The sequence below is a fragment of the Alkalibacterium psychrotolerans genome (assembly GCF_054784355.1).
This window is the reverse complement of sequence record NZ_BAAGPH010000142.1, coordinates 1-57,671: the sequence shown is the minus strand read 5'-3', so window position 1 is coordinate 57,671 and position 57,671 is coordinate 1. Positions and strand designations below refer to the sequence as shown.

General features: G+C 40.3%; 43 protein-coding genes (1 of these 43 running past the window's edge). 33 read left to right on the top strand and 10 right to left on the bottom strand.

All coding sequences use genetic code 11. The annotated features are described in order from the left end of the window. From ACYVLS_RS12085 to ACYVLS_RS12075, 3 genes are all read left to right on the top strand, one after another. Window positions 1–856 carry the 3' portion of a lipopolysaccharide biosynthesis protein gene (locus ACYVLS_RS12085; protein ID WP_460324943.1) on the top strand. It extends 629 nt beyond the left edge of the window, so 856 of the gene's 1,485 nt are visible here — the last part of the coding sequence; the start codon falls outside the window, past its left edge; its stop codon occupies window positions 854–856. A gap of 311 nt (window positions 857–1,167) precedes the next feature. Then, window positions 1,168–2,022 (top strand): metallophosphoesterase, encoded by an 855-nt coding sequence (locus ACYVLS_RS12080; RefSeq protein ID WP_460324940.1) that lies wholly within the window; start codon window positions 1,168–1,170, stop codon window positions 2,020–2,022. A 139-nt stretch (window positions 2,023–2,161) separates the two neighbouring features. Beyond that, window positions 2,162–3,388, top strand: coding sequence for an MFS transporter (locus ACYVLS_RS12075; protein ID WP_460324937.1), 1,227 nt, complete (start codon window positions 2,162–2,164; stop codon window positions 3,386–3,388). 360 nt (window positions 3,389–3,748) lie between these two features. Here ACYVLS_RS12075 and ACYVLS_RS12070 read toward each other — a convergent pair whose 3' ends face one another. Beyond that, window positions 3,749–4,654, bottom strand: a complete 906-nt coding sequence (locus ACYVLS_RS12070; protein ID WP_460324934.1) for a nuclease-related domain-containing protein — start codon at window positions 4,652–4,654, stop codon at window positions 3,749–3,751. A 414-nt stretch (window positions 4,655–5,068) separates the two neighbouring features. Here ACYVLS_RS12070 and ACYVLS_RS12065 point away from each other — a divergent pair, with 414 nt between their 5' ends. Continuing rightward, window positions 5,069–6,796, top strand: a complete 1,728-nt coding sequence (locus ACYVLS_RS12065) for a bifunctional metallophosphatase/5'-nucleotidase (RefSeq protein ID WP_460324931.1) — start codon at window positions 5,069–5,071, stop codon at window positions 6,794–6,796. 400 nt (window positions 6,797–7,196) lie between these two features. On the opposite strand, the gene ACYVLS_RS12060 is transcribed toward ACYVLS_RS12065, so the two are convergent. Beyond that, window positions 7,197–7,952, bottom strand: coding sequence for a MurR/RpiR family transcriptional regulator (locus tag ACYVLS_RS12060; protein ID WP_460324928.1), 756 nt, complete (start codon window positions 7,950–7,952; stop codon window positions 7,197–7,199). 154 nt (window positions 7,953–8,106) lie between these two features. Between ACYVLS_RS12060 and ACYVLS_RS12055 the strand changes: the two genes are divergently transcribed. The 15 genes from ACYVLS_RS12055 to ACYVLS_RS11985 all read left to right on the top strand — a co-directional run bounded on the left by ACYVLS_RS12055 (window position 8,107) and on the right by ACYVLS_RS11985 (window position 33,995). Then, a complete protein-coding gene (locus ACYVLS_RS12055) occupies window positions 8,107–10,098 on the top strand; it encodes a fructose-specific PTS transporter subunit EIIC (protein WP_460324925.1) in 1,992 nt (663 codons plus the stop codon). A 68-nt stretch (window positions 10,099–10,166) separates the two neighbouring features. Beyond that, window positions 10,167–12,815, top strand: coding sequence for a glycoside hydrolase family 38 N-terminal domain-containing protein (locus ACYVLS_RS12050; RefSeq protein ID WP_460324922.1), 2,649 nt, complete (start codon window positions 10,167–10,169; stop codon window positions 12,813–12,815). Window positions 12,816–12,827: 12 nt separating this feature from the next. Continuing rightward, entirely contained in the window at window positions 12,828–14,510 is a 1,683-nt protein-coding gene (locus tag ACYVLS_RS12045; RefSeq protein WP_460324919.1) for an alpha-amylase family glycosyl hydrolase, read from the top strand. Between the two features lie 89 nt (window positions 14,511–14,599). Then, window positions 14,600–15,733 carry a glycerate kinase gene (locus ACYVLS_RS12040; RefSeq protein WP_460324916.1) on the top strand — a complete coding sequence of 378 codons (1,134 nt, stop codon included), beginning with the start codon at window positions 14,600–14,602 and terminating at the stop codon, window positions 15,731–15,733. 346 nt (window positions 15,734–16,079) lie between these two features. Further along, entirely contained in the window at window positions 16,080–17,825 is a 1,746-nt protein-coding gene (locus ACYVLS_RS12035) for a glycoside hydrolase family 35 protein (protein ID WP_460324913.1), read from the top strand. Between the two features lie 96 nt (window positions 17,826–17,921). Beyond that, window positions 17,922–20,150 (top strand): alpha-galactosidase, encoded by a 2,229-nt coding sequence (locus ACYVLS_RS12030; protein ID WP_460324910.1) that lies wholly within the window; start codon window positions 17,922–17,924, stop codon window positions 20,148–20,150. Window positions 20,151–20,379: 229 nt separating this feature from the next. Then, window positions 20,380–23,394: a glycoside hydrolase family 2 TIM barrel-domain containing protein gene (locus ACYVLS_RS12025; RefSeq protein ID WP_460324907.1), complete on the top strand. Its 3,015-nt coding sequence runs from the start codon at window positions 20,380–20,382 to the stop codon at window positions 23,392–23,394. A gap of 45 nt (window positions 23,395–23,439) precedes the next feature. Continuing rightward, window positions 23,440–24,771: an ABC transporter substrate-binding protein gene (locus ACYVLS_RS12020; RefSeq protein WP_460324904.1), complete on the top strand. Its 1,332-nt coding sequence runs from the start codon at window positions 23,440–23,442 to the stop codon at window positions 24,769–24,771. A gap of 146 nt (window positions 24,772–24,917) precedes the next feature. Beyond that, entirely contained in the window at window positions 24,918–25,763 is an 846-nt protein-coding gene (locus tag ACYVLS_RS12015) for a carbohydrate ABC transporter permease (RefSeq protein ID WP_460324949.1), read from the top strand. Then, window positions 25,760–26,593, top strand: coding sequence for a carbohydrate ABC transporter permease (locus ACYVLS_RS12010; RefSeq protein WP_460324901.1), 834 nt, complete (start codon window positions 25,760–25,762; stop codon window positions 26,591–26,593). The genes ACYVLS_RS12015 and ACYVLS_RS12010 overlap by 4 nt, the downstream gene beginning before the upstream one ends. Window positions 26,594–26,692: 99 nt before the next feature. Then, on the top strand, window positions 26,693–29,038 hold the full coding sequence (locus ACYVLS_RS12005; protein ID WP_460324898.1) for a glycoside hydrolase family 31 protein: 2,346 nt from the start codon (window positions 26,693–26,695) through the stop codon (window positions 29,036–29,038). A gap of 194 nt (window positions 29,039–29,232) precedes the next feature. After that, the gene (locus tag ACYVLS_RS12000) at window positions 29,233–30,297 is read left to right on the top strand and encodes a glycosyltransferase (RefSeq protein ID WP_460324895.1); all 1,065 of its coding nucleotides are present in this window, start codon (window positions 29,233–29,235) and stop codon (window positions 30,295–30,297) included. A gap of 138 nt (window positions 30,298–30,435) precedes the next feature. Further along, on the top strand, window positions 30,436–31,578 hold the full coding sequence (locus tag ACYVLS_RS11995; RefSeq protein WP_460324892.1) for a plasmid pRiA4b ORF-3 family protein: 1,143 nt from the start codon (window positions 30,436–30,438) through the stop codon (window positions 31,576–31,578). 863 nt (window positions 31,579–32,441) lie between these two features. Next, a complete protein-coding gene (locus ACYVLS_RS11990; protein ID WP_460324889.1) occupies window positions 32,442–33,119 on the top strand; it encodes an N-acetylmannosamine-6-phosphate 2-epimerase in 678 nt (225 codons plus the stop codon). Between the two features lie 123 nt (window positions 33,120–33,242). Next, window positions 33,243–33,995, top strand: coding sequence for a DeoR/GlpR family DNA-binding transcription regulator (locus tag ACYVLS_RS11985; RefSeq protein ID WP_460324886.1), 753 nt, complete (start codon window positions 33,243–33,245; stop codon window positions 33,993–33,995). 50 nt (window positions 33,996–34,045) lie between these two features. Here ACYVLS_RS11985 and ACYVLS_RS11980 read toward each other — a convergent pair whose 3' ends face one another. Then, window positions 34,046–35,230, bottom strand: coding sequence for an iron-containing alcohol dehydrogenase (locus ACYVLS_RS11980; protein WP_460324883.1), 1,185 nt, complete (start codon window positions 35,228–35,230; stop codon window positions 34,046–34,048). A 42-nt stretch (window positions 35,231–35,272) separates the two neighbouring features. Continuing rightward, complete coding sequence (locus tag ACYVLS_RS11975; protein WP_460324880.1) at window positions 35,273–36,733, bottom strand: CoA-acylating methylmalonate-semialdehyde dehydrogenase; 1,461 nt, start codon at window positions 36,731–36,733, stop codon at window positions 35,273–35,275. Between the two features lie 212 nt (window positions 36,734–36,945). Between ACYVLS_RS11975 and ACYVLS_RS11970 the strand changes: the two genes are divergently transcribed. Beyond that, window positions 36,946–38,232, top strand: a complete 1,287-nt coding sequence (locus ACYVLS_RS11970; RefSeq protein WP_460324877.1) for a GntP family permease — start codon at window positions 36,946–36,948, stop codon at window positions 38,230–38,232. Between the two features lie 179 nt (window positions 38,233–38,411). Here ACYVLS_RS11970 and ACYVLS_RS11965 read toward each other — a convergent pair whose 3' ends face one another. From ACYVLS_RS11965 to ACYVLS_RS11955, 3 genes are all read right to left on the bottom strand, one after another. After that, window positions 38,412–39,035: an FAD-dependent oxidoreductase gene (locus tag ACYVLS_RS11965; RefSeq protein WP_460324874.1), complete on the bottom strand. Its 624-nt coding sequence runs from the start codon at window positions 39,033–39,035 to the stop codon at window positions 38,412–38,414. 738 nt (window positions 39,036–39,773) lie between these two features. After that, the gene (locus ACYVLS_RS11960; RefSeq protein WP_460324871.1) at window positions 39,774–40,586 is read right to left on the bottom strand and encodes an aldo/keto reductase; all 813 of its coding nucleotides are present in this window, start codon (window positions 40,584–40,586) and stop codon (window positions 39,774–39,776) included. 81 nt (window positions 40,587–40,667) lie between these two features. Further along, on the bottom strand, window positions 40,668–42,422 hold the full coding sequence (locus ACYVLS_RS11955; RefSeq protein ID WP_460324868.1) for a DUF4153 domain-containing protein: 1,755 nt from the start codon (window positions 42,420–42,422) through the stop codon (window positions 40,668–40,670). A 212-nt stretch (window positions 42,423–42,634) separates the two neighbouring features. On the opposite strand from ACYVLS_RS11955, the gene ACYVLS_RS11950 reads away from it, so the two are divergent. From ACYVLS_RS11950 to ACYVLS_RS11915, 8 genes are all read left to right on the top strand, one after another. Then, window positions 42,635–43,300: a hypothetical protein gene (locus tag ACYVLS_RS11950; protein ID WP_460324865.1), complete on the top strand. Its 666-nt coding sequence runs from the start codon at window positions 42,635–42,637 to the stop codon at window positions 43,298–43,300. 39 nt (window positions 43,301–43,339) lie between these two features. Then, on the top strand, window positions 43,340–44,749 hold the full coding sequence (locus ACYVLS_RS11945) for an ISLre2 family transposase (RefSeq protein WP_460324862.1): 1,410 nt from the start codon (window positions 43,340–43,342) through the stop codon (window positions 44,747–44,749). Between the two features lie 198 nt (window positions 44,750–44,947). Next, window positions 44,948–46,228 carry a BglG family transcription antiterminator gene (locus ACYVLS_RS11940; RefSeq protein WP_460324859.1) on the top strand — a complete coding sequence of 427 codons (1,281 nt, stop codon included), beginning with the start codon at window positions 44,948–44,950 and terminating at the stop codon, window positions 46,226–46,228. Between the two features lie 20 nt (window positions 46,229–46,248). After that, entirely contained in the window at window positions 46,249–46,686 is a 438-nt protein-coding gene (locus tag ACYVLS_RS11935) for a PTS sugar transporter subunit IIA (RefSeq protein ID WP_460324856.1), read from the top strand. Between the two features lies 1 nt (window position 46,687). Next, window positions 46,688–46,969, top strand: coding sequence for a PTS sugar transporter subunit IIB (locus ACYVLS_RS11930; protein WP_460324853.1), 282 nt, complete (start codon window positions 46,688–46,690; stop codon window positions 46,967–46,969). Window positions 46,970–47,068: 99 nt separating this feature from the next. After that, window positions 47,069–48,343 carry a PTS ascorbate transporter subunit IIC gene (locus ACYVLS_RS11925; protein WP_460324850.1) on the top strand — a complete coding sequence of 425 codons (1,275 nt, stop codon included), beginning with the start codon at window positions 47,069–47,071 and terminating at the stop codon, window positions 48,341–48,343. Beyond that, window positions 48,343–49,080, top strand: a complete 738-nt coding sequence (locus ACYVLS_RS11920; protein ID WP_460324848.1) for a sugar isomerase domain-containing protein — start codon at window positions 48,343–48,345, stop codon at window positions 49,078–49,080. Before ACYVLS_RS11925 ends, ACYVLS_RS11920 begins: the two co-directional genes overlap by 1 nt. Before the next feature lie 207 nt (window positions 49,081–49,287). Next, window positions 49,288–50,382 carry a glycerol dehydrogenase gene (locus ACYVLS_RS11915; protein ID WP_460324846.1) on the top strand — a complete coding sequence of 365 codons (1,095 nt, stop codon included), beginning with the start codon at window positions 49,288–49,290 and terminating at the stop codon, window positions 50,380–50,382. Between the two features lie 94 nt (window positions 50,383–50,476). Here ACYVLS_RS11915 and ACYVLS_RS11910 read toward each other — a convergent pair whose 3' ends face one another. After that, the gene (locus ACYVLS_RS11910; protein WP_460324844.1) at window positions 50,477–51,406 is read right to left on the bottom strand and encodes an alpha/beta hydrolase; all 930 of its coding nucleotides are present in this window, start codon (window positions 51,404–51,406) and stop codon (window positions 50,477–50,479) included. A 266-nt stretch (window positions 51,407–51,672) separates the two neighbouring features. Here ACYVLS_RS11910 and ACYVLS_RS11905 point away from each other — a divergent pair, with 266 nt between their 5' ends. The 3 genes from ACYVLS_RS11905 to ACYVLS_RS11895 all read left to right on the top strand — a co-directional run bounded on the left by ACYVLS_RS11905 (window position 51,673) and on the right by ACYVLS_RS11895 (window position 53,968). Then, on the top strand, window positions 51,673–52,152 hold the full coding sequence (locus ACYVLS_RS11905) for a hypothetical protein (protein ID WP_460324841.1): 480 nt from the start codon (window positions 51,673–51,675) through the stop codon (window positions 52,150–52,152). A 121-nt stretch (window positions 52,153–52,273) separates the two neighbouring features. Beyond that, the gene (locus tag ACYVLS_RS11900) at window positions 52,274–53,383 is read left to right on the top strand and encodes an NADH-dependent flavin oxidoreductase (RefSeq protein ID WP_460324838.1); all 1,110 of its coding nucleotides are present in this window, start codon (window positions 52,274–52,276) and stop codon (window positions 53,381–53,383) included. 36 nt (window positions 53,384–53,419) lie between these two features. After that, window positions 53,420–53,968: a cysteine hydrolase family protein gene (locus ACYVLS_RS11895; protein WP_460324836.1), complete on the top strand. Its 549-nt coding sequence runs from the start codon at window positions 53,420–53,422 to the stop codon at window positions 53,966–53,968. Window positions 53,969–54,096: 128 nt separating this feature from the next. Here the strand turns inward: ACYVLS_RS11895 and ACYVLS_RS11890 are convergent, their stop codons facing one another. Both ACYVLS_RS11890 and ACYVLS_RS11885 read right to left on the bottom strand, forming a co-directional pair. Continuing rightward, entirely contained in the window at window positions 54,097–54,624 is a 528-nt protein-coding gene (locus tag ACYVLS_RS11890; protein WP_460324833.1) for a hypothetical protein, read from the bottom strand. Window positions 54,625–54,757: 133 nt separating this feature from the next. Continuing rightward, complete coding sequence (locus ACYVLS_RS11885; RefSeq protein WP_460324830.1) at window positions 54,758–55,630, bottom strand: competence protein ComK; 873 nt, start codon at window positions 55,628–55,630, stop codon at window positions 54,758–54,760. Between the two features lie 307 nt (window positions 55,631–55,937). On the opposite strand from ACYVLS_RS11885, the gene ACYVLS_RS11880 reads away from it, so the two are divergent. Next, entirely contained in the window at window positions 55,938–56,498 is a 561-nt protein-coding gene (locus ACYVLS_RS11880; protein WP_460324827.1) for a sigma-70 family RNA polymerase sigma factor, read from the top strand. Beyond that, window positions 56,492–57,379: an N-acetylmuramoyl-L-alanine amidase family protein gene (locus ACYVLS_RS11875; protein ID WP_460324824.1), complete on the top strand. Its 888-nt coding sequence runs from the start codon at window positions 56,492–56,494 to the stop codon at window positions 57,377–57,379. The genes ACYVLS_RS11880 and ACYVLS_RS11875 overlap by 7 nt, the downstream gene beginning before the upstream one ends. Window positions 57,380–57,671: the final 292 nt, after the last annotated feature.

Here is a 57,671-nt window from a genome sequence, read left to right as displayed (position 1 = left end):
GTTATTTAACTTCGGATGGAAAGTATTGATTTCAGAATTGCTGACATTAATGTATGAGAATCTGTATACAGTCATCATAGGAAGAGGATTCTCCTTAACTAGTTTAGGTTTTTATTCAAATGCTCAGAAGTTAAGTGTGAGCGCTTCTGATTCTATTGAAATATCTATAGAAAAAGTCAGCTACCCTTTATTCAGCAAGCTTAAAGATGAAGGGTCTAGGTTGAAATATGGTTTTCAAAAAGTATTTAAGAGTACAGTTTTTATAACATTTCCGGTTATGCTTATATTAGCTTCGCTTGCCCCCGCTTTATTCAGAATTGTATTAGGAAAAAACTGGATACCAGCTATTCCTTTTTTTCAAATCTTGTGCTTAGCGGGCATGTTTACACCCCTTCATAATCTTAATCTTAGTATTCTACAGGTTAAAGGGCGCTCTGACTTATATTTAAAAGTGAAATTTATTGAGAAATTAATCGGATTAGTTATTGTTACAATGGTATTATTATTGAGATTGAGCATTTTCGGGCTACTATGGGGACTAGTACTAAATTATTTTATTTCTTATTTCATTAATGCTTCTTACACGAAAAAAATGATTAACTACTCAATTATCGATCAACTAAAAGACATCAAAAAAATAACTATTATTTCTTTCCTAACTTCAACTGCTGTATTTATATTGAATTACATTACTAATTTAAATGATATTATATTGATTTCAGTACAAGGAATAACTGGTCTAATCATTTATATACTATTATCCTATTTATTTAAAGTGGAGGAACTAGACACGCTTTATCACTTTATAAAACCTATTCAAAAAAAGTTTTTATGGAAGAAAGCGTATAAAACATGATTAGGCTATTTTGAATAAATATTAGAATTTAGATGATTTAGTTATTTATATATCTAGTTGAAATGAGGAAAGGAAGTGTATTAAAGTCAGTTTCTATTTCTTCGTATAAAGCGAAAAATACAATATCATAACCCAAAGATTTGATGTGTAATTGTCTCGAAAAAGATTGTTACCGAAAGTTTATTGTTTCAGTATCATTCACTGTTATTTATTCTCAAAATAGCGTATAGTTTAAATGTTATTCAGTGTGTAGGTATTACTGAATAGTCACTTTTTATTTACTAAATATATTGTTTCGAGGAGATAACTCTGTGAAAAGATTTAAACTCGTTCGTTTGCTATTACTATTACTATTTACAATGTTAATTGCTGCTTATTTGGTTTGGCAGAACAACGCCATTCAAGTGACGCATTATGATTTTAATCATACTGATATACCCGAGGCTTTTGACGGCTATACAATCGTACAAGTTTCTGATCTCCATAATAAGGATTTTGGCAATCAGCTAACTGATAAGGTTAGAGAACAAAACCCAGACTTGATTGCAGTGACAGGGGACGTCATTGATAGCAACCGTACGGATATTCCTGTAGCTATAGAGGCCTTGACTGAATTGGTTGAGATGGCTCCGGTTTATTTTGTGTCCGGTAATCATGAAATAGCGTCAGAGCAGTATCCTGAACTGCAAGTAGAAATGGAAGCAATCGGAGTCATTAACTTAGATAATTCATCTTTATTGCTTGAACGAGAGGGTACTGAAATCGGCTTGATCGGCCTGGAGGATCCGTTATTGGTCACACGAGAAGAAATTGAAATGGCCGGATCTCAGGAACAGTTTCTGCAGGATAGTCTGGTTGGCTTAACTAATCAAGTTGGTACAGACTTTAACCTACTGCTATCCCATAGGGCCGAAGTGATGGAGTTGTATGCCCGAACAGACGTGGACTTGGCTCTGACAGGGCATGCCCATGGCGGACAGATTCGAGTACCAGGTGTGAATGGTTTATATGCACCTACTCAAGGTTTCTTTCCAGAATACACTAGCGGTTTGTATGAAGAGGGTGACACGCAGATGATAGTGAGCCGTGGACTAGGGAACAGTCTGTTTCCATTTCGTGTTAATAATCGTCCTGAGCTTATAGTGGTTACGCTTGAATCAGAGTAAATTTCAATTAAGTTATCTGCTGGCCCCTAACAGGTGTCAGCGTTTTTTTGGCTAAAGGTGGAAAACTTCTCTACACAAGTGCAATTCAAGAGCGTATACTGGATATAATGTAGAATTTTTATGAAGTGGAGACGTTTATATGAAAAATAAGAGTATGAAGCACTGGCTCGTGATGCTTAGCTTGTGTGGGGTGACCATCAGCGCGATTGGTTTACCGGTCATGACAAATGGTGTATTTATTACGCCCATTGCTGAAAGTTTAGGTGTTTACCGTGGGACAGTATCGATGCATAATACATTAACCTTGTTTGCCAAGGCCATTATGTCATTATATGCCGGGATGCTAGTGAAAAAGTTCCCGCTCAAGGGTCTTTTGCTGGTGGGTGTTCTTTTAGCAGGGGGGGCTAATGTCCTGTTGGGAATGACTCAATCGATCCTTGTCTTTAACATTTTGGGAACCGTTCGAGGAATCGGGAGTGGAATGCTGGCATGGGTTCCATTGACAATCGTTGTCAATGAATGGTTTGAAGAAAAGCACGGCTTAGTTATGAGCATTGTCCTAAGCTTCAGCAGTGTCGGTGGCGCGCTATTTTCACCTATATTCTCCAATTTAATTGAACTGTATGGTTGGGAAGTCAGCTACCAGTTGATGGGACTACTGATTGTTTTATTCACTTTGCCAGCTATACTTATTCCTTATACTTTAAACCCGAGAGATTCCGGGTATCTGCCGTATGGGAAGAAAGAAGAAACTGCTGAACAGACAGCTAAAAAAGAAGCCACAATCAAACGCGAGGCACAAGGAGGCGTTAGCGGACTTCTGTTTGGAATGATGTTTGCTTTCACACTGCTTCAGACAATGCTGATAGGTGTGCCCCAGCACTTTCCAGGCTTTGCTCAGACAGTAAACTTGACGAGTGCGGTAGGGGCGACCATGTTGTCCATTACAATGCTCAGCAGTATTGTGTTTAAACTGGGAATGGGCTACATCAGTGACCGAATCGGTCCGATAAAAAGTACGCTGGTGATGATCAGTCTCGTTGGTGTAGCTAGCGTCATGATGATTTTATTTTCCTCGGAAGGACTGCTTTATGCTGCGGCTTTACTATATGGAGGAATCTTCTCCATCCCGTCTGTTAGTGTGACATTGCTGACTAAAGAATTGTTCGGCCGCTATCACTTTGTGCGCCTGTACCCCATACTGGCTTTTGCCACGAGTCTGGGAGCTGCCTTTTCGATTTCACTGGTCGGCTATATCTTTGACTTTACTGGTTCATATATACCGGCATTCGTCTTTTCTTTAGGTGTAAATGTGATTAACTTTGTGATACTGGGATGGATGGTCCGGTTTAAGAATAATAACTAGATTAGGTGTTTAATTAGGTAGAAAGAGAGAGGTCTCTCTCTTTCCTAACGAAAAGTGAATAAAAGAAGAGAAACTCATGCCGATTAGCTGCTAATTGGCATGAGTTTTTCGACTTTCAGAGTAAACTTGTGTCGAATAGGCAATATCGGCATGAGTTTTTTCTTTTTGTGGTGAAACTTGTATCGATTTAACCTTTTTCGGCACAAGTTTGTCTTAAGCTAATCAGAACTTATTTCGATTAGCCGATTTCGTAATTGTCAGAGCTGCTAGATAAGCTTTCAGGATCTTCGTAATGGAATTTTTCGCTCGAGCGAAAAATATCTAACTTATTAGCATTTGTTTTTGGTGTGTTTTGAGAAATTAAGTGTAATAACTACTGCGTCCAGAATGGTGGAGCTCAAAATTCTTAACCAACGCAGATTTGATTCGATTAGACGGCAATTCTAGTCCGCACCATTCGTTGGCGATTTCTCTAGTCAGTTTTTCATTTGGAAACAGCCGTCTGAACTCTCTTAGTGTGCGTTTTATAGCTTCAGCATATTTCTCTTTATAATTACAATGCGGGCATATACGGAATTGTCGCGTTGTATGGCAGTCGTACTTTAAACAGTTTGGGCAATAAATTCCTTTTTTCAGCCGATAAAAAGTATAATCGGGTAGATTCGTTGGTCGATAGTCATGTACATGCATAGAAAGCAATCTATTCGAAAGAGTTTGTGTCTTTGAAGACACTTTTCTTGAATTTTTTGACAAATGTGAAAAGTGGTTTTGGAGTTGTCCTGAAAAAATAACTTGGGGTGTTTCGGGAAAGGAGTACAGGTAGAACTCGGCATTGATAAAGATGACATAACTCGATAGTTCAATTTGATGGCCCATATTTAAGAGTAGGTTATGCAAATATGACTGCTTGCGCTCGACCTGTGCAATAGGATTTTGGACTGCATAGCCGGATTCAGAGTAAATAAAGCCATCCTTGTAATTCTGAGAGCCAGAGTAATTTTTTATCTCATATAGATAAATGTGTCCATCAGTAATATAAAGAGCATCAATCTGAAAATGCGTGTCCTTTGTACTTAGAAGTAAATCACAAATAATTAGACCTGGTAAGTTGGCCTCTTGAATCAAATGGTCAAATTCGAGTTCGCCTTCTAAGCCTTTCTTTTGTGATTCGTATTTAATCCTGGCAGTGGATGAAAGATTATCTCGAACGTATAAGGATTCAAGAATGCAATGGCTCAATGATTTCGATCGGTCTTTTACTATCATGATTTATGGTCCTCCTAGGGTTGTCTTGATACTATAGATACTGTCTTTATTTTTATAAACTCATTAAATTATTTTGAACTATTTTAAAGTTGTCAATGAGGAATTGATCAGTGTGTCTGGTTACAAGTGATAATAAAGAATTTACTAGACTTCTTTAATCTATGGAAAGTTTATAAGTGAAATATTGCTTTATAGGTATCAAGTCTGAATCCAGTTAGAGAAAGACTACTTCAAATCGACCCAATGAATTCGTTACAAATCCAGATTATTTATGTATAGAATGTAACTATTAGAAAGCTCTTATCTTCCTTTTGTAGGTTGCTTTCAAAGGAATCCTGCTATAACATGGAAGCGTATACTACGCTGTTGTTATCTTATAGTGTATTATACAAAATATAAAAGAGGAGTGTTTCAATGGCTAACAAAGGAAGAAATTGGGTGTTGAGTTTATTCTCATCTACCTTATTATTAACTGCACCTATGATGGTGTCCGCTGAAGAAGAAATAGAGGAAGCAGACATCACAGACGAGGGTTCAGACAGCTATTCTTTATCACTTTTCCATACGAATGATATCCATGCCAGCATTGATAATTTTGGTAAAATGGCATATTTCTTGACGGAGCAGCGTGCTCAAGTTGAAAATTCACTGTATCTGGATGCAGGAGATATTTTCAGTGGAAATCCAGTAGTTGACCTTCAAGACGGAGAGCCGATTATCAATCTGTTGAACCACATGAATCTGGACTTGATGACAGTCGGGAACCATGAGTTTGACTATGGACAGGAAGTTTTCCAATACAGAAGAAATGAGTCGAACTTTAACTGGATATCAGCCAATACACGAGTAGTAGATAACTCTATTCCAATTGAAGATTTAGACCCGTTTGAAATTTTTGATTTCGGCGACTTTACAGTAGGCGTTCTGGGATTAACGCAAAACCCACCAGCGACGAATCCAGCAGGCATTGTCGGTTTGGAGTTTGACGACTATGTAGAAACAGCACGTGAATATGAATACTTAAGAGATGAAGTCGATGTGTTTATCGCCTTGAACCATATTGGTTATTCTGCTGATCAGCGTTTAGCTGAAGAAGTTGATTTCTTTGATTTAATTATCGGTGGACATTCACATACGGCGTTGTCAGAGCCGCGTGTAGTTAATGGAACACCTATTGCACACGCAGGAAGTAATGCGCGAAACATAGGAATGCTCGATGTTTCAATTGATGCGGAGACGAAAGACGTTTCCGTCAACGGTCAACTTCAGTCTGTTTCAGAACTGGACGATGCTTTAGTTGATGAAACAGTTCAATCCTTAGTCAATTCTTACAACGAAGCAACAGACGAACTCCTATCTCAAGTCATTGGTTATACTGAAACAGGTTTGAGTCGTGATGCACGCTGGGAAATGGACGTAGCACTCGGTAATATGATTACTGATTCACTTAGAACATTTGCCAATACTGACATTGCCATTACTAATAATGGTGGTATCCGTGCGAGTATCGCAGCTGGGGATATTACTGCAAGAGACATTTTCACCGTTGATCCGTTCGGAAACAATATTACTATTCTTGAAATGACTGGACATGACTTAAAAGACATCATTGCTTATTCGTTTGAGCGTTCTCTCGATAGTTTTGGTGCACAGATCGATCTGCAGACATCTGGATTAAATTACATTATCTATGTAGATGAAAATGGTCGTTATGCTGATTCTGATTTATTTATGTACGGTGAACCAATGGATTTGGATGAGTCTTTTACTATTGCGACAAATAACTTTATTGTTTCCGGTGGAGACGGATATGACTTCTCTCAAGCAACCATTATTCAGGAAGATGCCGGACAGGTAACAAATGCCTTGATTCAATTCGTTCAGGAAACAACTGAAGCTGAAGGAGCTGTGAACTATGCTCCAACAGAAGGCCGAATTCTGACGTTACCAATCGAGGAAAGAGCTGAGCCTGAAGAACCAGAAGCGCCTGGAAATAACCGTGACAATGAGAATCACAACAGAAAGAACCACCAGAACCGCGGAAACAAAGACAATGACAATCACAACCGTCAGAATCACGAAAACCGTGGAAACCAGAACAACAACCGTAAGGAAGTTGCTCCAGGAAAAGCAAACAGATAAATCCAAATGAGGAAGACAACTGCTGCGGCAGTTGTCTTTTTTTAAAGAAAAGAGACTCAATCTTGTGATTGCTAGTTAATCGACACAAGTTAGAGGAGTTTTCCCTCTAACTTGTACCGATTACGGTCTAATTGCTATGAGTTTCGTTACTTTCGAAAGAAACTTGTGTCGAATAAAGCTAATCGGTATGAGTTTTAGGTTAATACCAGTAAACTTGTATCGATTAATAGCTATTCGGCACAAGTTTGCTGTTTTTGAATAAAAACAGCACCCGATTAGTCTGTAACCCTCAACAAAAGAAGACACCACACTCAAAGTACGGGTGTCACTCCATATTATAAAATAATGAAGCCTCCCACTACTGTACAGTAATAGGAGGCTTTCTATCATGTGTTTTCTCTTACTCATCAAGCAGGTGATAGTAATCTATAATCAGGTCACTTAATACAACTAAGAAGGAGCGGGCAGAAATATCATAGCCGCCGTATAATTGATTCTGTACAGATAGACTGATGCCGATTTCAGTTGATTTCATCAGCGAGCTGTCCGGATTGTTTGTTAAAGCAATTGTGGGAATACCCAGATGGTCCATTTTTTCGACGGCTTTCAAGAGTGTTTCAGTATTACCGCTTGAGGAGATAAACACAATACAGTCTTCTTCACTTACCCAGTTAGTCAGCAAATCAATCATATGGGATTCATAAATGTAAGAAGAGGAACAGTTCAGCTGCATCAGACGTTTGCTCATATATTCGCCGACCATTTTAGTGAGACCGACGGATACAATAATTACTTTTTTGGAGTGCTTCATCAAATCGGCTGCTTCTTTGACCAGTTCTACATCCAGCTGGTTTAACCCAGTTGCGAGCTGTTCCATATATTGATGAACGGGATCCAGGTCATTTAAACTGTCCGAGGCATTGAACTCCGCGTATAGGCGTTTTAAATTAAATTTCAGTTCGGCAAAGCCGGAGTAACCGAGCTTATGACTCAACCGAACAATGGTGGTGGTGCTTACATTATTTTCTTCGGCTATAGCTGTCAAAGACATTGTTTGAGCGCGCTCCAAGTTATCTTCAATAAAATAGAGCACCTGTTTTTCTGTAAACGTTAAGTCTCTAATGTGACTAGAGAATAGACTAATTAATTTTCCCATAATAGCTCCTCTTAAAATTCATATGTAAGTCGTCATTAACAGTCTAATTTATATCTGTACAAATGTACAGGGGATGTACTACACGAATAGAATAATATGGAGTAAAGTGTACATAGAGATATGAAAGCGCATGTAAAAACAAGGAGGATAAAAAATGAATTTAGCACAACTGACCAATCAGAATCTGATTCGTTACGATATTCAATCAACAAATAAAGAAGATATTCTACGCGAGCTGGTTCAGTCGTTGAAAGCAGAGAATGTCATATCAGATGAACAGGTTTTTTTTGAAAGCGTTATGAAGAGAGAGGCAACGTCTGAAACCGGTATGGAGAACGGTCTGGCGATTCCTCATGGTAAATCGGATACCGTGAACGAAGCCGGTTTTGCCGTAGCGAGACTGGAAAAACCGGTCGAGGACTGGGAGAGTATCGACCCGAATAACCAGGTAGAACTTGTTTTCCTATTAGCTATCCCGACAAAAGAAGCCGGCTCAACTCATTTAAACGTACTGGCTGAATTAAGCACACGTTTGATGGACCAGGAGTATTTCAACGGACTGCTGAAAGCGTCTAATCCGGATGAATTTATGACGCGTCTGAATACTTATGAAAAAGAGCAGACTGAAGAGTCATCAGCTCACTCGAAACAGACTAAATCAGAGAAAACTATTTTAGGTATCACATCCTGCGCATCCGGCATTGCTCATACCTATATGTCGGCTGAAGCATTGGAAAAAGCGGGCAGAGAACTAGGTTATAAGGTTATCACTGAAAAGCAAGGTGCAACAGGGATTGAAGACCGCTTTACGTATGACCAGATAAGCAAAGCTGACGGTATTATCTTCGCGACAGACTTGCCGGTCAAGGAAAAAGACCGTTTTAAAGGGCTGCCATTTGTACAGACTCGTGTTGCAGCGCCTTTAAAAGACAGTGCGAAGTTAATCAATCAAGTTTTGAATAGCCCGGATGGCACAGTCAGAGCTGCGGAAGAGGGCAGTTCAGGACAGCCAGTACAAGATCATAACGGTAAGAAACAGACGGTGCTACAGGAAATGGTTCAGGCCATCATGACAGGTATCAGCTATATGATTCCGCTTCTTGTTGCCGGTGGTCTGATGATGGGTATTGCTAAACTAGGAGCTATGCCATTTGGACTAGTTAATGAAATTAATGATATCTCTTTTGCCACTCACAGTAATGAATTTTTTGTCATTTTACATCACTTGGATAAATTAGGCTTTATGTTGTTCCAATTCATTTATGCTATTTTTGCGGCCTATACAGCATACGCTATAGCAGACCGAGTCGGTATCGTAGCCGGTTTTGTCGGAGGACTGTTTGCAAACGGAGTTCATTTCCGTTTTTGGGGAATTGAGGGAGGAATTGCCTCTGGTTTCCTTGGTGCCTTAGTTTTAGGTCTCCTGGCCGGATATCTGTCACGCTTTCTAAACCAGAAAATTAAGCTGCACAAAAATCTTCAGGCCATGAAGCCAATGTTCCTGATTCCTGCTGTTTCTGTTCTGGCTATATTCCTGGCCAACTTCTACATTGTTGATCCAGTATTTGGAACCGTCAATCTTTGGATGGAGCGGGCCATCGTTGCTTCAGCCGAATCTGGCGAAGTGATTCTATCGTCAATTATCGCAGCAGCTACAGCATTTGATTTAGGTGGACCAGTCAACAAAGCAGCTGGAGCGATTAATATTGGTCTGGCAGCAGACGGGGTATTCCCGCTGACAGCACGAGTCTTGTCCATTGTCATTCCACCAATCGGTTTAGGTGTCGCAACAGTTATTGACAAATTTGTCGTGGGTCGCCGCGTGTTTAATGCAAACTTGCGTGTAACAGGGAACACGTCAATCTTGCTTGGATTCCTGGCTATCAGTGAAGGTGCAATTCCTTTCATGCTTCAGAATCCGCTGATTACCATTCCGACAAATATTATCGGAGCTATTTTAGGATCTGTAACAGCCGTACTCTTAGGTGCTGTTCAGTGGCTGCCGCTTCCCGCTGTATGGGGATGGCCACTGGTTGACAACGTGGTTGCTTATCTAATCGGTCTTTTAGTCGGTGTCCTGTTCATTGCATTTTCAAATATCTTCATACGAAACAGCCTGATCAAAAAAGGACGAATGACCATATAAACATTAAAAAACAATACCGTGGGGGCTTTAAATCCTCGCGGTTATTGTATTAAACAGGAGGAAGACGAGTGGATTCAAAACGCGTTTATATCGTTCCGCACTCTCATTGGGATCGCGAATGGTATTTTACAATAGAAGATTCAAACTTAATATTAGCTGAAAACATGTCGCACTTACTGACCGTACTTGAAAAGGATGAGTCTTATACGGGCTATGTCTTTGACGGACAGTTGTCTGTAGTGGAAGAGTATCTGAAAGTTGAACCGGATAATAAAAACCGAATCAAAGAACTGGTAACAGCAAAACGCCTGTTTATTGGACCATGGTATACCCAGGCTGACTCTTTATTGGTTCACAAAGAGTCATTGGTTCGTAATTTATTATACGGTGTTCTTGGAGCGGAAGCATTTGGTCACAGCATGAATGTGGGCTATCTGCCGGATATCTTTGGACAAAACACCTACCTGCCGTCAGTGTTTCATGGCTTCGGTATAGACTACAGTGTCCTGCAAAGAGGCATTTACACAGATGAGCTGGACGGCGATGTTCATTTTAAATGGGAATCACCTGACGGTTTAGGAGTGAAATCAGCCCTATTACCGCTGGGATACGGTCCAGGAAAATATTTGGAAACAGGAGAAGGGTACCGGAATGAAACGCTTTATCCATTGGTTGAAAAAATCAGCCATTTAAGCAGTCGAACAGATCACATCTTATTCCCTTCAGGCGGTGACCAGGTACTTATTCGGGAACATTTCCCTGAGACAGTTAACCAGTTGAACGCTATTGAAGATGGCCATACCTATGTTTTATCTGATTATGAAACCTATATGGAAGAAACGTGGGATGATGAGGCCTTTACGCATATCATTAAGGGTGAACTGATTGGAACAGAATTGTCACGCATGCACCGAACAATTCGTTCACAGCGCTATGATATCAAATACTGGAATAGTCTGGTTGAACATAAGCTGATTAATCAGCTGGAACCATTAGCTGTAATCGGAGAACAACAAGGGCTGACATATCCAAAAGCGCGCATTGATGACATGTGGAAAGAGCTCTTTGACGTTCATGCGCATGACAGCATTGGTGGCTGTAATTCAGATGATACCAATCGCGGAATTGTTGAACGCTTGAAAAAGGTAAATCGCCAAGTGGATGGTCTTTTGAATATCATTAAAAAGCAGTTAACTCAGGCAGTTGTCAAAGGCAACAATCTGGATAATTGTCTGCTAGTATTTAATACACAGGCTAAAACAGCTACGCAGTCATTTGAAGTTACACTGTTTACACGAGAAGAAGGGTTTTCTTTGGAAGATGCTGAAGGGAAGCCAGTTCCATACTCATTAGTGCAGTCGGAATATGTTGATGGTGGCAAAAAAGTCCAGGTAACCGATCAAGGCGAGAAACAAATTCCTTTGCCAGGGTATTACAAGCATAAGATACTGATTCAATCGATAACCGTTCCTTCCTTGGGGTATACAACTTTGACAATTTATCCTAATATTAGTGAGGATAAACACCACAAAGAAGAAGGCTTAAACACTATAGAAAACAATCTTTACAGTTTAGTTGTTAAGGACAACCAGTTGCGTCTCACTGATAAAACAACTGAGCAGGAAATTGAAGACTTCATTACGTTTGAAGACACAGCTGATGCAGGAGACTCTTATGATTATTCTCCTTTAGTTGGCTCACGAGCCATTCATCTTTCAGAAGTTGAACTGCTATCTGTCGAAAAACACGAACATGTTCAGAAGATGACTGTACTTCACAAAGGAAAGTTACCGGCAAGTTTAAATGACCGGACAGAAACAGACTCAACTGAAGTGGTGGATTTTGAGGTAGAAACCACTATAGAACTTAGATCAGATGATACATTCATTCGTGTCCGCCATACACTGGATAATCAGGCGAAAGATCACCGAGTGAGAGTCTGCCTGAATACACCGGTCAAAGAAGGTAAGTATTCCTATGGGGATCAAGGGTACAGCCTCATTGAACGTCCGCTAGTGGAAGAGCGCCTGGCTTACTGGAAAGAAAAAGGATACAGAGAAGCGCCGGTTCCAGTCTATACTATTGAACGTTTCGTCGGTTTTGAAGGTGACTCCCAAGCCATTACTGCTTTCACAAGTGGACTAAAAGAATACGAAGTTCTACCGGAACATAACCAATTAGCTTTAACTCTATTCAGAAGCGTCGATCTATTGGGTCGAGATGATCTTGAGTGGCGTCCAGGGCGTGCTTCCGGTATCAATAATAAAGTAGTTGAAACACCTGATGCTCAAATGATTGGAGAATGGTCATTTGATTATGCCGTTAGTTTAGGACACAAGTCAGAACAGGAACTGTTTGAACTGGCTGATCAGTATAATGAACAGATTATCACTTATCAGAATCAGAAACTGAATACATTCGAAGAAAGACTTGACCGTTTCGAAATTCCTAGTCCAATAGAATCCCTTCCTCAGGAAATGAGTCTTCTGGAGATAAGCAACAATAAAGTCTTTATCAGTTCCCTCAAGAAAGCTGAAAAAGAAAAGGGTGTTATTGTTCGTCTATATAATCCGCACAGTCAACCAGAGCAAGCAACTATTCTGACGAAAATGTTTAAGACGGTCTATACAACTAATTTGAAAGAAAACAGAATTGATGAGGTAGATACACTAACTGTACCTGCAAAAGGATATCAGACAGTTCTATTGAAAAAATAAAGGAGTTTTAACATGAATCAGATAGACTCATTGAAACCAGTAATTGAAAAGCACCTAAAAGCAATCTACAGCGAAGACTATCAGCCTGAGTATACTGAACAACTGAACAAGTTGGTAGACAAATGGTCAGCATTAGATAATCAAACCAGTCGGCTGACAGAAGAAAATGTCTACTTGATCACTTATGGAGACAGCGTTTATGAAGAAAATCAGTCGCCGTTATCAACGCTTCACCACTTCCTAAAAGAAGAAGCAGAAGACATGATATCAGACGTGCATTTGCTTCCGATGTTTCCTTATACATCAGATGATGGCTTTTCAGTACTGGATTATAGAGAAATCAATCCGGACCTGGGTACGTGGGCCAACATTGAGGAATTCTCTAAAGATTTCCGGTTGATGTTTGATTTTGTAGCCAATCATATGTCTAAATCAAGTGACTGGTTCCAGTGTTTCTTAGCAGATGACGACAAGTTTAAACACTATTTCTTCGAGAAAACAGAAGATTTTGACACTTCCAATGTTGTTCGACCGAGAACATCTCCATTGTTTCATTCCTACGAAGGAGAGAATGGTACGAAAACAGTTTGGACTACGTTCAGCGAGGACCAAGTTGACGTCAACTTTAACCATTTCCCAGTTCTGCTCGAAATGACTGAGATTTTACTGGAATATATTGAAAAGGGTGCCTCGAGTGTCAGACTGGATGCGATTGGTTTCATATGGAAACAATCAGGGTCATCTTGTATCCACCTAGATCAGGCTCATGAAATTATTAAGTTGTGGAACACAATTACTTCAGTCATAGATTCGGAAGTACAAATTATTACTGAAACGAATGTACCGCATAAGGAAAACATTTCGTATTTTGGCAACGGCACTAACGAAGCGCACATGGTCTATCAATTTACTTTGCCGCCTTTAGTTCAGTACAGTTTCGCTACACAAAATGCGGAAAAGTTATCGGAATGGGCAAAGACAATTGAGAAAGTCTCAGACCAGTCAACGTACTTTAACTTCCTGGCGAGTCATGACGGCATTGGAGTAAGACCAGTGGAAGGGATTCTAAACAACGATGAACTTGGTAATCTGCTGGATAAAGTCAAACAGAATGGTGGAGAAGTTTCATATAAGACTAATCCAGATGGCAGTGAGTCACCATATGAGCTGAACATTAATTATATGGATATGTTAAAAGATGAAGAGGATTCTCCTGAACAGCTGGTGCAAAAATCATTGGCTGCCCATTCCATACTGTTATCTTTCATCGGTGTACCGGCTATTTATTATCACTCGCTACTGGGATCGGGTAATGACCGGGAAGGTTTGGAAAAGTCAGGAATTAACCGACGCATCAACCGCGAAAAGCTGGAAGTTAATCAGTTGAAAGAGGAACTGAGAAGTAACTCACGTCGGCAGTCGATTTTTAACGGCATGAAAAACATGATTGCTGTCAGAAAATCATCATCGGCATTTTCTCCTTATGCAGAGCAGAAAATAATCGAGTCTGACGACAGAGTTTTTTCATTAATTAGAGAGAACGTGGAAACTGCTGAACGTATCTTCTTTGCGGTAAATGTATCGGATGAGGTTGTTGAAGTAAACCTCCCGTTTGACGGCACAGAGCTGCAATCACAGAAAGAGGCAGTCGGAAAACATACCTTGAATCCTTATGAATTTATTTGGGTAAGATAAATAGACTTCAATATTCACTGCAATCTTATTGTATAATGAAGCCACAGCAATAATTTATAATTAAGAACGTTTTAGATAGGATGGATACGATGAAGATAGTGATTGCCCCTGATTCATTTAAAGAAAGTCTGACGGCGCTGGAAGCCTGCGAGGCGATTGAAGCAGGAATGAAATCTGTTTTTCCGGATGCTGAGTATGTCAAGGTTCCAATGGCAGACGGGGGAGAAGGGACTGTGCAGTCGGTTATCGATTCAACTGGCGGCACGTTAAAGACAATCGAGGTAACTGGTCCACTGAATCAGCCGGTTGAAGCTTCATATGGTTTGTCTGGTGACAGAACATTGGCTGTAATTGAAATGGCAGCTTCATCCGGTCTGGATCAAGTTCCGTTTGAAAAAAGGAACCCGATGATTACGACCACATACGGTTTCGGAGAACTGATTAAAGATGCTTTGGATGAAGGCGTGGAGGAGATTCTCCTCGGCCTTGGCGGAAGTGCGACGAATGACGGTGGCGCAGGTATGATTATGAGCCTTGGCGGCCGACTTCTTGATAAAAAGGGACAATCAATTTCACTAGGAGGAGAAGGACTTAAAGACCTCGTTGAAATTGATTTATCGGGCATGCATCCTAGGCTGAAAGATGTCAACTTTCGTGTAGCCTGTGACGTTGATAATCCTTTAACTGGTAAAAAGGGTGCATCCTTCATTTACGGTCCCCAAAAAGGTGGAACGTCTGATCAACTGGAACAGCTGGATAGTTACCTGGGACATTTTGCAGAAGTCATCAGACAGAAGCTCGGTGTTAATCTCGAAGACGTTCTTGGAGCAGGAGCAGCTGGGGGATTAGGAGCCGGCATCATGGCTTTCTTAAACGGCAAACTAGAAAACGGCGGCGAACTCTTAGTCGATATACTCGAGCTCGATGAAAAAGTAGCGAATGCGGATTTGGTCATAACGGGGGAAGGTGGTATTAATCACCAGACTATTTACGGAAAAACACCCGTAGCTGTTTCCCGTGTCGCAAAGAAACACGGTGTTCCGGTGATTGCACTTGCAGGTTCGATTTCAGAAGGATACGAATCTGTTTACGATGAAGGGATTCATGCCGTATTCAGTATCTTGAATCAGCCCGTTTCTTTGGAAGACGCGTTAAGTCAAGGCTACGCCAATCTAAAACAGACAGCCGAAAATGTAGCGCGGGTTATTCAATTAGGTAATTAAATAAGGAAGACCAGCTGCGGCTGGTCTTTTTCTATTTGAAAAGAACTGTTTGAGTGTAATCGATATAAGGTGAGGATTTCCAACGTCAAACTTGTACCGATTAGCTGTTATTCGGTATGAGTTTCGCAAATTTAAGTGAGAACTTGTGTCGTAAGATGTTATTCGGCATAACTTTGCATATCAAACGGCCGAACTTGTATCGATTAACCCCTAATCGGAAGGAGTTTCACAGAAACTCCGACAAACTTAGTAAGTTCATGTTTATTCTTAAAAACAATGAAAAGGTTTACAACAATTCAAATAATCTGTACTCTTTACTTATTAAGAAGTTAAAAGGAGAAGTGCTATGTTTGAAATTAAAGAAGATTTTTACTGGAACGGGAAACCTATAAAAATTATTTCCGGAGCTATTCATTATTTCCGGGTGGTGCCGGAATACTGGGAAGACAGGCTATTGAAGCTCAAGGCTATGGGGTGCAATACAGTTGAAACTTATGTACCCTGGAACTTCCACGAACCACAGGAAGGGGAGTTTAATTTTGAGGGACAGGCAGATCTCGCGCAGTTCTTAAAAACCGCAGAGTCTCTTGAGCTGTTCGTTATACTGAGGCCGTCTCCTTTTATCTGCGCGGAATGGGAGTTTGGAGGACTGCCGGGTTGGCTTTTAAAAGACAGAAATATGCGTTTGAGAACTGATTTTGCACCTTTCATGGAGAAAGTGGCGAACTATTTTGATCGGCTATTCAAAGAAGTCAACTCACTTCAAGTTACTGAAAATGGGCCGATTATTATGATGCAGGTAGAAAACGAATACGGCAGTTACAGTAATGATAAGAGCTACATGAACAAACTGACTCAGCTGATGAGAGATAATGGTGTCGCCGTTCCTCTGGTCACCAGTGGTGGGACTTGGCTGGATATGCTGGAAAACGGAACACTCACAGAGCAGACTTTGCCTACGGTGAATTTTGGTTCAAAGCCTGAGGAGCATTTTACAGCATTGAAAGATTTTGTAGGTAAACCAATCCCTCTAATGGTAATGGAATTTTGGAATGGCTGGTTTACTGCGTGGGGAGACAAGGAGTTCAAGAAAACGGACAGTCATGAACAAGCCGAAGCAGTTAAAGCTATTTTAGAATTGGGGCACATCAATTTTTATATGTTCCACGGTGGCACGCAGTTTGGCTTTTTTAACGGATCGAACTACTATGATGAACTGACGCCTGATGTGACATCTTATGACTATGATGCACCCTTAACCGAATGGGGAGAGGTGACTAAAAAGTACAAACTGTTTAGAAAAACAATTGAACCATTCATTGAGACAGAATTACCGGCTTTACCTGAACCCATCAAGTTGAAAGCTTACGGAAAAATAGAAGTCAGCGAGAAAACGTCTCTATTCGCAAATATAAATAATCTTTCTGAACCAATAGAAAAACCCTATATCCAATCAATGGAAGAGCTGAACCAGTCACTTGGCTATATCATTTATGAGCATAATTTAGGAAAAGCGAGAACAATAGAAGATTTCAGATTACTTGGAGCAGCTGATAGGGCGAAAGTCTACGTTAACGGCAAACACATGATTACTCAATATGATAAAGAACTCGGGGATAAGGTCATGTTTGATTTAATGGATGATGAAAATAAGCTCTCTATCCTAGTCGAAAACATGGGCAGGGTCTATTACGGCCCGAGAATGATGCATCAGAGAAAAGGCATTGCCGATGGTGTACTCGTTAATGGTGCGTTAAGAAGTGACTGGGCCACGTACCCTCTTCCTTTAGATAATATCGAAAAAGTGGATTATAACCAAAATTATGAAAGTAATCAGCCGGCTTTCTACAAGTTCGAATTAACCATTGAAAGTAAGTTGGACACCTTTATTGATATGTCAGGGTGGGGAAAAGGCTGTGTATTTATTAATGGCTTTAACATTGGAAGATTCTGGGAAAAAGGGCCACAGTATAAACTTTATATACCGTCGCCTTTGTTGAAAGAGGGGGCTAATGAAATTGTTGTATTTGAAACCGAAGGCGTCAGTCAATCAGAAATCGAATTTACAGATGAGCCGCCATTTAAAATATAATTCAGTTAATATGTCGTCAGCAGGCAATTAATATTTGAACATTAGTAAATTTAATGGTATAAATTTAGTAAACGTTTACAAAAACAGGAGGCCGACATGTCTATACATTTTAATGAGCAGTCTAAAAGTTTTCATTTAAACAACAAGTGGGTCAGCTATCAGCTAGCCGTTGTCCACGGAAAGTATCTGGCACATGTCTACTGGGGAAAGTCCATTGCCAACCTTAATGCGGACAGTGATTTTCCAATGTGGGATCGTTCTTTCTCGCCTAATCCCAGCGGATCAACAGACCGAGTTTTTTCTCTAAATACGCTTCCTCAGGAATATCCAGGGAATAATAATGGAGACTACAGGGAATCAGCTTTTGAAATAGGCTATACTGACGGGACCTTTTCAACACAGCTTGAGTATGAATCCTTTTCAATTGAAGAGGGGAAAAAACCGTTAAAAGGACTGCCACATACTTATTTGTCAAAAGAAAATCAAGCTCAGACACTGAAAATAAATCTAAGAGATAAAATCAGTCAATTGCTGGTCGAACTTACCTATACTATTTTCGAAAATTATCCTGTCATTACTCGATCAGTTAAGGTTTTAAATCAAGGAGAAAAAACAATTGAACTAAATAAACTGTTAACTGTCTCACTCGATTTTGACCGTTCTGATTTTGAACTGATTCAATTGCCTGGAGGATGGGGAAGAGAAAGAGATATCGTTCGGCATCCTATCCACCGTGGTGTGCATCGCATTGATTCTAAACGAGGGACAACCAGCCACACGTATCAGCCATTTGTAGGCTTATGTGACCGGCACACTACTGAGCAGTCAGGTGAAGTATTTGGTCTGCATTTTGTTTATTCAGGTGAGTTCATGTCCAATATTGAGGTAACAGAATACAATCAGACTCGACTGCAAATGGGAATCAGCTCACAGCATTTCAACTGGCAGCTTGAACCAGGAGAAATCTTCCAGACGCCTGAAGTAGTTATGGCTTATTCCGGCAGCGGCCTGAACGATTTTTCGCAGACACTGCACGGTTTTTACCAGCACCATTTAATAAGAGGCTCATACCAGTTTGAAGAACGGCCTGTCCTGATAAATAATTGGGAAGGTACTTATTTTGATTTTACTGAAGATAAGATTCTCGATATGGCCGACAAGGCAGTTGATTTGGGGCTTGAGTTATTTGTTCTCGATGATGGCTGGTTTGGCAAGCGTAATGACGATAAGACATCCTTGGGCGACTGGTTTGTGTTCGAAGAGAAGTTACCTAACGGATTAAAAAGTCTTGCGGAAAAGATCAGAGCTAAAGGGTTGAAATTTGGCTTATGGTTTGAACCGGAAATGGTTTCAGAAGACAGTGAGCTGTTCAGACATCATCCGGACTGGGTACTTAAAGCAGCTGGACGCGATGCTTCTTCAGGAAGAGACCAGTATATATTAGACTTCACTCGAAAAGAAGTGAGAGCGAATATTGTCAGTCAGATGAAAGCAATCCTGGATGACGTGCCGATTGATTATATTAAGTGGGATTTTAACCGCAATATGACTGAAATTGGTTCACAGGATTCAAGTGTGAGAGACGGTGAAGTAACTCACCGCTACATGCTGGGTTTGTATGAAGTCCTGGAAGAACTGACGTCCTCGTATCCAAATATTCTCTGGGAGAGTTGTTCAGGAGGAGGCGGCCGTTATGATCCGGGGATGCTGCACTACATGCCTCAGACATGGACCTCAGATAATACCGATGCAGTTGCGCGGCTGGAAATTCAGTCAGGTACGAGTTTAGTACTACCCATTAGTTCAATGGGAGCGCATGTTTCTGCTGTTCCGAATCACCAGGTTAACCGCACGACTTCTCTTAAAATGAGAGGAGACGTTGCCAGTGCGGGGAACCTTGGGTATGAATTGGATCCGACCAGTCTGTCTGATGAAGAAAAGCATATCGTCAAAGAGCAGATACGTTTCTACAAGGAAAATCGTCGGCTGATTCAGTATGGTCAATTTTACCGTTTGCTGTCACCATTTGATCTGACAAACGAAACAGCCTGGCTGTTTGTTGATGAAGCGAAAGACGAAGCACTCTTTTTCTATTATCTCATTTTAGATAAAACCAACACAATGCGTCCGAGAGTGAAGATGGCTGGCCTTGATCCGGATAAGAAGTACAGAATTGAAGGAAAAAGCAGAGAATACTATGGAAGTGAACTAATGTATAAAGGATTATTCATACAGCCGCCGCTTCCCGATTCTGTTTCGCAGTCAAGTTACCAGGTTAATGGAGATTTCAGAAGTATATCTTACAAACTGACGGCAGTCACATGATGGAAGTACACATGTGACGAAATAAAAAAACTGTCGGAAACAGTGTAAGAACGGCATCTTTACTAAATATAGTAAAAATATTTAGGAAAACGCTTGCACTTCTTCGTGAATTTTTTTATAGTATAGATACAAAAGAAATAAAACGGTTACATTACAAAAGTTTATCAAGAGAGGCGGGATTTTTATTCAAAAGAATTATTTAGAACAATCGATTGTTCACAAAAATCGAATGAAAGAATACGCTTATCATTTTCAATATGACAGTCTTGAAAAAGCCCGACTGAATGACAGAATGCAGTCTAAAGGATTTCAGCTGCTGAATGGGGACTGGAAGTTTCACTACAGCGCCTATCCTGAAAGCTGTCCAGAAGGGTTTTATCATCCTGAATTTGATGATTCAAGGTGGGATAGTATAAAGGTCCCATCCAACTGGCAGTTTGAAGGTTACGACCGGCCGCACTATACAAACGTCCAGTATCCTTTTCCGGTTGATCCACCCCACATTCCGTCAGAGAATCCAACGGGAATCTATAGAAGAGAGTTCTTTATCAGCTCAGTAGATGACTACAGCTCGCTAAGGTTCGAAGGGGTGGATGGCGCATTTGATATATGGGTAAATGGTCAGTATGTAGGGTATTCGACTGGCAGTCGCACCGCCGCTGAATTTGATGTATCCGCACTTATTCAAGAGGGTAGAAATACTGTTACGGTTAAAGTATATAAATGGTCTGCTCAGACTTACCTGGAAGATCAGGATATGTGGTGGTTATCAGGGATTTTCAGAGATGTATACATTAAAACTTCAGGAAGCAGTAGAATTAAAGACTTTACTATAAAAACTCTATTTGACAAAAACTATGAACATGCTGAATTATCTGTACAGACTGAAGTCTCAGAAGAAGCGATCGGCAGTAAAATGACTTTTATACTGGATGATGGTAATTCTGAAGTGTTTAAAGAAGACATTCAAATCGACTCGACTACTAGGGTGTTTAACAAGCAGGTAATGAATCCTGAAAAGTGGTCAGCTGAATCACCTCATTTATATAATCTCTATATACAGTTACATGACGGTGCGGAAAAAGTTAGTGTCATACCACAGAAAGTCGGTTTCCGAGAAATCAGACTTAACAAGGGACTAATAGAGGTTAATGGAAAACCTATCCTCTTTAAAGGCGTCAACCGTCATGAGTTTCATCCAGACATGGGCCACTATATACCGGTGTCGGTAATGAAAGAAGACATCCGATTGATGAAAGCACACAATATAAATGCAGTGAGAACCTCGCATTATCCGAGCGACCCAAGATTTTATGAGTTATGTGATGAGTATGGCCTCTATGTTATTGACGAAGTTGATATCGAAACGCATGGATTTGTCTTTGTAAATGACTGGGACCGGCTGAGCGACAGCGAGGAATGGACAGAAGCTTATCTCGACCGTATGAAGAGGATGGTGGAGAGAGACAAAAATAGACCATCCGTTCTAATCTGGTCACTGGGTAATGAATCGGGCTTTGGTCAGAATCATCTCGCAATGGCTGACTGGACTCGGGAAAAAGACGACACACGCTTAATTCATTATGAGGGGGAGACCCGCTATATTCTAGAACGTTCCAACTTTGAACCGACAGACGTCAATCAGAGTGCAGATATGTTCTCTACTATGTACACAGACGTAGACACTATGGAAAAACTGGGCAAGCAGACTCACTTAACTCAACCACATATCTTATGTGAATTTGCTCATGCAATGGGTAATGGTCCGGGAGGATTTAAAGAATACGTTGACTTGTTTTATCGTTACCCACGCTTGCAGGGAGGCTTTGTCTGGGAATGGATTGATCACGGTATTCGGGCAATTAATGAAAATGGTGAAGAGTTCTTTGCATACGGAGGCGATTTTGGTGAAGACCCGCATGACGGGAACTTTGTTATCGATGGTCTGATTTTCCCGGACCGAAAACCTTCACCGGCCCTGACAGAATATAAGAAGGCCATTGAACCAATCAGAGTTGAACTGGAAGCATCTGAGGAAAACACCATTAAAGTAACCAATCTACATGATTTTATCAGTTTAGATCATGTGTACGGACTTTATGAAGTCATGCGTGGAGAAGAGATTTTACAGAACGGAACCATTAATACTGACAATATTGTTCCAGGAGAGTCCGAACTGTATCATTTGGAACTGAATGATGTTGATGTGAACGAGCCTGTTTACCTTAATGTACAATTCGTACTGAAGTATCCAAACAACTGGGCGGATATCGGTCATGAAGTGGCATGGGGACAACTCAAATTACGAGAGGGACAAGTTGCGTATCCAGTCAATTCAGAAATGCCGTCAGAACCAGTATCGTGTTCAGAAAATGGTGAGGAGGTAGAAATTGGCAATTCACTATTTAATGTGACATTTAATCGTTTCAGTGGAAAACTTCTACGATATATCTACAATGGAGAGGACCTGATTACTAAAGGACCAGCGCATAACTTCTGGCGGGCACTGACTGATAATGATAGGATTAGCCATGATGAATTCAAGTCATCAAACAGTGAAAAACATTGGAAGGCATTTGCGCTCGATAAAATGCAGGAAAGAATTGAATCTTTCGATATAGAGCAAGGTGATAGTCAAACTATTAAAATAGTTGTTAAGAGTACGTTGGCACCACCGATTTTTGAATGGGGATTCCGCTGTGAATCAACTTATACCGTTCGCGAAACAGGCCAGATAGATTTTTCCGTTTCTTCAAAGGCATTCGGAAAAGGGTGTGAGACGTTACCTAAAATTGGAAGTCAGCTCATGATTTCCAAGGACTTATCTTCAACTAAATGGCAGGGGTTAGGGCCTGGAGAATCTTATCCAGACATCTCACTGGCTGTGAGAGAAGGCATTTGGAAAAAAGATACAAATAAGCTGACAACGCCTTACATTATGCCTCAGGAAAGTGGTAACAGGAGCGACGTGCACTGGGCAGCATTCTATAATGAACGAGGAGAAGGCTTGCTGGTCAAAGGCGATTCATTTAATTTTTCCGTCAGTGAATTTTCAACACGTGACCTTGATGAGTCTAAACACCGCTTTGAGTTAACACCATTGAAAGGGTATGAACTGAATTTAGATTACAAAGTCAACGGTATCGGTTCATCCAGTTGTGGTCCGGGTGTCATGGACCAGTATCAGCTTAAAAATGAGTCGTACGCATACTCATTATCCTTAATTCCTTATCTGCACCATTAATTATGTGTTAAACCATTAAAAAAATAAAAAAGTGGAGGGGTAAACATGATTAACAAAAAAGCATATTTAGCTTTAAGTGCATCAGCGTTACTACTATTAGCCGCATGCGGCAACGGGAATGGCACAGGAAATGGCAACGGCAATGGGGATGCCGCCGACGGTGATGATTTTGAAGGGGTTACTGATGATCCGACCGAATTAACGGTCTGGACATGGGATCCAAACTTCAACGTTGTGGCACTCGAAATGGCAGAAGAACGTTATCAGGAGGATAATCCGGATTTCAGTTTGAATATAGTCGAAAACTCTCAGGAAGACGTCGTACAGAGACTTAACACAAGCTTGAGCTCGGGTGTAGAGACAGGACTTCCTAATATCGTATTCATTGAAGATTACCGTGCACCGAGCTTCTTGAACTCCTATGAAGGTTCCTTCTATGCTCTTGGTGATTATTACGAGACTGATGATTTTGCGGATTATAAACTGGCTGCGGGAACACATGAAGATAATGTGTATAACGTTCCATTTGATACAGGCGTAACTGGACTTTATGTACGAACTGATTATCTAGAAGAAGCCGGCTATTCATTGGATGACCTTCAAGATTTAACTTGGGAAGAGTACATTGAAATTGGTGAAGATGTCTACGAGCAGACGGGAATCAGCTGGATTACCAATGACCATGGCGATTTAGGCTTGATGCGTGTCATGATGCAGTCATCAGGTGAGTGGTGGACAGATGAAGAGGATGGGGTTACTCCTTACATCGAAGGAAATGAATCTCTTCGTCTGGCTTTTGAAAACTACAAGCAAATGGTTGATGCAGGCATTATGAATGTCCATAATGAATGGGATCAGTTCATTCAGACATTTAATAATGGAGATGTAGTTACAGTTCCAACCGGTAACTGGATTAACGCATCTATCATGCAGGCGGAAGATCAGTCTGGCGATTGGGGAATTGCTCCTATTCCAAGACAAAGTATTGAAGGCTCAGTCAACGCATCAAACTTAGGTGGATCATCTATCTATGTTCTTGATGTTGAAAGTAAAGAAATGGCTGCAGAATTTTTAGCTGCCACATTTGGTTCCGATGTAGACTTCTATCAGGACCTATTAGTCGAAATTGGAGCTATGGGTGCTTATGAACCGGCTACTGAAGGAGAAGCCTATGAATATGAAGCAGAATTTTATGGCGGACAGCAGATTTATCAGGATCTAGCAGAATGGACACAGGAGATTCCTGAAGTTGAGTTTGGTCAGAGAACCTATGAAATTCAGGATATCTTAGCTGTCGCTCTGCAAGATTATCTGGGTGGCGCTGACTTAGATGATGTACTTGAAAATGCACAGAGTCAAGCAGAATCAGCAATGTAAGTTCTGAAGCGATTTACACTACAGGCTCTTTCAATCTAAAACGTTGAGAGAGCCTTTATTGCTTAAAAGGGGGAAAAATTATGTCATCCGATAAAGTGAGCCCCAAGAAAAAAAAGATGGGGAAACTTGAACGCAATCGAGTGATTATGAGTTGGACATTTGTCATTATTCCAACCATGTTTATTGTACTGTTCTATTTTTATCCGATGATTCAGGCTTTCTGGATTTCACTTCATACAGGAGCAGGTGTCAATTTAAATTTCACAGGACTGGATAACTATCGACGTTTATTCAATGATCAGGCCTTTATTAGAGCCATGACCAACACGTTTATATTTTTGATTTTTCAAATACCGTTAATGATTATTCTAGCGTTAATGTTCTCTGTGCTTTTAAATCAGAAAACGCTGAAATTTAAAGGTGTATTTAGAACAATTGTCTTTCTTCCGGCTATCACTTCTTTGGTAGCATACTCACTGGTATTCCGCTACCTCTTTGCTAATAACGGCATCGTGAATCAGGTACTGATGGCTATAAATTTAGTAGACAGTCCAATTTTATGGCTGGGTAATCCGTTCTGGGCACGTGTTTTGATTATCATTGCCATAACTTGGAGATGGACAGGATACAATATGATCTTTTACTTATCCGCTTTACAAAATGTGGACCCTAGTATTTATGAAGCTGCCCGTATGGATGGTGCGAACGCCATTCAGCAGTTTTTCAAGATTACTATTCCGATGCTGAGACCGGTGATTCTGTTTACATCCATCACGTCAACTATCGGAACACTCCAATTGTTTGATGAACCGATGAACTTGACTGGTGGAGGACCGGGAAATGCCACGACGACGCTTTCCCAGTACATTTATAACTTGTCATTTGAATACACACCTAACTTCGGTTACGCTTCAGCCGTTTCTTATAGTATTGTGGTGTTTGTAATTATACTATCAGTTATCCAATTCAGAGTAGGGAGGGAGAAAAAATGAAACAAAATGATACGATGAAAAAGGTATTAATGTATTCTTTTCTCATTTTGACTTCACTTATATTTTTCTTTCCTTTCTATTTTCTGATTATTAGTATTACTAATCCCTCAATTGATATTACAAGAGGCCGGATGCTGCCGGGGACTCATTTCATGGAAAACTTCCGGACCATGCTGGAAACGACCCTCTTATCCAGAGCGGTTATTAATTCAACCATTGTGTCAGTCGGACAGACGATTCTTTCCATATTTATTTCTTCATTAGCCGGGTATGGGTTTGAGGTGCACAAAAGTAGAGGAAAAGAGATGGTCTACAACATTATTCTTCTCTCCATGATGATACCTTTTGCTGCCTTGATGGTTCCGCTATTCAGACTCTTCGGGACGATTTCTGGCATTGCACCTAATTTAGGAATAGATACCTTGTTTGGTGTTATCCTTCCTTATGTATCAACTGCCTTTCTAGTTTTCTTTTTTAGACAGAATACTAAGATGTTTCCTAAGGAGTTGCTTGAAGCAGGCAGGATGGACGGCTTGTCTGAGCTGGGATTGTTTTTGAAAATATATATTCCAACGATGAAAACGACCTATGCTGCTGCGGGAATTGTTACATTTATGGGCGCATGGAATAACTTCTTATGGCCTTTAGTTATTCTTCAGTCACCAAGTAACTACACGGTGCCACTTGTTATCTCAGCCATGGGGTCAGGGTACACGATTGATTACGGTGCAGTTATGATTGCCATCTTCTTTACAACCATACCTACCGCAATCATATTCTTCGTTTTACAGAAACATTTCGTTGCCGGTATGGTCGGCTCGATTAAATAAGCCAATAAATGCTACAATAAAAATACAGAGACAAACGCAAATGGTTTGTCTGCTGTATTTTTATTTTTTGCTTAACGATTATTAAAAGGAGTGACCACCATGTCAGACAATCAGCTGATTCCTCAGTCCGATCATATCATTCAAGGTGACCGTTACCGCTTTTCAATATTGACAGAAAAACTGGTGCGAATGGAGTATTCAGAAACAGGCGAGTTCGAAGACCGTGCCACGCAACTCGTTCAGAATCGCCAGCTTAATGACTCTGTCAGCTTCGATGTTAAAGAGACTGAAGACACACTTGAAATCATGACATCAACTTTTCATTTATTTTATGTAAAGGAAAAGGTATTTTCGCCTCAGAATTTACATGTTGACGTAAAATACAATTATTCCAATTACACGAACCGCTGGTATTATGGTCAGCAAGTTAAAACATTAAAAGGTGCACTCAGAACGGTTGACCGCGTGGATGGAGAAGCGGAACTGGAAGACAGCATCATTTCCAAATACGGTTATGCGGCTCTGGACGATTCTGATTCCTTTGTATTTGAAGGGGACGAGGGTGATGTGAACGTGAAGAATCACATACACCCGGATGTTTACTTTTTCTCATATGGACGCAACTATCTGGAAGCGGTACAGGATTATTTTCGTCTGACCGGCTTTCCGCCAAGCCTTCCGCGCTTTGCTTTAGGTAACTGGTGGAGTCGCTACTGGAAGTATACAGAGGAATCCTATCTTAATTTAATTAATCGCTTTGAAGAAGAACAGATTCCGTTGGCGGTCAGTGTTATAGATATGGACTGGCATTTAACGGATGTCCCATTTAAATACGGCAGCAGCTGGACGGGCTATACGTGGAACAGAGATTTCTTTCCAGATCCGGAGCGTTTTCTGTCACGTCTCGACGAGAAAGGTCTGGCTGTAACGCTGAATGTCCATCCAGCTGACGGCATCCGAGCATTTGAAGAGCAGTATGATAGGGTTGCGGACCGGCTGGGACTGGATAAAGAGAAAGAAGAACCGGCAAAATTCGATTTGATGGATGACCGATTCAGACCAGTTTACTTTGAAGAAGTACATCACCCTTTTGAAGACATAGGGGTAGACTTCTGGTGGATTGACTGGCAGCAGGGTGAATACTCAACGAGTGATATTGATCCCTTGTGGCTTTTGAATCACTATCACTTTAAAGATCTGGAAGAGCGAAACAAAGAGGCGCTTATCCTGTCACGCTATGCGGGTCCGGGCAGCCACCGCTATCCAATTGGCTTTTCTGGAGATTCCGTCATTTCCTGGGCGTCACTGGCTTTCCAGCCCTATTTAACCGCTACGTCATCTAACATAGGCTACACTTGGTGGAGTCACGATATCGGCGGACACTTCAAAGGCTACAAAGATGAAGAGCTGACTCAGCGCTGGTTCCAGTTTGGTGTATTCAGCCCGATTAACCGCCTGCACAGCTCTAATAGCGCTTTTTCCAGCAAAGAACCATGGACCTACAGCTCATCGGTCAAAGAGAATATGAGTCGCTTTCTTCGGCTGCGACATGCACTGATTCCTTACATTGATACGTTTAATGTGCTGACGCATGAAAAAGGCATTCCGCTGGTTCAGCCGGTTTATTACCAACATCCCTTTGATGAACACGCTTATCAGGTGAAAAATGAATATTACTTTGGCAGCCAGCTGCTCGTCCTGCCGATTACATCCAAAAAGGATGAAGAAACTCTTTACGGGAGTGACGTCATCTATTTTCCTGAAGGGAACTGGTTTGATGTGTTTTCAAACTTCCGCTACAAGGGGAACGGCCAGCTGAGAGTGTACCGTGAACCCGAGCAAATGCCAGTCTTTGCCAAGCAAGGCAGCATCATTCCAATGGACGCTAAACCGACTGAAACTAAAGCGTCTGAATTTCCTGACGAACTGGAATGGCTCATTTATCCCGGGAAAAGTAACGCCTTTGAACTGATTGAAGAGAAAGAAGGGAAGCGATCGGTGACAGTGTGTTCGCTGGATGTAGAAAAGCAGACGCTGACGCTTGCTTATAAGGGTGAAGTAAGCCCTGTTCAAGAAGAGCGTGTGCATACGTTCCATTTTAACGCTTCTGAAACAGTCAAAATCTCGGACATTACTGGCGCAGAACTGTTAGATACGTCCTTTGATGAAAAACTGAAGCGGACCTCGGTGACCATTAACGTGACTGATGCAAGTAAAGTAGAACTACACTGGACAAGCTTTGATGTGCTAGAGAAGCAGGACATTACTAGTGAGCTGTTCAAGCGTTTGAATACTGCTCAGATAGGGTACTTCCTGAAAGATGATTTGTACAATGAATTTACAAGCAGTGAATCTGATATTAGTTTAATGTCGACGGTTAACGAACTGGATGAGGAACAGCTGAGTCGCTCACTCTTTGAACTTCTGTATATAAAAAACAGCTAGCAAGGTAATAATTTTGTCGATAGTCATTTAGACAGGTGCTCAGGCACCTGTCTTTTTTGCCATGTAAGCTAGTCCTAAGCGTATTAGGAGCCGTTTGGGTGGAGGATATGCTATCATAATATATGAACAGTTAATGAATTGTTTATGCTTATATAGTGAACGAGTCAGACTATACTTATTAAAGAGGTCATTATATGAAAAATTGTGTTATTGTGATCCCTGTCCTGAATCCCGACAAGTCATTTTATCCTTATGTAGAAAAACTTCATGAAGAAGCCTTTCGTTCAATTATCATCATTAATGATGGCAGTGAAAACAATCTGGACTACATATTTAACCGATGCAGTCATTTACAAAATGTAACGGTTCTTAAACACGCCGTGAATCTGGGAAAAGGCCGCGCACTGAAAACAGCCTTTAACTACATATTAAACCATGAGGACTTAAAAAAAGCAGAAGGTGTCATCACGGTCGATGCGGATGGGCAGCACAAGCTGGAGGATGTCATGACCTTGTGTGGCAGCCTCAATGAATCTGAAAGAAAACTGATTCTTGGCGTCCGTTCTTTTAATGAGAAACATGTTCCGCGTAAAAACATGCTGGGGAATACGATCACGCGTAAAGTCTTTAAACTTTTATATGGGAAGTCGCTTAAGGATACGCAAACGGGCCTCCGTGGTCTTTCAATGGATATTCTCCATTACTATATCGATTTGGAAGGTGAACGTTTTAATTACGAAACCAATATGCTGATTGAGACAGTATCAAGGCAATTTGATATAGAAGAAATACCAATCGAAACTGTCTATATCGATGACAACAGCAGCTCCCATTTCAATAAAGTCAAAGATTCGTTTGAGATTTATTTGCTGCTCTTTAAGAATTTCTTCAAGTTTATCAGTGTCTCTTTTGTTTCTTTTATCATTGATATTTCACTCTTTCAGTTGTTTCTATTCATACTCCGATTCACTTTTTCTAGACGCCAGATTGTAGCGGCTACTTTGCTTGCTCGAACGGGATCTTCATTGTTTAACTATACTGTAAACCGTTCCTTTGTCTTTGAAAGCAAACAGAAGTGGAACAAGACCATTGCTGGATACTATACGTTAGTTGTCGCAGAGGCTTTGCTTTCAGGCTTTTCAGTGTACTTTATTTATCAGATGACCGGCTTCAGACAAGTTTTCATTAAAGTTTTTGTCGACTTAGTGATATTCCTAATCAGCTACCGCGTTCAGAAACTGATTGTTTTCAAGGATTGAGCTGCTCCCCAATGCAATTACTAAACTAACATACCCCTTGACATGTCATGTGTTGAGGGCTTTATTTTATTAACTGATTTAAATTTCATTTCGGAGTGTTATACTGTAGGCAACAGTTCAGAGTGAAGGAGTGTAGATATGCACATTTATATGACAAAAAAATTAATGAAGGCATTTAAAAAAGCTGAGAAAACATTAAATGATACAATAGATACACTTGAATTTACCGAGAAAGAAGATTTGGGAGAATTAAATGATGCCTTTCACCATTGGCATGCGAACAGTATAGAAGCGGAAGAGCATGATCTCATAGTGCTGACAAATGACGCAACGGGTCTGACACTTATATTTTTAGATCCCTATGAAGAAGATTACCTTGAATTCGGTGACTGGGTGAGTGAAGCTTTGGCTCGACTGATGATGCGAATGGGCCTGTCAGAAGCGTCGGTGAATGATTATTTTTACAAAACAGAATCCATATCAGTAAGCAAAGCAGTTAATCCCAAACTCATTGGGAAAAACAGTGCGTCAAGTCAGCTTGTGTTGACTCGTCAGGAGCTGGTTGATGACGATGAATATTTCCAGGAATCCTGGTCATATGAAATCAATCTACTGAAATCAGGGGAGAATCAGCATAAGAATGCGATTGAAGGATTTATACAAGCGTTTCAGCAAGAGATAGACATGCCAGCCTATACTATTGATATGGCTGAAATGGAAATTCGTCTCAAGCTGTTTAATCAGGAAGATATTATACGAATTGTACATGTGCCACTTAATTTGACATTTGATGGCTTGCATGATGTGATTCAGACCATTTTTTTATGGGAAAAAAGGCACCTTCATCAGTTCATAATGGAAGATGGAACGACTATAATCGGGTCAGATAATGCGTATCAAAGTCGTCGCTTTTATGGAGAACTGGATGACAATACAGAAATTGGCAGTCACTATCTTTTATCGGATGTGGTACTTAGAGACGAGAACCGCGTATTCAACTATGTATATGACTTTGGTGATTTTTGGGAGCACACGATTAACGTCCGGAAAATCTGGACCATTCACAAGCGAACGCATCCTTCACTGAAAATGATGATAGGGGATCCTGTACCTGAAGACGTTGGCGGGCCCGCTGGCTATGCCTTTTATATGGAAGCCGTCACTGATCCGTATCACCCCGAACACAATGAGTGGAAAGAGTGGGCGAGAGACTACGCTTCACGGAAATATCTCTTAAATAATGTTCAGATGATAAACTCGCTGCTGGAAAAAATATATTGAAGGTGAAAGCTGTGCAGCAGTTTTGAACTGTTACAGCTTTTATTGTGTAAAATACGAAACAGCCGACTGTGTTAGCGGTAATATTAGTGTGAAAATAAGTCTCAAGGATAAAAAAAATATATAGTCGAATCATTAGAATCGGTTGATTCGAGTCTTTTAGTAAAAAGTGCATAAACCCAGAAGTATATTCATTAATATTTATTGTTTGTGATAAACAATGTAAAAAGTATTTTATTTTGTGATTAGTACTATATTAAAAGAGTTTACTTATAGAATATCCGTCAGGTGACTTTTTTAAAGTAAGTGTTTTAATCAAACTGTAACATTAGGTATTATATAATAGTATTTTAGCGAAAGGTGACTTATTTAAAGTAAAAAAATCCGTAATTTTTAGTTTTATAATAACTTTATTAGTATCACGATGTATATATACTTCAATAAACAAAAAGCTTATTCTTGCCATAATCTTCAATTAGGATTAAAATTGCATTAGTAATAAAGAAATAATCCATTGTCGAACTTAATTTTTTTACTCAGTTGTGGATATTAATAAATATATGACAGTTGTTATCCCCTCAGCAGATTGGAAAGACAGACACTTAAACCTTTACATTAGTCTTTTTAAAAAAGGAGCTAATTCCCGCGCCCCCCATTTTCACTACATGGAAGCCGATCTAGCCCTTGTTTACTGGTAAAGAGTCTTCTCCCATGCATGGGCTCACTTTCATTTTTTATATACTCAAACGAAGCTATTCATTTCCTTTATCAAAAGGACGATGGATAGCTTTTTCTTCTTTATGCTTTCTTACGCAAAGTATTCCCGCTATACTGAATTTATTACTATTAAACTAGAGGTGAAAATAATGATTGAGAAAATAAAAGGCGGACTTGTCGTGTCCTGTCAGGCACTTGAAAACGAACCACTGCATAGTTCATATATCATGAGTAAAATGGCGAAAGCGGCTGAAGAGGGTGGAGCGGTTGGTATTCGAGCCAACTCTAAAGAAGATGTTAAAGCTATCCAGCAGGAGACTGACCTGCCTATTATCGGCATAGTTAAAAGAGACTATGAGGATTCAAATGTCTACATTACTGCCACTATGAAAGAAATTGATGAGTTGATGGAAACAGGCTGTGAGATGATTGCATTGGATGCAACGAGTCAAAAAAGACCAGCAGGACAAGATCTGCAGACATTTGTGGATGACATTCGTGAAAAATATAGTCAGATTCTTTTAATGGCAGATACCTCGACATTAGAGGAAGGTATTGAAGCAGACCGTTTAGGGTTTGATGTAATTTCAACTACGTTGGTTGGTTACACAGACTACACGGAGGAAGAAAATATTTTTAAAAATGATTATGAACTGCTAAAAAAGTATGTTGCCCAGATTAACTGTCCGGTTATAGCTGAAGGAGGCATGGACACACCAGAAAAAGCACGCGATTGCCTCGAAGCTGGAGCGCACGCGGTTGTAGTAGGGAGTGCCATCACGCGACCTCAACTGATTACTAAGAGATTTGCAGAAGGGTTACTATAACTATAATGGAAGAAAGAGTTGGATCACTCACTTAGTCTGACGTCATAATTTGTAGTGTTCATGTTCTAAATTTATATTGAGTTTGTTATACTTATAATAAATCAGCGTAATGGAGGTCTTCCATTGAAGATTAAGCGAATTGACGAAATGGAACAGTATATCAGACTTAAGAAAAAAGTATCACTTGATGAGCTGTGTGAAGTTTTTGATGTATCAAAGAACACTGTAAGAAGAGATGTAAATGAAATTGTTAAACTGGAAGGATATGAAAAGGTATATGGAGGAGTAGAATTTGTTCGAAACTTCTTGCTTCCATTCGAGGAGCGGAATCAGAGGGCAATGGAAGGTAAAAAAGTGATTGCATCACTTGCCGCTGCTGAGATTTCGTCTGGAGATGTTATATTTATTGATTCAGGTACAACGACACAATATATTCCTGACTATCTGGATCCATCGATACAATTAACAGTATTAACGAACAGTCTTACTGTCATTAACCGCTTCGTAACCTTTAGGAACGCCACGATTATCATAATCGGAGAAATTTACAAGCGTAAGACTAATTCCTTTGTGGGGTTAGATAAATCAATATTATTAGACAAATATAATATCCATAAAGCTTTCATGGCAGCTACTGCAGTCTCCATAGAATCTGGTTTAACCAATTCTGATAATCAAGAGTATGATATAAAGCGTACAGTAGTTGATAAAGCCAATAAGTTGTATGCTTTGATTGATGAGCACAAATTTGGTAAGTCAGCTTTAGTTACTTACGCAAAGATTGAACAAATGAATGCTGTTATTACTGACAGTCCGATTGATTCAACTTACAGTAACTATTTTGATGAAAATGACATCGATTTAATAACACCATAAAAAAGCAGTCAGGAGATGAGTTGATACTCATTTTCCTGACTGTATTTTTATTATTTTGAGTAATCATAGGAGAAGCAGGTTCGATATAATTCTTTAATTTCATCGTGCGAAGGCACACGTGGATTGTAGCTTGGGCTTCCAGAATTCAATGCATCTGTAGCCATTTTATCTAGGGATGCTTCAAACTCATTTTCATCAATACCCCATGATTTCAAGTTTGGGATATTGAGGTGGTGACTGAGTTCTTTAACTTTACGAATGGTTTCATCTGCCAACTCTTCAATTGATTTACCGTCAACTTGATCTTCCGACAGGAACAGTTTGGCTATATCAGCTAATTCGTTTAAAGCATCTTGTTTTGAAAATTCTAATACAGCAGGTAAGAGCATTGAATTGGAAACACCATGGGGGACATGGAATAAAGCACCAATTGGTCTGGACATCCCGTGAACTAATGTAACGGAAGCGTTAGAGAAAGCTATTCCGGCTTCCATAGCTGCTAGGGACATGTTGGATCGTGCCTCTACATCATCACCATTATCATAAACTGTTTGTATATTATTTAAAATAAGTCTGATGGCTTCTAGAGAAAACGTGCGTGTCATTGGATGAGCAATCTGGGATACATATGACTCAATAGCATGACATAAGGCATCCATACCAGTAGCTGCCGTTACTTTATTAGGAGCAGTCATAGTCAGGTTAGGATCAACAATCGCGACTTTTGGCAAGAAGGCGGTCTGCTTAATCATCATTTTAATGTTTTCTTTAGTATTCGTTATGACTGTCACATTAGTTACTTCCGAACCTGTTCCCGCAGTAGTCGGTATAGTAACTAATGGAATAGGGTCTACGTCGGCAATTTTGTTTCCTTTCATGTAATCTCCGATATAGCCGCCGTTCGTTGCTACAACGGCTACGGCTTTAGCTGTATCCAGGCAGCTTCCACCTCCGATAGTTACAATGACATCACAATTATTTTCTTTCAGAATATCGAGTGCTTCATCTACATATGTGTCAGTTGGTTCAGAATTCGCACCAAGGTAGGGGTAGACTGTCAGACCTTCTTCTTCCAGGTAACGGGTGACTGTTTTCACATAACCCATTTTTTCAATAATATTATCACTGATGAGAAGCACTTTTTTTCCAAATTTTTTGGACGTATCACCTACGCGCGATAGGGAATCTGGTCCATAAAAGACTTCAGTGGGCATTTCAATTTTGTGAATTGACATAGTTAAGGGTTCATCCTTTCAATAGAAGAGTGGGTTTGGATTTTAAATTTTGTCTGTTCTATACTGTGCTGTAACAACTTTTCGGCGTGTATAGAATTCAACACTGTCTTTACCATTGGCATGCAAATCGCCATAGAAAGAATCTTTCCATCCAGAGAATGAGAACCAGGCAATTGGAGCAGGGACTCCTAAGTTTATTCCGATCATTCCAGGGTCAACGTTTTCTCTGAAATAGCGGACAGCTCGGGTATCATTTGTGAACAGGCAGGCACCATTGGCAAAGTTAGACTGGTTGGTTACTTCGACAGCTTCCTTGACATCTTTAACACGGACAATGGAGACAAAAGGAGCGAATATCTCGTCTTTCCATATAGTCATATCGGTAGAGACATTATCAAAAATAGTTGGTCCGACGAAGTAGCCGTCTTCAGGAATATCCTCACGCCCATCTAGAAGAATTTTTGCGCCTTCTTCAGTTCCTTTTTCAATATAGTTAAAGGTTCGTTCCTGATTTTCTTTTCGGATGACAGGTCCAAGGAAAGTGGTATCGTCCTGACCGTTACCAATTTTAATATCTTTAGCCGCAGCAACAAATTTATCCAGGAACTCATCAGCAATGTCTTCTTGAAGTGTTAAAACTGATCCAGCCATACATCTTTGTCCAGCTGAGCCGAATGCGCCTCCAATAATCTTTGGAATAGCATCGTCTAAATCTGCATCATTTAAAACTGTCACGTGGTTTTTAGCTCCCGTTAGAGACTGGACGCGTTTCATGTTTTCTGTCCCTTTTTGATAGACATAACGTCCAACTGGTTCAGATCCGACAAATGACACAGCCTTAATTAATTTATTTTCCAGAATGCCATTAACGACATCGTGTGCGCCGTATACTACGTTGAAAACACCTTTAGGAATACCAGCTTCCTCAACTAAATCAACAATTTTTTCAATAAGCAGCGGTGTTTTTTCAGACGGCTTTAGAATAACAGAGTTACCGGCAGCAATTGCCATCGGGAACATCCAGAAGGGTACCATCATAGGGAAGTTAAATGGAGAAATAGCACCCACTACACCAATAGGGTATTTGTAATTCGTTACTTCCACGTCGGTAGCGGCAGTAGAAATTGAATCGCCCATAATTAAGTTAGTAATGGAAGCAGCATTTTCTGTGTTCTCTATTCCTCGCTGAACTTCTCCACGTGCATCAGCAATTGTTTTCCCGTTTTCCAGAGTAATCAGTTGAGCCAATTCTTCACTGTGCTCAATCAGTAGGTTTTGCAGTTTAAACATAAATCTTCCGCGTTTCGGCACACTGACTCTGCTCCAGGTGGTGAATGCTTCCTGTGCTTTTTCAGCCGCTTCATTCAACTCATCTTTAGATGATAGAGGGACTTTTCCAATTAATTCTCCAGTAGCGGGGTTAAAAACTTCTTCAAAATCTGTTGACTTGCTTTCAGTCCATTCACCATTAATATAATTCTTCAAAACTTTCACATTTGACATTGTAAATCCTCCTAATATAGTAATAACCAGAATGTACTAGTAGAACCGGCCCCCTTATGTAATGTTTTGGTTAACTTGTAACTCAATATACAATATAAAACGCTTACAGTCAACTGGTTTTGAGTAAATTTTGAAATAACAGTTGATTATTATGGTTAACTTCTGATAATATTCCATTATGGAAACGCTTTATTAAAATTAGGAGGGTCAATATGTTAGGCATAGTATTAGGTTTATCTTTGATGATGTTTTTAGCTTTCAAAGGATTTTCGATTGTATGGGTTGCGCCATTTTCTGCTGGGATGGTCGCCTTTCTCGGAGGTTTAGAGGTGATGGAATCCTTCACGGGACCGTTTATGAGTGGATTTGCCAATTTTGCGCAGACGTGGTTTCCTGTATTTATGCTGAGTTCAATATTTGGTAAAATCATGGACGATACGGGTATGGCTGAATCAATAGCGGATGCTATCGGTAATGTTATTGGAAAAAAACATGCCTTGTTAGGTGTTTTAATTCCCACTGCTTTACTTACATACGGAGGAATCAGCATGTTCGTAGTGGGGTTCTCAGTTTATCCAGTGGCCTTGAGTCTTTATAGAAAAGCGAACTTGCCGAGATTTTTAATACCCGGTGTAATTACATTAGGTAATTTCACATTCACCATGACTGCTTTCCCGGGATCACCGCAAATTCAAAATCTAATTCCAATGGATTACTTCAACACGACACCAAGAGCGGCACCAATCATTGGGTTGCTTACAGGTCTTTTCATGGCGGTAGTGGGCTACAGTTATCTTTTATGGAGTCAGAAGAAATCTGTCAGTAAAGGTAATGTGTTCAAAGAACCGAAAGATAAAAAAATCATTACCCTTGATAAAGGAAACAAGGCAAATGTTTGGGTTTCCCTTTTACCATTAGTTGTAATACTTATCTCTTTAAATATATTAAATATTCGAATCGAAACGAGTCTGTTACTTGGTATTGGTCTCGCTTTACTGATTAATTTCCGAAAAATTACAGGACTTTTTCCATCTGTCAACGAAGGAGCTCGCGGTTCAATGAATGCAATTGTCAATACATCGGCAGCAGTCGGTTTCGGTTCGGTGGTTCAAGCAACGCCGGCATTTGCAACGATAACTGAAGTGTTATTGAGTATTCCGGGAAGTCCCTTAATTTCTCTAGCTGTCTCAGTTAATTTACTGTCGGGTGTGACGGGATCTGCTTCTGGTGGATTGGGGATATCTCTAGGTGCTTTAGCTGAAGAATATATGGTGATTGCTCAGCAGCAAAATATTAGTCCCGAAGTATTTCATAGAATAGCCTCACTGGCTTCTGGTGGTCTTGATTCTCTTCCTCATAACGGTGCTATTATAACTCTACTTGCAATCTGCGGTTTAACGCACAAGGAGAGTTACTTTGATATGTTTGTGGTGGGAGTGGTCATTCCGATACTTTCATTAGTACCCGCTATTTTCCTGGCTTCAATGGGAATCGTTTAAAACTTGAATTAGATAATGTTGTAGCAAAATCCTTAAGTGGCAAAAAACAGAAGACAAAAATATGCACGCTCCTTAAAAGGCAGGGCTCACCTGCCTTTTAAGGAGCGTGCTTTATTAAGTTCTCGTGATTAAATCAATCAAAATAGTTTATTGCAAAGGAATATGGGGGAGAGTAGAAGCTAGTACCCGATATAAGGATCGATAATAATCCGGCTGCCTTTGATGCCTAACTTTTTAAGTTCTTTTTTTGTAGCCCGGATAATACTTAGTTTACCGGATAAATAATAGTAGGCTTCATTTCCGTGTATTTTTGCTAAAGCCGTATAGGTTTCAATAGTTTGTTCTTTACTGTTCGTGAAAACCGGATGAAAATCTCTATTTTTCTTGCTTACCTCTTCAAAGGTATTTCTATATAAGTGTTTAGATGGAGAGCTGTGCACCAGGTGTATGGGGCGTGTTTCTTCATTTTCAATGCTTTTAATAATGGCTCGTACGGGTGTTATCCCTATACCTGTCGCAATCATTACAATAGGAGAGGTGGTATCTTGAACTTTGAACCAGCCAAACGGTCCTTTTATCTTAACTTGATCACCTTTTGACATGGACAATAGTTGCTTTTTGAAATCACTGATTGGTTCATTAGCGTGAGTAGCAATGAGGAGCTTGCCTTCCTCTGGTATGGAGGACAAAGAGAAAACACGAAAAGGTTGTCCACTGACTTTTCTACCCGGCAAGGTTAACATACCGTGTTCACCAGCTTCCCAAGTCAGATTATCAGGTTTGTTTAAAGTGATAATCGTCAAACGGATTTTCTATGGATTCGATTGTCAATGTATTCTTTTTGAACAGACCTGTAAAATCGCTGAGCTTCATAAATTATTATCTCCTCTATGATACGGATTTAAATTCATTATAACCTAATAGACAGCATAAGCGTAATCATAGGCAACTGTCGAGGTGATGCTTAGAAGATAACGTTAACTCCAGAGGGATAAAACGCTGAGTTAGCATAATAACTAGACATTGAGGTAACTCATCTAATAGGCCACCCACCAGTTAACGGAATAATCAGTTATTGCATAAACTCGGTGAAGTAGAGCGTGCTGAGTTGTCGCAATAATCGAAGATAGAGGTAACTCTGTGGAGAGTAAGACAGCGAGTTGGCTAAATAATCGAAGATTCAGGTAACTCCGTGAACAGTAAGACAGCGAGTTGGCTAAATAACCGAAGATTCAGGTAACTCCGTGAAGAGTAAGACAGCGAGTTAACGTAATAACCAAAGATAGAGGTAACTCGGCTAAGCAGCACCAGTCGGGTTGCCATAATAATCAAGATTAGCAGTAACGCTGATGAGTAAGTGATGATAAGTTAACAAAATAGGCAAAATAGGCCACTATCTAACCAATAAATAATATAAGGAAGTAACTCATGGCTGAGTTACAAAGGGCATCAAAGTGAAACACTATTGTTTTTGAGGCTGAAACTGAATACAAGCAAAAACCCGGAGGTCACTAAATCGTGAACTCCGGGTTATCTATTAATTAATCTCTGACATCTTCCATTTTATCCAGTGCATTCAGATCTTCTTCTGAAATTTCGAAGTCCAACTGTTTGTTTTGGATTATGCGCTCTTCATGAGTCGATTTAGGAAGAGGGATGGTACCTTTGTCTAAGCAGTATCGGATAGCCAATTGGGCAGTCGTGACGCCGTATTTATCAGCCATCTCTTTTAGCTCAGGGCTGTCAAGCAGTTGTCCAGTTGCTAATGGAGAGTAGGCTTCAACGACAATGTCGTGCTTCTCACAGAAGTCCATCAAATCTTTCTGATCTTTACCAATATAAAACGGAATCTGATTAGCCATTGGCACGATATCACAGTTATCCAGGATAGCCTGAAGATCGCTGATACTAAAGTTCGATACACCAATTGCTCTAATTTTTCCATCATTATACAGCTTTTCCATAGCTTTCCAGGAATCAATGTTACCCTGCGTGCAGTCTTTTCCGATGTCATTCCAAGGCCATGGGGCATGAATCAGGTATAAATCAAGATAGTCTACACCTAAATTGGTAATTGTTTCATCAAATGCATCAAGCGCTTCCTGATAGCCTTTGCGTTCAGCAGGCAGTTTGCTTGTGATGAAAACATCTTCTCTGGCAATGTCAAATTCGCGAATGGCTTTTCCAACGTTTTCTTCATTCTGATAGGCAAGAGCTGTATCGATATGTGTGTAGCCATTTCTCAAAGCCATTGTGACAGAGTCATAAGCTTCTTCATTTGGAATCTGCCATGTACCAAAACCGATACTTGGAATAGTTACTCCATTGTGGAACGTAAATGTTTCTTTCTTCATGCTGTGCATTCCTCCTAAAATTTTCACTGTTTCTATTTTACCTAAAAATTTATGAAAATGCTTCCTTTTTGTTTTGTTCTATTATTTGAAGTCAATCATGACGAAGAATTCTCCTTCATACATTCCTTCTCTGTCTGTTTCAAAATGGTGAACAATGACGGTTAGTCGGGCCTCTTCATTTTCTTCTGTAAAAGTAAGTTCTTCAATCGAAAGACTTTGATGCGTTTCAGGCTGGTCAAAGGCTTCGTCTTTCAGAAAGGATAAATCATATGCGAGCAAAGTCTCATCTTCTTGTATGAGCTCAAGAAGAAGCTGATCTTCGTCAACTGTTACCTCAAGTAAAATATCCGCTTCATCTAGTTTAATTATATTGTTACCTGACTCATCACGCATATAATAGGTCGCAAATTGTACTGCTTCGTCTGATCCACTTACAGGGTAAATTACTGGCGAATCTCTATTCAGTTCCATATAGGCATATTCCCGTTCAATCGGTTCCGGACTTTGTCTATCATACTGATAATTGGCATAATAGTAAGGCTCAAAACCAAAAGTTGCCTCAAAATTTTCGTAAAGATGGAAATCTTCCGGCAACCAGTCGAATGAATAGGACTCGGTCGTTTCCTGAAGATAATTAAAGCTGTAACTCAGCTGCATTTTTTCCTCATGAGAATACTCTCTATTCAGATTATCTTCATCAACGACCGACTCAATTTGAGACTTTTGACTTGCCACACCAATTGACACGGCGTCTATAAATGGAAGGATAGAGATGAGACCCAGAAAGACGAGTATAAAAGGAATGAGAGGCTTTAACCTTTTGAAGAAACCGTAAATGACTACACTGGTGATAGCAAAAATGCCAAACAGTAATACAAAGTAGCGGCCATGAGTCAGTCCAAGTTCAAATGATTTTATGGATGAGGACAAGCTCTGGAAGAGAGCAATCACCAAGAGTAAATAAGGGAAATAACGGTTATATAATTTGACCCAGCTTCTATTTGAGTGTTCAGTTAAATACAGTGTCAAAAAGCCTACGACAACATAGCTGATCAGCATGGGTTCGATTAAATTGTCGAGCCAGAAGTCTCCTGTAATATCGGCTGCTATATAAGCAATTAACAAAACAGTGAACACGAGTGTCAGAGGGACCACTATAAAGTCAATCAAGCTACTCAATAATGGTGGGATGACTGTTTCATCAGCTGCAGAAGATTGACTGGGGCCCTCACTGTAACGCGGTGTACGGGCCAGGAGATAAACTGGTCCGAAGAAAATAAATATCCATGCAGCGCCCTGACCAAACCAACGGTAACTCAGAACAGTGAACAGCGTACTGTAGGTTCCAAAGATAATGGTAACCCCTAAATACATGACTGCAGAGAGTAACAGGCTACTGAAGAAGGCTTTAATGAAGGCAATGAGTGTTTCTGAAAATGCCCATCTAGAACGGATAGTCGGTGCAGATATGAATAGGATGAGACCGGTAAAGTAAAGAACGGCTGTCCGGATCACAGCAGGCTGGTAGTAGAAAAAGTCGACCTGTCTGAGGTAGAAGTAGTACAGCACGGAAAATACGATAATAAGAGCAGGTAAGAGTACGCGCATGACTTTATTTCGAGATAAAAAACCTTCCAGTGCAAGCTGACCGCCAGCTAAAAGAAGAGCAGCTAAACCGACTATTAAGGCTTCCTTTGTGAATGTTGTATTATCAGCTTGAATAGATATAGAAGTAAACAAAGCAGCAGCAAAAAATAGCAGAATGGACAATGGAAACCGTCTGATGACAAGCAGCCCTTGAGCTTTCAATTGGGTAAAGAAATGTCGAGTTTTCATGGTTATAGCCTCCCAATATGACACTAGTGTTTCTTTTGTTACTGAAATCATACTCCTTATTTCACTAGAGTACAATTGTATTATCTTCAAAAAAAAAACAATTTAAGTGTTTACTTTTTTGCAACAAGTTATGTTGAAATGTTTATAATAACAGCGCTATCATAAGTGTGCTATACTTTTCTCAAAGAGAGGAAAAAGAGAGGGGGGAGTCTGTGTCCGTTAAACAAAAACTGTTGCTGGTAAGCGAATTGCTGCAATCTCCATCTTTTGTGTCTGCGTCTGATCTGGCTAAAAAAATACAAGCTTCCCAGAGGACAGTTTATATCTATCTTGATGAAATAGAAGAATCAGCCAAGCAAGCCAATGCCTTGCTTGAACGAAAGACAGGGAAAGGCATCCGGTTAATTGCAGATGGCAGTCAGAAACGTTATCTCAAAACAATCATGGAAAATAATGCTTTAAAAGATATGGATCCTGATAGAAGACAAGTAGCTATTGTGAAACGCCTTCTCGATGGGGAGACGCTGTCCTATTCAAAGCTGGCTGATGATTATTTTGTCAGTCGGTCCACTCTTGTTAAAGACATGAAGCAGATTAAATCAGACTATTTTCCAGAAGAGAACGTGCTTGCCAGCAGTAATGAGGGTACTTGTATCAAGGCTAACGAACGCACCGTTCAGCTGGTGTGGCGGAACTATTTATCTAAACAGTTTTACGTGCAGAATAATCGCTTGCCACTAAACATAAGTGAGTATAGTCAGTTTATTCAGCAGGAACTGGAAATGGACGATAAAGACAGTCAGTTTCTCTCACTATGTGTAAAATTAATGTCGGAAGAGGGAAAGCTCGACCTAGACAAAAAGAAAGAAGACCCTTAATCTAGAGATAACGACAACGCTAGAGAAAGAGGTCTTCTTATGAATGAAATTATATCAGAAATTATTAAAACTTTAAAGGATTCTTCAACACTCTTAGAAGCAGAATTAGCATTAGAGACGGTTTTTCAACGTATCACTCAGCAGTTACTCAGTACCGCTTTTAAACAGATTGATTTAGAATTACTTCATGATTACAAGGAACAAGGTTATGAGATTGACAGTGTCCCTGACCGTACGCTGCAATTTACTTTCGGAACCGTTGAATTTGAACGCCACCGTATGCGAAAGAAAGGCGAAAAAAGTGTGATTCCTTTTGATAAAGCCGTCGGCTTAAAGCCAAGAATTCGTAATTCTCCACTTGTAGAGATGAAAGCAGCTCAAATGGCTTCTGATGGGACGTATCGCAAAGCAGAAGAAGCCATTGATCTTCTTACATCGTTTTCATTGAGTCATACGACCATTCATACTATTACTCAAAAAATTGGAGAAACAATTCAAGAATGGACAGAAACAGCCCCTCTTCAAGATGAGACGTCTCAAAAAGATAAGACAAAAACGCCTGTCTTATTTATTGAAGGTGACGGTTTAATGCTCACAAAAGGCAAGGAGAAAAAACGTCCTGAGATTCATCGGGTTCAGTTTCATGAAGGTATCGAGTACAAAGGAAAACAGAAAAGACCCGTCTTAATTAATTCAAAAATGTTTGAGAGTACTGTATCAAGTAAAGAAGCTTTTAGGCGTGCAAGTCTATGGCTAGAAAGTATTTATGATATCCGTCAAACGATTGTTATTTCTAATAGCGATGGAGGAAGTGGTTACGATAAAGATAAATTTCATCAGATTATTGGAAAATGTCAGCGACATGAACACTTCAGAGATGCATATCATGTCAACGAGAAAATCAAACAGCGTATGTATTTCGATAAAATGATGGAAAAGAAAATGAGGCACGCAGTGCATACATACAATTTTAATCTGGTTGAAACGGTCATAGCTACAACTGAAAGCCGTATTAAAGGAAATGACGAAAAAGCCAACGAATATAAAGAAGAACTTTCAAAGTTAAAAGCTTATTTAGACAGAAATTGGGATAGTCTAAAACCATTAAAAATGAGAGATCTGCCTATAAATAAAGGGATTGGCGTATGCGAAAGTAATCATCGGCCTTATAGTTATCGTATGAAACGACAAGGACGCGGTTTTTCGGCTAAGGGTGCAGGGAATATAGCGGCGATTATTTCCGCACGTAAGAACGGAACGTTTCTCAAAGCCTTAACAGATAAACTACCTGAGCTTTCAGCGAAACTCCAGCCGGAGTTCAAAGGGGCTGTAAGAGCAGCCCTGAAGAAAAGTAAATCCAGACCTTCAATAGGTGTAAAAATTGGAAGAGTAGCTAATTATGGCTCCTCATCAAGTCCAATGGGGCAATTACAGAAGTTATTTAGTTAATACTGTCTTTCTCAAGTCTTTTAAAAGCTAGAAGAGCAAAAAAAGGCTTGAGAAAGACAACAAATAAAAACAGCGTTTCAGATTTCTAGAATAAATTTCCGAGAATAACTTTACACATACTTTCTCTCACGTCAACTTGACGATTTAGGCCTGCGTTTCGAACTGGCAGAATACTATAGACTGCAGCTGCTGGAGTATTTGTCGGTTTTTATTTTTCGGCTGAGAAAGGCTTTTCACCACGTACGCTCGTCCGGATACATTTTTGAGCGTGTTTCCACACTCGATACTTACTATATTGCTTTTGAGCTGGCAGAGGATATTCAAAATCTACTTTCGTCCGTGCTCACTACTGAAGATACACTGTTTCTAAATGACTGTCTTATAGCTTGCGGCATTAAAAATCAGCTTTCCACTGACAATTATGCGTTCTATGAACAGGTTGCCGATGAATTGATTCGAAAAATCGGGACGATGATGAATGAAGATTTGACAACTGATGATTACCTTATAACAGGGCTGATTAATCATCTCGTGCCTATGTGGTTCAGACTGAGAAATAAACTGACACTTCAAAATCCGTATATTAAAGAAATAAAAAAGCAGTACTCCATGATGTTTCATCTGACATGGTATGGGGTAGTTGATATCGAACAGTTTGTTGGAAGGCGTATTCCGGAGGATGAAGTAGCCTTTTTAATGATTCACTTTCAGTCTGCACTTGAACGCAAGCGGGATATTCGAAAAATCCTCATTGTTACACAGACAGGTATGGTTACCACTGAAATTCTTGAACGCCGCATTAAACAGTTTCTGCCGAGTGTACATGTGTATGAAAGTTTACAGGCAGATAAGCTGGATGATGTCGACTTGAACAAAGTGGATTTAATCATTTCATCAGACAAACTACAACTGGATTCTCCTCCTGTTCACCTCCTCTCAGTGATTCCAACCGATGATGAACTGAAGACACTGGCTCGAAAACTGCCGTTATATTTTGAACAGAATGATTTTCAGACAGACAAACTGGACCTGGCTAATCAAGAGCATCCGCTCATAGACTCTTTAAGCAGGCGGTTGTCTATAGTCAGAGGAACGTTCAATTCTGCTGAGGAAGTGATCGAACAGCTGGCTCAGCCACTTATGGACAAGGGCCACGTCTCAGATGAATATGTTGCTACCATATATGAAAGAGAGACTATGTCATCAACGGCTTTTGAAACTGGCATAGCCATTCCGCATGGCAACCCAAGTTACGTCAATAAAACACATGTATCCATTTGTGTTTCCGACAAAAAAATCACCTGGGGAGGTGAACGGGTCGATGTAGTCGTGCTGATATCCGTGGCAAAAAAGGATATGAGCCATATTAGCTTATTTATCGAGCGTATATATGAAGTAATGCAGTCACGCGAAAAAGTGGAGAAAATATTTATTGAGCAGTCGGATAAGGAACTTTACCGCTATTTTGCACGTTATTAAATTGGAAAGGAGTGGGTTATATGTTAACAGACTATTTGTCAGAGGAGACGATGAATCATGTCGACTCAGTTGATTCATGGGAGGAAGGCATCCGTTTAGCTGCGAGACCGTTACTTGAGAAAGGAGTGATTGAAGAAGTATACATTGAAGCAATGATCAGTAGTGTCAATGAGAATGGACCGTATATTGTCTTGAAAGATTATTTTGCCTTGCCGCATGCTAAAGCAGGTGAAGGGGTCAATGAAGTTGGCATGGCGCTTTTGACTTTGAATGAACCGGTTGATCTAGCCGGTAATCCTGTCAAAGTCTTCCTGGTTCTCGCGGCAGTAGATTCATCGGCGCACTTGGAAGCTTTGTCGGAAATCTCTGAACTGCTGATTGATGATAAATCATATGAAACATTTTTATCAGGAGATTTAAATGAAATAAACAAACTTATAACAGAAGGAGACGATTAATATGTATAAATTTTTAGCAGTATGTGGGTTCGGCGTTGGTTCATCTATGGTTTTAAAAATGTCCATTGAAAAGGCAGCAAAAGATAGAGACATTGACTGTGAAGTTGAAAATACCGACTTAAGTTCAGCAAAAGGAAGCTCTGCAGATGCGATTTTTACTAGTCAGGAACTGGGGGATGACTTGAAAGGTTCGACTAAAGCACCTGTTTATCCTATTCAGCGTTATATGGATAAAGAAGAAGTCGGAAAAGCGCTGGACGATTTTCTTGAAACAAAGAAATAAGTTAGGTTTTCTTTTGTAGGTCGCATATGGTTCATGGGGTTGCCTTTCACTATCAAGCAGGATAAAAACCCCAAATTTTAATGTAGAGGATGGATAGAAATGCAGGGAATACTAGATTTTCTGACAGATTATATTTTAAGAAATCCGCCGGTACTGCTCGGTATTATCGCAGCAATCGGATTAATCGTTCAAAGAAAGAATATTGCAGATATTATTAAAGGCTCATTGTCAGCAGCGTTCGGTATGTTTATTTTAGATACAGGGGTAGGATTAATTGTAGGTACGATCATTCCGATTAACGATGCGTTTCAGGAAACGATTGCTGAAGGAGTGGAAGTAGGTGAAGGACTCAGTGATGTGACCTTTATTGCCGACTTCGGTGGCGAAATTGGTCTGGCAATGTTTGCCGGTCTGATTATTCACTTGCTTATTGCCCGCTTCACACCGGTTAAAACAATCTTCCTGACCGGACACATGCTCTGGTGGTTCCCGTTCATATTCGTCGCAGCAGGTGTGGAAGGCGGACTGACAGGGGTTGTCTTAATCCTCTTTGGAGCGATTCTTTCTGCACTTTACTGGTCATTCATGCCTTGGGTTATGCGTAAATATATCTGGGACGTAACGGGGGATGAGTCATTCCTCATCGGACACCCGACAGGTATTTTGAGTATCATTTCCGGTTTTGTCGCTAAACGAGTTGGTAATAAGGAACGTTCAACCGAGTCTCTAAATGTACCGAAGAGTCTGTCATTTTTCCGTGAAATCTCTGTAACGGGTGCAATTGTCATCTTCCTTATGTACTTGATTATGACACTAGTAGCACCGGAAATCGTGGCGGAAGGGGATAACTTCTTCTTTAATGCGGTCACCCAAGGTATTACCTTTGGTGCCGGCTTGATTGTTATGTTGCAAGGGGTTCGTATGCTGATCAACCAAATCGTACCTGCCTTCCAGGGGATTTCAGACAAACTGATTCCAGGTGCGATTCCAGCGTTCGACGTGCCGATTCTGTTTAACTATAAACCAAATGCTGTTATTATCGGCTTTATTGTGGCGATGATTACGTCTACCATCATGATTCTTATCGCCAACACAACCAACATTTTTGGGGTTATCCTGATACCGCTGGTTGTCACTTCCTTCTTTGAAATGGGTGGTGCTGCAGTCGTTGGTGAAGGCCAAGGCGGACTCAAAGGAGCGATTATTGGGACAGTCGTCGGTGCGACAGTCATGGTAGGCTTAATGGGAGTTTCCGTTATTATCTATGAAACAACCATCCGCAACTGGATGCTGATCTTCGGTGGTAATGACTTCTCCTTGTTTGGACCATTAGCCAGCTGGCTTGCACAGCTCTTGTCAGGAGTGGTCGGCTGATGTTTGATTATTTTGACGGAATAAAAACATTACTGGAGACTGTTGAACGTGAAGAAAAAGAAGCGATCGAAAAGGCTGTTAGTCACTTTGTCGATGCAATTGAAAATAAAAGAGCCATATTTGCATTTGGTGCCAGCCATGCCGGTATTCTGACTCAGGAACTGTATTATAGAGCTGGCGGACTGATGACCATTAATCCGATTTTTGGAGAGAGCATTCTACTTGACGTTGAACCCGTGACACACACCAGCAAAATGGAACGTTTAGTGGGGTACGGGACAGCTCTAGCTGAAAAAACTCCTTTTAAAGAAGGTGATGTGCTCGTAGTGCATTCTGTTTCTGGCCGTAATCCAGTTATTATCGAACTGGCGATGGAAGCTAAGAAGATTGGAGTGACAGTAATTGGCCTGACAAATCTGACCTATTCCAAATCGGTAGAGTCCAGACATCCTTCGGGTAAAAATCTCTACGAAGTATGTGATACAATTATAGACAATCACGGGGATCGAGGCGACAGTATGTGTGAGATAGACGGGATGGACATGAAAGTTGGACCGTCTTCCACTGTTGTTGGCGCAACAATCGTAAACACAATTGTTGTTGAGACCGTTAAGAAACTTAGAGAGAACGGTATGGATAAGCCACCAATTTTCTACAGTGCCAACCTGGATGGAGGAGATGAGCTGAACAAACAGTTGATCAGTGACTATCAGGATTCCATCCATTACCGATTTTAAATAGAGAGTTAACGAGCCCTGTTCGCCTAATTAGTGAGCAGGGCTTTTCTTAATGTGTGACGGAATGTTTTATACAACTCCACGTTCAAAAGCAGTCGAGTTGTCCTCTAATATGAGTTGAACTCTATTCAAAGGGTTATCCTTTGTTTAAAAGGAACAGTCTTTGATACAATGAAGATACTACATGAAATGGGAGGAGAAAAAGTTATGCAGAAATACATTTTCAAATCACCAAGCCGTTACATTCAAGGAAATGGCGTTATTAAAGAAATCGGTAAAGAGACGGAGTCAATAGGCAAGAAGCCACTGCTGCTTTCAGACGAGGTGGTATGGAACATCACCCAGAATGATATTGAAGAAAGCTTTAAGGACTCAGATAGTTCCTATCATTTCGAGCAATTTAATGGAGAAGCATCCAACAAAGAAATTGAGAGATTGATTGAAATCGGGAAGGAAAAAGAAGTCGATTCAGTAATGGGGGTCGGGGGCGGTAAAACGCTTGATACGGCCAAAGCTGTTTCAGATGGTCTGGAAGTGCCTGTGATCATTGTTCCAACAACCGCGTCTACCGATGCGCCGACGAGTGCACTGTCAGTCATTTACTCTGACGATGGTGTGTTTGAAGGATATAAATTCTACGATAAAAACCCTGATTTAGTACTGGTAGATACTGGCATAGTTGTAAAAGCGCCACTTCATTTATTTGCCTCCGGAATGTCAGATGCTCTGGCAACTTTAGTGGAAGTGAAAGCGGCGATGAAACGTAACAGTGATACAATGGCTGGAGGCAAGACAACCTTTGCGGCTAAAGCTATTGCTGAAATGGCAGAAGAAGTGCTGTTCACACACGGCGCGGCGGCTTATAAAGCAGTAAAAGAGAACCTGGTGACTCCTCAAGTGGATGCTGTCGTAGAAGCCAATACCCTATTATCTGGGCTAGGCTTTGAAAATGGTGGACTCGCTGGCGCTCACGCTATTCATAATGGCTTTACAGCGGTTGATGGAGACATTCACGAACTCACTCATGGACAGAAAGTATCCTATGGTATTCTGGTTCAGCTGGTGCTGGAACGCAAACCTTATAAGGAAATCAAACGTTACAGCGACTTCCTGAAATCAATCGATATGCCGACAACGCTTGAAGACATGCATTTAGAGGACAAATCCTTTGAAGAATTAGTCGAAATAGGAGAACTGGCTACTGCGGATGGGGAAACGATGGAAAATCTTGATCCAGAAATTACAGCCGAGGAAATAGCGCAAGCGATTCTTGCCGTAAACGAACTGACTGTAGAAGACTAAACTGTTTCAATAATATGAAGTTAAGCCAGCTGGAAGGGGCAATCCTCCTCCAGCTGGCTTTTTTATGCTTAAATTTATTAACAGTTAACGTTCTTTACTCGTCTCCAAATGCTCGCTTGAGTGCAGCAAGGCGTCTATACTTGAATGCCTGAGCGAGATCTCCGACAAAAGGTATATCATAACCATGTGTGGCTTTAGGAACAAAGGCTACATCCACTGCAACATCACTTTGGTGCAAAGCGTCTGCGTAAAGCAGCCCTTCATCCCGCAACGGATCAAATTCACAAACTTCTACATAAGCTGGAGGAAGGGAGTCAAAAGATTCTGCTTCAAGAGGGGATGTATACTTCCAGTCTAATTGAGGTTTTTCTTGCACATACAGTGACCACATCATTTCGTTCAGTCGACTGCTCCAGACTGGCGTAGAATCAAATGATTTCATTGAAGGCGTGTCCATGCGCGCATCCGTAACTGGGTAAATTAGAAACTGAAAGGCGAAATTAGGTAGCCCTCTATCCCGGCGCATCATTGCAACACTTGCTGCAAGCGCACCTCCGGAACTGTCACCGCCTACCACTAATTTAGCCGGATCTAAACCTAATCTGGACGCATGGGCAAAGAGCCATTCGCTTGCCTTATAGCAGTCCCAGAAAGGGGTAGGAAAAGGGTGTTTGGGTGCCAGACGGTAATTTACAACAATCACTAGGGCGCCTGTTTCCTCAGCATAAGTCATGGCCCATTTTTTATGGTGGGGAGCCTGCTTCATGAAATACGCACTTCCATAAAAATAAAGCAGACACTTTTCAGGTTGTTTTACACGTTTAGGCTGATATAAGGTGAGTGTAATCAGTTCATCATCATAAGAGGTCAGGCGAATGGCTTTCTCTGATAAAGTCTTCTCAGTGGGTGTCAGTTTTCTAAGGGAAGATAGCGTTACGTTTATAAATGTAATAACGAAAGGAGAGGCGGGCAAGGTCAGGAACTTCATATAATTAAAATCTTCATAGATTAAATAGTTCTTCATCACATTGCCCTCTTTCTAAATAAGTGTAGATTAATCATAGCTTTATCTAATCAAAAATACCATTTTCAATGTTAATTTTTTAAGTTCAAGACCCGAAATACGCACTGATTTTGCCGAAACATTGACACAATAGGAACTTTTGGTAATCTTGTTAGTTATTGAACAATGTTTATTTGAAATTTTAAAAAAATTAAATAAAAAGCTTTCCTTTAGTCTTTTAATTTGTTAAACTATTCACATAAGATACGTAAGGAGAGAATAAGCTTATGAAAAAAGTAATGTGCGCTTTACGATTTGTCTTCCGTAACGGTGAAACCTGGACAGTACGCCGTGAACATATTGGAGACTTATGGATAAAGCAAGTAACAACAAGTTTTGGTCGAATTGGTGATGAATTTCAGGAAATCCATCCATGTGAATCTTTGAAAATAGAGATTGCTCATGAGGCAGACAGTGTTAATTCTGATGACATTAACAAAGGCGGACTGGAAGCCGGTATGTTTGCCAGAGTAGCTCAGTTCCAGGATATCGAAATGATGGATATTTTGTACAGAGACCGCTTGAATGGTGAAAAACGCATGGCTGTTGAAAAAGACAGAATCTATTTCCCATATAAAGCACTAGATACTGATGGACACGACAACGCTTATCAGTCGTCAGCTGTTCATGGCGACAAACTGTACATTGTAGTGGATCCTGAACGAACAGTCGAAGAAGTATACCCTTCGCTGAGCACCGCCCTTTAACTATGTGTTCCCTTACCTCAGTCAGATGGATAACCCTCATCTGGCTGTTTTTTTTGCGTGAAAATTGTTTTTCATTAGACAAATGGGTAAAATGGATAGGAACGCAGAAAGGATGAGCACAGTGACAAACAGACATTATTCAGAACCATTCACATTTAAAAGCGGTGTAACGTTAAAAAATCGCTTTATCATGGCTCCAATGACCACTAAAATGAGTTTTTTCGATGGCGTAATTACGGAAGACGAAAAAAAGTACTATTACCTCAGAAGTAAAGATGCCGGGGCAGTTGTTACAGCCGCTGCAAATGTTTCGGAAGGAGGAAAAGGCTGGGAAGGCGAGCTGGGTATCCATGATGACCGACATCTGGACGGTTTAGCAGACTTGGCTTCGACTATCCAGAGAAACGGGACCAAAGCCTTTATCCAGCTCTACCACGGTGGACGCATGACGAATTCTTCTGTTTTAAGAGGCACTCAGCCAGTTTCAGCAAGTGCAGTCAAAGCGGAGCGTCCGACTGCAGAAGAACCGAGAGCGCTGGAAGAAAAAGAAATTTATCAGATTATTGAGGACTTCAAGCAAGGGACTATTCGAGCCATTCAAGCAGGCTTTGACGGCATTGAATTGCACGGAGCTAACACCTATTTAATCCAGCAATTTTTCTCTCCGCACTCTAACCGCCGGGAAGATAAATGGGGAGGCAGTCTGGAGAATCGTTTCCGCTTTGCCGATCTCCTTACAGATACAGTTATCGAGACGGTTAAGGCTTATGCCGACCGTCCCTTTGTGGTAGGGTATCGTTTTTCACCGGAAGAGTATGAGACGCCTGGTATTCGTTTTGAAGATACACTGTATCTAGTGGATAAGCTTGCAGACAAACCCCTGGATTACCTGCATGTGTCATTAGGAAAATATGACTGGAAATCACAGTCCGATGAGTATCAGGAGAAGCCAATGCTGGCCTATCTACATGAAGTGATTAATGACCGCACGGCCTTTATGTCTGTTGGAGATGTAAGGGGCGGAGAAGACGCTCTTGAAGCATTGAAATACAGTGATTTAGTGGCTTTGGGACGCGTGATGCTAGCTGATCCACACTTTGTCAGTAAAGTATTGAACGACCGTGAAGAAACCATTCGCTTTACTGTTGCGGATGAAGATCGGGAAGAACTGTTACTGACGAATGGTGTCTGGCAGTTTATGATGAATATGATGGCTGACCGAATCAACTAAAATAGTCTAATGATGAATCATGAAAGGAGAGTCAAAGTGGATAAAGCATTGATACACATTGATTATACGAATGATTTTGTGGCAGAAGACGGGGCATTGACCAGCGGTGAACCAGGACAGGCTATTCACGATGACGTACTGGCTCTTACGAAGACATTTTATGAAGACGGGCAGTTTATTGCCTTTACTATAGATAAGCATCTGGAAAATGATGCTTACCATCCTGAGAGTCGTCTGTTTCCGCCTCATAATATAGAAGGAACTAAGGGTAGAGAATTGTATGGCGAACTGGAAAGTTATTTTCAAAGTATTAAGGATTCAGATAATGTCTTCTACACAGATAAAACACGCTACAGTGCGTTTAATGGGACTGAACTGGAGTTGAAACTGCGTGAGCGCGGAATTCGAGAAGTCCATCTTATTGGAGTAGTAACGGATATTTGTGTTCTGCATACAGCTGTGGATGCCTACAACAAAGGCTTCAAAATCGTTGTTCATGAAAAAGCGGTGGCCAGTTTTAATCAGACGGGGCATGAATGGGCTTTATCTCACTTCAAAAATACGCTAGGTGCAGAAGTAATCTAGCGACAATTATAAGCTATAAAAAACCGACTTATTATTTTTCTCAAACAATTGAGAAAGATAATAAGTCGGTTTTTATTTATGATTAATAATATTGTCGTCTTAATCCAAGCTGGCTATATTACAAATCATTAGCTGAACTGAATATAAACAGTCAAGTCATAGGGTTCGGAACCTTTTTCCATTGAATCAAGATCCGGATTAAACTGTTTAAACGGCCCGCCTGAAATATAGGCAAAACTCATAACGACGGCTGACTGAAGATAAAACAACGCTTCTCTTGTATGGTGTTCAGGTGATTTTCCCAAGTATATATCTTCGACATAAACTTCCATTTCATTGGTCTGATTAGGAATTAACTTGACTTTTTTCGTGCGGTAGCTTTCATATTGATAAATTTTTTCTTTACACGCTTCAATGTCTTCGTCTCGTTTTCCAGCATAAATACGCTTGGAGTAATCCTTACGAATAACTTTTTCAACAATAGAATCAATGACCGTCTGATTATTGGTAATGTCGCTGGCCGAAAAACTGATTTTATGCTGAGTGTTTAAGGATTGCCCCTCTTTGTGATTTTTTAAGGGTTTAGTTTTTATTAACTGATCAGACTCATTAGTTATTTTTTTTAGGAAGTGCTTGACACTGTCATAGATACTCAAATGTACTCCTCCTATCTGTCTTGCTATCTAACAGGGGTTAATTAGAATCATTCTACATTAGATAACGATTCATATTTTAATTCTATCGAAAAGACACAATTTGTTCAAACATTTTCGCTTATCAATTGTAAAATTAGTCTCTGAAAACGTTTTTGAGTGGAAAAATTTGATTTATTTCATCTAAATAGGGATTTCCTTCACCGAGGATAGTTTGCAGAATCTCACTCGCACGGTGGATAGAGATGTGTTCAAAGAGGGAAGTTAACGAAACAGGCCGATGACCGATTAAGTGAACAGCCAGTTCTTTTTTGATAATATTCAGCTCTTGAGGCGGTTCGTTATGCATAGGAAAAGAAAATTTTTCCTGAATATCTAAAGAAATCATCTTAATAGTATAGTATAAATGTGCCGACTTGCGTGTCATTTCCGCCAGTCGCTTCGAAGACAGCGGCAAGATCAGCTCATGAAAATGTCTGATCTTTAGACAGATATCAGTTGTGGACAGGCTCTCACTATAGAGTACATTGTGAAAAGCAATCCAGCTAGAATTTTTCTTTACGGTACCTTTTTCAGGTGAAAAAAACAGTTCACCCAGTACGTAAGGGCAGCGCTGTGAAATGCCGATACATTTACCAATCTGCTGGATAAAGGCATAATCAACTTTCATGTATTGAAAATAGCGAGTCATGACTTGAGAACTCGTTTCCTTTGTTTTTAAAATACTCCCACACGTCTGGTAAACAACCGTATTGTAATCTGTTCCAGCATGTGTGGATATATCCTGTATGTAAAACGTTTCTTGCGTCAGCAGTAGGGGGTACTGCTCAATAGCTTCGTCCAGACACTGCATGAGAGTATCTGCTTCGACTTTTAATGTTCGCCTAGAATTGATGCGAGGCTGACCGATAAGGTACTCTGCCGGTTTCTCATTTATAACTGAATTTGTATAGTGGTTTGATAGTTGGCGAAAAATAAATTCCGATTCTTTATTACCTGATTGCGTCATGAATCAAGCTCCTTTTCAAACGAATTTAAGATAAGATAACGCTTACAATATAATATGAAACAATCCCAACAAAAATAGTGTATCATATCACAATGTTTAAAGATAGATGGCTTTACAGTGATTTAGATTATAATTTAATGAAAAAATACATCTTTATACTATGAAAGAACCATTTATCGGTCTGATTTCTCAATTTCATGTCATTTAAGTCTACAATCCTGCTGAATCGGCGTTTTGAATGAGAAGAAATCAGCGAGTATAGTTTGAAGTGAACAAGGCCTTGTATCACAGTTAAGGATGTTTTCAGATGACAAATACATTAACAGAAGAAATGGCGGCTGATTTTTATGAGGTGCATGATTCGATTGTTTATGGCATACTCAAACACTGCAGTATTACCTGTATGCATAGAGATTATGACGATTATGTGCAAATAGGTCGCTTGGCTCTTCTCACAGCTTACGAAAGCTTTCCGCAACCAGTCATAACGGATGAGCAGTTCTATCAGTTCACGGGTTTTGCCTACAGAAAAGTGTACTGGACAATTCTTGATTATATTAGAAAAGAAGCGAGACAGAGAAGTGAAGTCTGTTCTTTGCCTGAAGAAACAGAAAGTCTCAGAGAGTTTTCATGTGATGGCTTTGAACTCGATTGGATCGAAGCATACAGTCTAAGGCAATTTATAGCTACGTTATCGTTATGTGAAAGACGGTATATTGAAGAACGTGTCCTGAACGGTCTGTCAATTACAGCCATTTCTGAGAAATATCAGACAAGCCGGAAAACTGTGTATAGCTGGCGGGACAAAGTTAGACTTCGCTTAAAGCAGCAGTCGGCTAGTCAAACTAAGGAGGAAAGCAAATGGTGAAAAAACTCATTATCGATCCAGGACACGGTGGAAAAGACCCAGGTGCGGTTGCTTTTGGAGTCAGGGAGAAAGACTGGACGTTGAAAATAAGTCAGTATCAGTATCACCGGTTTAAAGAGTTAGGGGTCAATGTAGAAATGACGCGTCACGACGACATTACATTGGAGCCGGTAGCCCGAATCAGCCGAGTGAAAAATAGTGCCGATATTTGTATTAGCAACCATTTTAATGCCTTTAACGGTTCAGTAAGGGGCGTGGAAGTCATTCATTCCATCCATGCCTCTCCACGACTATCTCAGTCAGTTGCTCAGAAGTTAGTGGAACATACCGACTTACCTCTTCGAAGAGTCTTCAGCCGGTCATTGCCGAACAAAAAGCACGATTATTACTTTATGCACAGGCTGACTGGTTCGACTCAGACTATTATAATAGAGTACGGCTTTATTGACCAAAGGGATGATCACGCGTATTATCTGACAGTAGAAAATATGTATGCGGCGGCCGAAGCCGTTATTGAAACTGTCTGCAATGATATGGGTGTATTGTACAAAGCTGTTCCACATAAAAAGTTGCTTCAGTCAAGTAATGGAGGGACTGCAGAAGTTCAGTTAAGTAACAAAGAGTTTCTTAGACCACTAGTTCAAGGTCAGTCGGCTAGCGGTAAAGGGGTAAGGAGCATTCATGAGGGGAAGCTGCGTTTTTATAATAAGCCCAGCTGGAAGGACATAGATGTTTTCGGCTACATGAGTAAAGGACAGGTGTTTCCGATTGTACTCGAGAAACTTTCGGTTGGCAAAGGTGAGCAGTACAAAGTGAGAAACAGTAAAGGTGAAGTCTACTATGTGACGGCTCATCCAAATTATGTTGAGCGGATTCATTAAGAATTTGCCGGAGTAAAATTCTATAGTCGGACGAGTTACTTTTCAGGGTAACTCGTCTATTTCCATTATCTAAGGTAAAAAGGATTAGCCGAAACCAGTAACAGATTACAAACGATGTGGTATAGTTAAGCTAAATAATCAATTGTTTGCGCAGTTTTCACATTAATTAAGCATTATGGTGGTAAGTCAAGAGAATAGATTATAAATAGACAACCTAATTTCATAAAAAAGGGTTCACTGAACTAAACCGTCACGTATTCGAAAATACGTTCGGTTTATGTCTTCGGATAGT

What these genes read in the sequence shown, in the direction of transcription:
- ACYVLS_RS12055 (WP_460324925.1), top strand. Translation starts at nt 8,107, where the DNA reads ATGAATTTAGCACAACTGACCAATCAGAATCTGATTCGTTACGATATT.
- ACYVLS_RS11980 (WP_460324883.1), bottom strand. Translation starts at nt 35,230, where the DNA reads ATGTCAATTCACAAAATTGAAATGCCCACTGAAGTCTTTTATGGACCA.
- ACYVLS_RS12045 (WP_460324919.1), top strand. Translation starts at nt 12,828, where the DNA reads ATGAATCAGATAGACTCATTGAAACCAGTAATTGAAAAGCACCTAAAA.
- ACYVLS_RS11880 (WP_460324827.1), top strand. Translation starts at nt 55,938, where the DNA reads ATGACAAATACATTAACAGAAGAAATGGCGGCTGATTTTTATGAGGTG.
- ACYVLS_RS11960 (WP_460324871.1), bottom strand. Translation starts at nt 40,586, where the DNA reads ATGAAGAAAGAAACATTTACGTTCCACAATGGAGTAACTATTCCAAGT.
- ACYVLS_RS12020 (WP_460324904.1), top strand. Translation starts at nt 23,440, where the DNA reads ATGATTAACAAAAAAGCATATTTAGCTTTAAGTGCATCAGCGTTACTA.
- ACYVLS_RS11925 (WP_460324850.1), top strand. Translation starts at nt 47,069, where the DNA reads ATGCAGGGAATACTAGATTTTCTGACAGATTATATTTTAAGAAATCCG.
- ACYVLS_RS11915 (WP_460324846.1), top strand. Translation starts at nt 49,288, where the DNA reads ATGCAGAAATACATTTTCAAATCACCAAGCCGTTACATTCAAGGAAAT.
- ACYVLS_RS12010 (WP_460324901.1), top strand. Translation starts at nt 25,760, where the DNA reads ATGAAACAAAATGATACGATGAAAAAGGTATTAATGTATTCTTTTCTC.
- ACYVLS_RS11955 (WP_460324868.1), bottom strand. Translation starts at nt 42,422, where the DNA reads ATGAAAACTCGACATTTCTTTACCCAATTGAAAGCTCAAGGGCTGCTT.
- ACYVLS_RS12015 (WP_460324949.1), top strand. Translation starts at nt 24,918, where the DNA reads ATGAGTTGGACATTTGTCATTATTCCAACCATGTTTATTGTACTGTTC.
- ACYVLS_RS11970 (WP_460324877.1), top strand. Translation starts at nt 36,946, where the DNA reads ATGTTAGGCATAGTATTAGGTTTATCTTTGATGATGTTTTTAGCTTTC.
- ACYVLS_RS12070 (WP_460324934.1), bottom strand. Translation starts at nt 4,654, where the DNA reads ATGATAGTAAAAGACCGATCGAAATCATTGAGCCATTGCATTCTTGAA.
- ACYVLS_RS12025 (WP_460324907.1), top strand. Translation starts at nt 20,380, where the DNA reads ATGAAAGAATACGCTTATCATTTTCAATATGACAGTCTTGAAAAAGCC.
- ACYVLS_RS12030 (WP_460324910.1), top strand. Translation starts at nt 17,922, where the DNA reads ATGTCTATACATTTTAATGAGCAGTCTAAAAGTTTTCATTTAAACAAC.
- ACYVLS_RS11875 (WP_460324824.1), top strand. Translation starts at nt 56,492, where the DNA reads ATGGTGAAAAAACTCATTATCGATCCAGGACACGGTGGAAAAGACCCA.
- ACYVLS_RS12040 (WP_460324916.1), top strand. Translation starts at nt 14,600, where the DNA reads ATGAAGATAGTGATTGCCCCTGATTCATTTAAAGAAAGTCTGACGGCG.
- ACYVLS_RS11935 (WP_460324856.1), top strand. Translation starts at nt 46,249, where the DNA reads ATGTTAACAGACTATTTGTCAGAGGAGACGATGAATCATGTCGACTCA.
- ACYVLS_RS12075 (WP_460324937.1), top strand. Translation starts at nt 2,162, where the DNA reads ATGAAAAATAAGAGTATGAAGCACTGGCTCGTGATGCTTAGCTTGTGT.
- ACYVLS_RS11905 (WP_460324841.1), top strand. Translation starts at nt 51,673, where the DNA reads ATGAAAAAAGTAATGTGCGCTTTACGATTTGTCTTCCGTAACGGTGAA.
- ACYVLS_RS12035 (WP_460324913.1), top strand. Translation starts at nt 16,080, where the DNA reads ATGTTTGAAATTAAAGAAGATTTTTACTGGAACGGGAAACCTATAAAA.
- ACYVLS_RS11885 (WP_460324830.1), bottom strand. Translation starts at nt 55,630, where the DNA reads ATGACGCAATCAGGTAATAAAGAATCGGAATTTATTTTTCGCCAACTA.
- ACYVLS_RS11910 (WP_460324844.1), bottom strand. Translation starts at nt 51,406, where the DNA reads ATGAAGAACTATTTAATCTATGAAGATTTTAATTATATGAAGTTCCTG.
- ACYVLS_RS11975 (WP_460324880.1), bottom strand. Translation starts at nt 36,733, where the DNA reads ATGTCAAATGTGAAAGTTTTGAAGAATTATATTAATGGTGAATGGACT.
- ACYVLS_RS12060 (WP_460324928.1), bottom strand. Translation starts at nt 7,952, where the DNA reads ATGGGAAAATTAATTAGTCTATTCTCTAGTCACATTAGAGACTTAACG.
- ACYVLS_RS11930 (WP_460324853.1), top strand. Translation starts at nt 46,688, where the DNA reads ATGTATAAATTTTTAGCAGTATGTGGGTTCGGCGTTGGTTCATCTATG.
- ACYVLS_RS12000 (WP_460324895.1), top strand. Translation starts at nt 29,233, where the DNA reads ATGAAAAATTGTGTTATTGTGATCCCTGTCCTGAATCCCGACAAGTCA.
- ACYVLS_RS11945 (WP_460324862.1), top strand. Translation starts at nt 43,340, where the DNA reads ATGAATGAAATTATATCAGAAATTATTAAAACTTTAAAGGATTCTTCA.
- ACYVLS_RS12065 (WP_460324931.1), top strand. Translation starts at nt 5,069, where the DNA reads ATGGCTAACAAAGGAAGAAATTGGGTGTTGAGTTTATTCTCATCTACC.
- ACYVLS_RS11990 (WP_460324889.1), top strand. Translation starts at nt 32,442, where the DNA reads ATGATTGAGAAAATAAAAGGCGGACTTGTCGTGTCCTGTCAGGCACTT.
- ACYVLS_RS12005 (WP_460324898.1), top strand. Translation starts at nt 26,693, where the DNA reads ATGTCAGACAATCAGCTGATTCCTCAGTCCGATCATATCATTCAAGGT.
- ACYVLS_RS11995 (WP_460324892.1), top strand. Translation starts at nt 30,436, where the DNA reads ATGCACATTTATATGACAAAAAAATTAATGAAGGCATTTAAAAAAGCT.
- ACYVLS_RS11920 (WP_460324848.1), top strand. Translation starts at nt 48,343, where the DNA reads ATGTTTGATTATTTTGACGGAATAAAAACATTACTGGAGACTGTTGAA.